Source organism: Arthrobacter sp. 10N418, from assembly GCF_056394725.1.
Genome location: NZ_JBFTIK010000001.1, coordinates 230,687 through 286,420, shown reverse-complemented (window position 1 = coordinate 286,420; position 55,734 = coordinate 230,687). Strand labels below are relative to the sequence as shown.

At 67.7% G+C, this 55,734-nt stretch carries 50 protein-coding genes, 2 tRNA genes and 2 riboswitches (1 of these 54 running past the window's edge); of the genes, 19 read left to right on the top strand and 33 right to left on the bottom strand.

The features are described 5' to 3' along the window. Positions 1-80: 80 nt before the first annotated feature. From AC1DCZ_RS01250 to AC1DCZ_RS01225, 6 genes are all read right to left on the bottom strand, one after another. Positions 81-153, bottom strand: a tRNA-Asn gene (locus AC1DCZ_RS01250). 136 nt (positions 154-289) lie between these two features. Next, a tRNA-Asn gene (locus tag AC1DCZ_RS01245) sits at positions 290-362 on the bottom strand. Between the two features lie 53 nt (positions 363-415). Continuing rightward, positions 416-2,365: a DNA primase gene (gene dnaG / locus AC1DCZ_RS01240; RefSeq protein ID WP_476973037.1), complete on the bottom strand. Its 1,950-nt coding sequence runs from the start codon at positions 2,363-2,365 to the stop codon at positions 416-418. A 64-nt stretch (positions 2,366-2,429) separates the two neighbouring features. Continuing rightward, positions 2,430-3,719 (bottom strand): deoxyguanosinetriphosphate triphosphohydrolase, encoded by a 1,290-nt coding sequence (locus AC1DCZ_RS01235; RefSeq protein WP_476973036.1) that lies wholly within the window; start codon positions 3,717-3,719, stop codon positions 2,430-2,432. Then, a complete protein-coding gene (dusB, locus tag AC1DCZ_RS01230; RefSeq protein ID WP_476895141.1) occupies positions 3,712-4,890 on the bottom strand; it encodes a tRNA dihydrouridine synthase DusB in 1,179 nt (392 codons plus the stop codon). Before dusB ends, AC1DCZ_RS01235 begins: the two co-directional genes overlap by 8 nt. Before the next feature lie 124 nt (positions 4,891-5,014). After that, complete coding sequence (locus AC1DCZ_RS01225) at positions 5,015-5,605, bottom strand: BBE domain-containing protein (protein ID WP_476973035.1); 591 nt, start codon at positions 5,603-5,605, stop codon at positions 5,015-5,017. A gap of 195 nt (positions 5,606-5,800) precedes the next feature. Between AC1DCZ_RS01225 and AC1DCZ_RS01220 the strand changes: the two genes are divergently transcribed. The 4 genes from AC1DCZ_RS01220 (at position 5,801) to AC1DCZ_RS01205 (ending at position 9,826) form a co-directional block, all read left to right on the top strand. Further along, positions 5,801-6,604, top strand: coding sequence for an alpha/beta hydrolase (locus AC1DCZ_RS01220; protein WP_476973034.1), 804 nt, complete (start codon positions 5,801-5,803; stop codon positions 6,602-6,604). Positions 6,605-6,670: 66 nt separating this feature from the next. Next, complete coding sequence (locus tag AC1DCZ_RS01215; RefSeq protein ID WP_476973033.1) at positions 6,671-7,483, top strand: DUF1295 domain-containing protein; 813 nt, start codon at positions 6,671-6,673, stop codon at positions 7,481-7,483. A gap of 1 nt (position 7,484) precedes the next feature. Beyond that, the gene (locus tag AC1DCZ_RS01210; protein ID WP_476973032.1) at positions 7,485-8,315 is read left to right on the top strand and encodes a lysophospholipid acyltransferase family protein; all 831 of its coding nucleotides are present in this window, start codon (positions 7,485-7,487) and stop codon (positions 8,313-8,315) included. 71 nt (positions 8,316-8,386) lie between these two features. After that, positions 8,387-9,826 (top strand): short-chain fatty acid transporter, encoded by a 1,440-nt coding sequence (locus AC1DCZ_RS01205; protein ID WP_476973031.1) that lies wholly within the window; start codon positions 8,387-8,389, stop codon positions 9,824-9,826. Positions 9,827-9,897: 71 nt separating this feature from the next. Here AC1DCZ_RS01205 and AC1DCZ_RS01200 read toward each other — a convergent pair whose 3' ends face one another. The 3 genes from AC1DCZ_RS01200 to AC1DCZ_RS01190 form a co-directional block, all read right to left on the bottom strand. Next, positions 9,898-10,893: a GNAT family N-acetyltransferase gene (locus AC1DCZ_RS01200; RefSeq protein WP_476973030.1), complete on the bottom strand. Its 996-nt coding sequence runs from the start codon at positions 10,891-10,893 to the stop codon at positions 9,898-9,900. A gap of 2 nt (positions 10,894-10,895) precedes the next feature. Continuing rightward, on the bottom strand, positions 10,896-12,281 hold the full coding sequence (locus tag AC1DCZ_RS01195; RefSeq protein ID WP_476895146.1) for a glycine--tRNA ligase: 1,386 nt from the start codon (positions 12,279-12,281) through the stop codon (positions 10,896-10,898). Positions 12,282-12,403: 122 nt separating this feature from the next. Further along, a complete protein-coding gene (locus AC1DCZ_RS01190; protein ID WP_476973029.1) occupies positions 12,404-13,387 on the bottom strand; it encodes a DMT family transporter in 984 nt (327 codons plus the stop codon). Between the two features lie 33 nt (positions 13,388-13,420). On the opposite strand from AC1DCZ_RS01190, the gene AC1DCZ_RS01185 reads away from it, so the two are divergent. After that, positions 13,421-13,657, top strand: a complete 237-nt coding sequence (locus AC1DCZ_RS01185) for an RNA-binding S4 domain-containing protein (RefSeq protein ID WP_476973028.1) — start codon at positions 13,421-13,423, stop codon at positions 13,655-13,657. A gap of 36 nt (positions 13,658-13,693) precedes the next feature. On the opposite strand, the gene AC1DCZ_RS01180 is transcribed toward AC1DCZ_RS01185, so the two are convergent. Continuing rightward, the gene (locus AC1DCZ_RS01180) at positions 13,694-14,350 is read right to left on the bottom strand and encodes an alpha/beta hydrolase (protein ID WP_476973027.1); all 657 of its coding nucleotides are present in this window, start codon (positions 14,348-14,350) and stop codon (positions 13,694-13,696) included. A gap of 70 nt (positions 14,351-14,420) precedes the next feature. Here AC1DCZ_RS01180 and AC1DCZ_RS01175 point away from each other — a divergent pair, with 70 nt between their 5' ends. Together AC1DCZ_RS01175 and AC1DCZ_RS01170 are read left to right on the top strand one after the other, a co-directional pair. Further along, positions 14,421-15,296 carry an SGNH/GDSL hydrolase family protein gene (locus AC1DCZ_RS01175; RefSeq protein WP_476973026.1) on the top strand — a complete coding sequence of 292 codons (876 nt, stop codon included), beginning with the start codon at positions 14,421-14,423 and terminating at the stop codon, positions 15,294-15,296. A 49-nt stretch (positions 15,297-15,345) separates the two neighbouring features. Continuing rightward, complete coding sequence (locus AC1DCZ_RS01170; RefSeq protein WP_476973025.1) at positions 15,346-15,801, top strand: SHOCT domain-containing protein; 456 nt, start codon at positions 15,346-15,348, stop codon at positions 15,799-15,801. A gap of 103 nt (positions 15,802-15,904) precedes the next feature. Here the strand turns inward: AC1DCZ_RS01170 and AC1DCZ_RS01165 are convergent, their stop codons facing one another. Beyond that, a complete protein-coding gene (locus tag AC1DCZ_RS01165) occupies positions 15,905-17,389 on the bottom strand; it encodes a CoA-acylating methylmalonate-semialdehyde dehydrogenase (RefSeq protein ID WP_476973024.1) in 1,485 nt (494 codons plus the stop codon). A gap of 31 nt (positions 17,390-17,420) precedes the next feature. Continuing rightward, on the bottom strand, positions 17,421-18,323 hold the full coding sequence (gene mmsB / locus AC1DCZ_RS01160) for a 3-hydroxyisobutyrate dehydrogenase (protein WP_476973023.1): 903 nt from the start codon (positions 18,321-18,323) through the stop codon (positions 17,421-17,423). A 178-nt stretch (positions 18,324-18,501) separates the two neighbouring features. Here mmsB and AC1DCZ_RS01155 point away from each other — a divergent pair, with 178 nt between their 5' ends. Beyond that, on the top strand, positions 18,502-19,401 hold the full coding sequence (locus AC1DCZ_RS01155) for a LysR family transcriptional regulator (protein WP_476973081.1): 900 nt from the start codon (positions 18,502-18,504) through the stop codon (positions 19,399-19,401). 75 nt (positions 19,402-19,476) lie between these two features. Here AC1DCZ_RS01155 and AC1DCZ_RS01150 read toward each other — a convergent pair whose 3' ends face one another. The 3 genes from AC1DCZ_RS01150 to AC1DCZ_RS01140 all read right to left on the bottom strand — a co-directional run bounded on the left by AC1DCZ_RS01150 (position 19,477) and on the right by AC1DCZ_RS01140 (position 23,851). Next, entirely contained in the window at positions 19,477-20,859 is a 1,383-nt protein-coding gene (locus AC1DCZ_RS01150) for an MFS transporter (RefSeq protein WP_476973022.1), read from the bottom strand. A 201-nt stretch (positions 20,860-21,060) separates the two neighbouring features. Beyond that, positions 21,061-22,254: a homoserine O-acetyltransferase MetX gene (metX, locus tag AC1DCZ_RS01145; RefSeq protein WP_476973021.1), complete on the bottom strand. Its 1,194-nt coding sequence runs from the start codon at positions 22,252-22,254 to the stop codon at positions 21,061-21,063. 11 nt (positions 22,255-22,265) lie between these two features. After that, positions 22,266-22,381: riboswitch (SAM riboswitch) on the bottom strand. Between the two features lie 153 nt (positions 22,382-22,534). Beyond that, entirely contained in the window at positions 22,535-23,851 is a 1,317-nt protein-coding gene (locus AC1DCZ_RS01140) for a bifunctional o-acetylhomoserine/o-acetylserine sulfhydrylase (protein WP_476973020.1), read from the bottom strand. 64 nt (positions 23,852-23,915) lie between these two features. Further along, a riboswitch (SAM riboswitch) is annotated at positions 23,916-24,031 on the bottom strand. 207 nt (positions 24,032-24,238) lie between these two features. Here AC1DCZ_RS01140 and AC1DCZ_RS01135 point away from each other — a divergent pair. Continuing rightward, positions 24,239-24,877 carry a VOC family protein gene (locus AC1DCZ_RS01135; RefSeq protein ID WP_476897179.1) on the top strand — a complete coding sequence of 213 codons (639 nt, stop codon included), beginning with the start codon at positions 24,239-24,241 and terminating at the stop codon, positions 24,875-24,877. 96 nt (positions 24,878-24,973) lie between these two features. On the opposite strand, the gene AC1DCZ_RS01130 is transcribed toward AC1DCZ_RS01135, so the two are convergent. After that, a complete protein-coding gene (locus AC1DCZ_RS01130) occupies positions 24,974-25,741 on the bottom strand; it encodes a CPBP family intramembrane glutamic endopeptidase (RefSeq protein WP_476897178.1) in 768 nt (255 codons plus the stop codon). A gap of 88 nt (positions 25,742-25,829) precedes the next feature. Here AC1DCZ_RS01130 and AC1DCZ_RS01125 point away from each other — a divergent pair, with 88 nt between their 5' ends. Next, on the top strand, positions 25,830-26,510 hold the full coding sequence (locus AC1DCZ_RS01125) for a histidine phosphatase family protein (RefSeq protein ID WP_476973019.1): 681 nt from the start codon (positions 25,830-25,832) through the stop codon (positions 26,508-26,510). A 50-nt stretch (positions 26,511-26,560) separates the two neighbouring features. Here the strand turns inward: AC1DCZ_RS01125 and hutI are convergent, their stop codons facing one another. The 4 genes from hutI to tdh all read right to left on the bottom strand — a co-directional run bounded on the left by hutI (position 26,561) and on the right by tdh (position 31,365). Beyond that, positions 26,561-27,787 carry an imidazolonepropionase gene (gene hutI, locus AC1DCZ_RS01120; protein ID WP_476973018.1) on the bottom strand — a complete coding sequence of 409 codons (1,227 nt, stop codon included), beginning with the start codon at positions 27,785-27,787 and terminating at the stop codon, positions 26,561-26,563. A gap of 11 nt (positions 27,788-27,798) precedes the next feature. Next, entirely contained in the window at positions 27,799-28,914 is a 1,116-nt protein-coding gene (locus tag AC1DCZ_RS01115) for an NAD(P)/FAD-dependent oxidoreductase (RefSeq protein WP_476973017.1), read from the bottom strand. A 72-nt stretch (positions 28,915-28,986) separates the two neighbouring features. Further along, positions 28,987-30,213: a glycine C-acetyltransferase gene (locus AC1DCZ_RS01110; RefSeq protein ID WP_476973016.1), complete on the bottom strand. Its 1,227-nt coding sequence runs from the start codon at positions 30,211-30,213 to the stop codon at positions 28,987-28,989. A gap of 105 nt (positions 30,214-30,318) precedes the next feature. Continuing rightward, positions 30,319-31,365 carry an L-threonine 3-dehydrogenase gene (tdh, locus tag AC1DCZ_RS01105; protein ID WP_476897173.1) on the bottom strand — a complete coding sequence of 349 codons (1,047 nt, stop codon included), beginning with the start codon at positions 31,363-31,365 and terminating at the stop codon, positions 30,319-30,321. 160 nt (positions 31,366-31,525) lie between these two features. Here tdh and AC1DCZ_RS01100 point away from each other — a divergent pair, with 160 nt between their 5' ends. Then, positions 31,526-32,446 carry a LysR family transcriptional regulator gene (locus AC1DCZ_RS01100; protein WP_476973015.1) on the top strand — a complete coding sequence of 307 codons (921 nt, stop codon included), beginning with the start codon at positions 31,526-31,528 and terminating at the stop codon, positions 32,444-32,446. A gap of 80 nt (positions 32,447-32,526) precedes the next feature. Here the strand turns inward: AC1DCZ_RS01100 and gatB are convergent, their stop codons facing one another. Genes gatB through gatC form a run of 3 tightly spaced genes read right to left on the bottom strand, consistent with a single transcriptional unit; the run spans position 32,527 to position 35,928 of the window. Next, the gene (gene gatB / locus AC1DCZ_RS01095) at positions 32,527-34,032 is read right to left on the bottom strand and encodes an Asp-tRNA(Asn)/Glu-tRNA(Gln) amidotransferase subunit GatB (RefSeq protein WP_476973014.1); all 1,506 of its coding nucleotides are present in this window, start codon (positions 34,030-34,032) and stop codon (positions 32,527-32,529) included. Beyond that, the gene (gene gatA / locus AC1DCZ_RS01090) at positions 34,032-35,627 is read right to left on the bottom strand and encodes an Asp-tRNA(Asn)/Glu-tRNA(Gln) amidotransferase subunit GatA (RefSeq protein ID WP_476973013.1); all 1,596 of its coding nucleotides are present in this window, start codon (positions 35,625-35,627) and stop codon (positions 34,032-34,034) included. The genes gatB and gatA overlap by 1 nt, the downstream gene beginning before the upstream one ends. A gap of 4 nt (positions 35,628-35,631) precedes the next feature. Continuing rightward, on the bottom strand, positions 35,632-35,928 hold the full coding sequence (gatC, locus tag AC1DCZ_RS01085; protein WP_011691167.1) for an Asp-tRNA(Asn)/Glu-tRNA(Gln) amidotransferase subunit GatC: 297 nt from the start codon (positions 35,926-35,928) through the stop codon (positions 35,632-35,634). Between the two features lie 286 nt (positions 35,929-36,214). Between gatC and AC1DCZ_RS01080 the strand changes: the two genes are divergently transcribed. Further along, positions 36,215-36,481 (top strand): hypothetical protein, encoded by a 267-nt coding sequence (locus tag AC1DCZ_RS01080; RefSeq protein WP_476973012.1) that lies wholly within the window; start codon positions 36,215-36,217, stop codon positions 36,479-36,481. 29 nt (positions 36,482-36,510) lie between these two features. Here the strand turns inward: AC1DCZ_RS01080 and AC1DCZ_RS01075 are convergent, their stop codons facing one another. The 8 genes from AC1DCZ_RS01075 to AC1DCZ_RS01040 all read right to left on the bottom strand — a co-directional run bounded on the left by AC1DCZ_RS01075 (position 36,511) and on the right by AC1DCZ_RS01040 (position 45,111). Further along, on the bottom strand, positions 36,511-37,014 hold the full coding sequence (locus tag AC1DCZ_RS01075) for a GNAT family N-acetyltransferase (protein ID WP_476973011.1): 504 nt from the start codon (positions 37,012-37,014) through the stop codon (positions 36,511-36,513). A gap of 114 nt (positions 37,015-37,128) precedes the next feature. After that, positions 37,129-37,953, bottom strand: a complete 825-nt coding sequence (locus AC1DCZ_RS01070; RefSeq protein ID WP_476973010.1) for an inositol monophosphatase family protein — start codon at positions 37,951-37,953, stop codon at positions 37,129-37,131. Beyond that, complete coding sequence (gene ligA / locus AC1DCZ_RS01065; protein ID WP_476973009.1) at positions 37,950-40,244, bottom strand: NAD-dependent DNA ligase LigA; 2,295 nt, start codon at positions 40,242-40,244, stop codon at positions 37,950-37,952. The genes AC1DCZ_RS01070 and ligA overlap by 4 nt, the downstream gene beginning before the upstream one ends. A gap of 69 nt (positions 40,245-40,313) precedes the next feature. Further along, positions 40,314-41,171, bottom strand: coding sequence for a PP2C family protein-serine/threonine phosphatase (locus tag AC1DCZ_RS01060; protein ID WP_476973008.1), 858 nt, complete (start codon positions 41,169-41,171; stop codon positions 40,314-40,316). Positions 41,172-41,307: 136 nt separating this feature from the next. Next, on the bottom strand, positions 41,308-42,420 hold the full coding sequence (locus AC1DCZ_RS01055) for an adenylate/guanylate cyclase domain-containing protein (RefSeq protein WP_476973080.1): 1,113 nt from the start codon (positions 42,418-42,420) through the stop codon (positions 41,308-41,310). 112 nt (positions 42,421-42,532) lie between these two features. Then, positions 42,533-43,132 carry a PH domain-containing protein gene (locus AC1DCZ_RS01050; protein ID WP_476973007.1) on the bottom strand — a complete coding sequence of 200 codons (600 nt, stop codon included), beginning with the start codon at positions 43,130-43,132 and terminating at the stop codon, positions 42,533-42,535. Continuing rightward, the gene (locus AC1DCZ_RS01045; RefSeq protein WP_476973006.1) at positions 43,125-44,033 is read right to left on the bottom strand and encodes a biotin--[acetyl-CoA-carboxylase] ligase; all 909 of its coding nucleotides are present in this window, start codon (positions 44,031-44,033) and stop codon (positions 43,125-43,127) included. Before AC1DCZ_RS01045 ends, AC1DCZ_RS01050 begins: the two co-directional genes overlap by 8 nt. A gap of 187 nt (positions 44,034-44,220) precedes the next feature. Continuing rightward, positions 44,221-45,111 carry an SDR family oxidoreductase gene (locus AC1DCZ_RS01040; RefSeq protein ID WP_476973005.1) on the bottom strand — a complete coding sequence of 297 codons (891 nt, stop codon included), beginning with the start codon at positions 45,109-45,111 and terminating at the stop codon, positions 44,221-44,223. 381 nt (positions 45,112-45,492) lie between these two features. Between AC1DCZ_RS01040 and AC1DCZ_RS01035 the strand changes: the two genes are divergently transcribed. Genes AC1DCZ_RS01035 through AC1DCZ_RS01025 form a run of 3 tightly spaced genes read left to right on the top strand, consistent with a single transcriptional unit; the run spans position 45,493 to position 49,090 of the window. Continuing rightward, entirely contained in the window at positions 45,493-47,076 is a 1,584-nt protein-coding gene (locus tag AC1DCZ_RS01035) for an acyl-CoA carboxylase subunit beta (protein WP_476973004.1), read from the top strand. Beyond that, a complete protein-coding gene (locus AC1DCZ_RS01030) occupies positions 47,073-47,327 on the top strand; it encodes an acyl-CoA carboxylase epsilon subunit (RefSeq protein ID WP_476894974.1) in 255 nt (84 codons plus the stop codon). The genes AC1DCZ_RS01035 and AC1DCZ_RS01030 overlap by 4 nt, the downstream gene beginning before the upstream one ends. A 53-nt stretch (positions 47,328-47,380) precedes the next feature. After that, positions 47,381-49,090: a DUF885 domain-containing protein gene (locus tag AC1DCZ_RS01025; RefSeq protein WP_476973003.1), complete on the top strand. Its 1,710-nt coding sequence runs from the start codon at positions 47,381-47,383 to the stop codon at positions 49,088-49,090. A gap of 30 nt (positions 49,091-49,120) precedes the next feature. On the opposite strand, the gene AC1DCZ_RS01020 is transcribed toward AC1DCZ_RS01025, so the two are convergent. Continuing rightward, positions 49,121-49,480 (bottom strand): VOC family protein, encoded by a 360-nt coding sequence (locus tag AC1DCZ_RS01020; RefSeq protein WP_476973002.1) that lies wholly within the window; start codon positions 49,478-49,480, stop codon positions 49,121-49,123. Positions 49,481-49,664: 184 nt separating this feature from the next. On the opposite strand from AC1DCZ_RS01020, the gene AC1DCZ_RS01015 reads away from it, so the two are divergent. Then, positions 49,665-51,146, top strand: a complete 1,482-nt coding sequence (locus AC1DCZ_RS01015; RefSeq protein WP_476973001.1) for a dicarboxylate/amino acid:cation symporter — start codon at positions 49,665-49,667, stop codon at positions 51,144-51,146. A gap of 73 nt (positions 51,147-51,219) precedes the next feature. Here AC1DCZ_RS01015 and AC1DCZ_RS01010 read toward each other — a convergent pair whose 3' ends face one another. Next, complete coding sequence (locus AC1DCZ_RS01010) at positions 51,220-51,777, bottom strand: hypothetical protein (protein WP_476973000.1); 558 nt, start codon at positions 51,775-51,777, stop codon at positions 51,220-51,222. Positions 51,778-52,003: 226 nt separating this feature from the next. Here AC1DCZ_RS01010 and AC1DCZ_RS01005 point away from each other — a divergent pair, with 226 nt between their 5' ends. The 3 genes from AC1DCZ_RS01005 to AC1DCZ_RS00995 form a co-directional block, all read left to right on the top strand. Further along, the gene (locus AC1DCZ_RS01005; RefSeq protein WP_476972999.1) at positions 52,004-52,399 is read left to right on the top strand and encodes a YbjQ family protein; all 396 of its coding nucleotides are present in this window, start codon (positions 52,004-52,006) and stop codon (positions 52,397-52,399) included. Positions 52,400-52,477: 78 nt separating this feature from the next. Continuing rightward, complete coding sequence (locus AC1DCZ_RS01000; RefSeq protein WP_476972998.1) at positions 52,478-53,233, top strand: TetR/AcrR family transcriptional regulator; 756 nt, start codon at positions 52,478-52,480, stop codon at positions 53,231-53,233. Position 53,234: 1 nt separating this feature from the next. After that, positions 53,235-55,734 carry the 5' portion of an MMPL family transporter gene (locus AC1DCZ_RS00995; RefSeq protein ID WP_476972997.1) on the top strand. 80 nt of this gene lie beyond the right edge of the window, so the window shows 2,500 of its 2,580 coding nt (coding positions 1-2,500); it begins with the start codon at positions 53,235-53,237; its stop codon lies off the right edge, out of view.

Sequence of the window (55,734 nt, the reverse complement as noted above, 5' to 3'; positions counted from 1 at the left end):
GGCACCCCGGAATCCGGGAACATCAAAGGGCACAAAAAAGGTCCCGCAGCCGGTTGTTCACCGGCCGCGGGACCTGTCCGCTCCTCCTGCTGGACTTGAACCAGCAACCCTTCGATTAACAGTCGAATGCTCTGCCAATTGAGCTAAGGAGGAATGAAGCAGGTACGACATTAGCAAAGGTTTCGCCGCTTTGGAAATCGGCCGGGGCCGCCCTGGCACTGACCCCGCCGATACCCCCAGCGGGTATCAAAAAGTCCCCGCTCCGGTGACCCGGAACGGGGACTGCGCGCTCCTCCTGCTGGACTTGAACCAGCAACCCTTCGATTAACAGTCGAATGCTCTGCCAATTGAGCTAAGGAGGAATGAAGCGGCTATAAGCCTAGCAAACACCGGGCCGGGAAACGAAATCGGCGCCTCAGGCGTCGGACCGCAGCGACCGCCGCTGCATCTCGAGCTCCATGAGCTCGCGGTTCAGCCGCTGGAACTCCTCAGGGTCGGCCGAGGCGTCGAGCCTCTGCAGCTGTCCCATTTTGTCCGCCTTGATCCGGGTGATCTGCAGCTCGAACAATCGGGCGAGGATGTCCTTGCAGTACCGCAGCACTCCGTCGGCGGTGCTGGCCGGCAGCGGCACGACGGCGAGCTCGGACACGAGCGGCCGGAGCGGCTCGGAGACCTCCTGCAGCAACTGCTCCACCCAGCGCATCGGATCCCCTGCGAAGCCCAGCCCGGTGGCCCGGATGGCTTCGTGGATGGCACCGTACACCGGTGTCGAGAAGCGGGCCTCAGTGAAGCGCTGCCAGGTCTCGCCTTCGAGCATCCCGGGTTCCTGCAGCGCCACCACGAGGGCCTGGCGTTCCATGGCCGCCACCGGGTCGCGGGGGTCCGGCCGGTTGAAGGACGGAAGAACGGCCGACGGCGGCAGGGGCGCCACGCCGGGCGCTGACCGCCCCGGTGCGCCTCCGCCGGGACTCTGGCCGTAGCCGGAGCCGTGGCCTTGTCCGGAGCCGCCGGACGGCTGCTGGGCGGCGCGCTTGGCGGCCGCGCCGACGGCCCGGCTGACTTCCTCGACCGGCATTCCCAGCCAGCCTGCGAGTTCGCGGGCGTAGGCGGGACGGATGCCGGCGTCGCGGATCTGGGCCACGACGGGCGCGGATTCACGCAGTGCAGCGATCCGGCCCTCGACCGTGTCCAGGTTGTGCCGCTTGAGGGAGGCGCGGATGGCGAATTCGAAAAGCGGGCGGCGGGTCCCGATCAGGTCCCGGACAGCGGAGTCGCCCTTGGACTGGCGCAGCTCGCAAGGATCCGCCCCGGTGGGTTCCACGGCCACGTAGGTCTGCGCCACGAACCGCTGGTCCTCTTCGAAGGCGCGAAGCGCCGCCTTCTGGCCGGCGGCGTCGCCGTCGAACGTGAAGATGACCTCTCCGCCGCTGCCGTCGTCGGAGAGCAGCCGGCGGGCGATCTTGATGTGCTCGGTGCCGAAGGCGGTGCCGCAGGTGGCCACCGCCGTCGTGATGCCGGCCAGATGGCAGGCCATGACGTCGGTGTAGCCCTCCACCACCACGAGCTGGCGCTCCTTGGCGATGTCGCGCTTGGCGAGGTCGATTCCGTACAGGACCTGGGACTTCTTGTAGAGCGCGGTCTCGGGGGTGTTGAGGTACTTGGGGCCTTGGTCGTCCTCGAAGAGCTTGCGGGCGCCGAACCCGATCGTGTCCCCGGCGATATCCCGGATGGGCCAGATCAGCCGGCCACGGAAGCGGTCATATATTCTCTGCTGGTTTCCGGGTCCCCCGGCTGAGAACATGCCCGTGAGCTTGAGTTCCGCGTCCGTGTAGCCGCGGCCGCGGAGGTGCTTGAGCAGGGCATCCCAACCCTGCGGGGCGTAGCCGACGCCGAAGAGCTCGGCGGCCGCGCGGTCAAAACCGCGGCCGTGCAGGAAGTTCCGGCCTTCCGTGGCCCCCGCGGTCAGCAGCTGGGCGCGGAAGAACTCGTCGGCCACCTTGTGGGCGTCCAGCAGGCGCTGGCGGCGGCCGATGTCCTCGCGGTTGGGGCCGGAGCCGCCGTCCTCGTAGTGGAGCTCAAAGCCGATCCGGTGCGCCAGCTTTTCCACGGCCTCGTGGAAGGAGATGTGGTCCAGTTTTTGGACGAAGGAGATGACGTCGCCGTCCTCGCCGCAACCGAAGCAGTGGTAGCGGCCCGCCTGAGGGCGGACGGTGAAGGAGGGCGAGCGCTCATCGTGGAAGGGGCACAGGCCTTTGAATGACCCCAGCCCAGCGCCCTTGAGGGTCACATAGCCGTCAACGACTTCCTTGATGTCGGTCCGCTGGCGTACTTCGTCGATATCTTCACGTTTGATCAGGCCAGCCACAGTGCCATCCTAGTACCGGGCGCGACGCCGGCGGGGCGGCCATGGCGCCCGTCACCACCGCACTTCACCACAACGACGGCAGGCTGCCGACCAGCCGCTCGTACATGGCCAGCGCTGAGCCGTCCGTCAGCGATGCGACCTGGTCGATCACGACACGCAACCGCGCGCCGTCGTCCCCGGCATCGCGCCAGTCCGCGGCAAACATCGGCTCGAGATGGCGGTCTTCGGTGGCGCTCAGGGCAGTGACGAGGGCGTGCAGGACCTCGCGCTGGCGTTCGTAGATGGGCTGCCGGTGCTCGGTGGTCATCACGAAGGTGGTGGCCAGGCCCTTCATCACGGCTATTTCCATCACGGTCCCGTCCGGGACAATCAATTCCGCGTTGTAGCGGGTCAGGTTCTCCGGCCCGTAGACGGCGCGTGTGGCTTCGAGTGCGCTCTGGCAGAACCGGCCGATGAGCTGGCTGGTCATGTCCTTCAATGCGGCCATGGATTTGCGGCTGCCGTCGGCCTCCCGCACCCAGACGCTCGTGGCTTCAAGCCGGCCGAGGGCGGCGTCGATCGCGGCGGGGTCGTTGTACGGCAGGTACCACTGCTTGGCGTAGCCCACCACCCGGGCGCGGTGGTCCGGGTTGTCCATCCAGCGCAGCTGGAAGTGGCCGGCCACGATCGCGTCCTCAACGTCGTGCACGGAGTAGGAGATATCGTCGGCGAGGTCCATGACCTGGGCTTCGAGGCAGGACCGGCGCCCGGGGGCGTCCTCGCGGATCCAGTCGAAGATGGGCAGGTCGTCCTCGTAGGCGCCGAACTTGCTGGTCCGCTGCCCGTGGATGACGGGGGCGTTCTCGGCCGACCAGGGGTACTTGGCGGCGGCGTCCAGGCTGGCGCGGGTCAGGTTGAGCCCTGCGGGCCGGCCGTCCGCCGCCAGGACCTTGGGCTCCAGCCGCGTCAGCAGGCGCAGGGTCTGGGCGTTGCCTTCGAACCCGCCGATGGCGTGCGCGACCTCGTTCAGTGCCGATTCGCCGTTGTGGCCGAACGGCGGGTGGCCGAGGTCATGGCTGAGACAAGCCGTGTCGACGACGTCTGGATCGCAGCCCAGGGCGCGGCCCAGTTCCCGGCCCACCTGGGCCACTTCGAGGCTGTGGGTCAGCCGGGTGCGGACGAAGTCGTCGGTGTCCGGTGCCACGACCTGGGTCTTGGCACCGAGCCGTCGCAGTGCCGAAGAATGCAGGACCCGGGCGCGGTCGCGCTCGAAGTCAGAGCGGTAGGTGCTCTTGGGCGGTTCCTCGACCCAGCGGGCGCAGTCGCGCGCCACGTAGCCGTCAAGGACCGGGGCGGTTGTCCTGGTTTCAGCCACCGGAGACGTCCAGTTCCGCGAAGGAGATGTCCCTCGACTGTGCGGCGTCCATGGTCCGGTCCAGCAGCCAGTCCTTGGGCAGGGCCGGCTTCTTGGGCGAGCCGGCCCTGCCGCGCGGGCCCTCGGCGTCGCCCCCGGGGTACGGCGAATCGAGGTCCAGCTGGTCCAGGGTCTCTCGCAGCACCTCAAGGCTCGTCACCAGCGCCAGCCTGGTCCGCAATTCGCTCCCGACCACGTAGCCCTTGAAGTACCAGGCAATGTGCTTGCGGATCTCGCGCAGGGCCTTCCCTTCGTCCCCGAAGGTTTCGACCATCAGTTCGGCGTGGCGGTAGACGCTCGCCGCGACCTGGCGCAGGTCCGGTCTGTGGCGCTGGTCGCTGCCCTCGAAGGCGGCCATGAGGTCGCCGAAGAGCCACGGCCGGCCCTGGCAGCCGCGACCCACCACCACGCCGTCGACGCCGGTCTCGCGGACCATGCGGATGGCATCCTCGGCGGACCAGATGTCGCCGTTGCCGAGCACCGGGATGTCCGGCAGGGCCTCGCGCAGCCGGGCAATCGCGGACCAGTCGGCCTGCCCGGAGTAGAACTGTGCGGCGGTGCGGCCGTGGAGGGCGACGGCGGCCACGCCGGAATCGCGGGCGATCCGGCCCGCGTCGAGGTAGGTGAGGTGGTCATCGTCGATGCCTTTGCGCATCTTGATGGTCAGCGGAACGTTGCCCTTGGAGGCTTCCTTCACGGCAGTCTGCACGATCGAGGTGAAGAGGTCCGTCTTCCAGGGCAGCGCGGAACCGCCGCCGCGCCGCGTCACCTTGGGGACCGGGCAGCCGAAGTTGAGGTCGATGTGGTCCGCGCGGTCTTCCTCAACCAGCATGCGGACGGCCTGTCCGACCGTCACCGGGTCCACGCCGTAGAGCTGGACGGAGCGGACCTTCTCGTCGTCGTCGTGCGAAATGATGCGCAGCGATTCGGGCGTGCGCTCCACGAGGGCACGCGAAGTGACCATCTCGGCGACGTACAGTCCTCCGCCGTACTCACGGCAGAGCCTGCGGAAAGCGGAGTTGGTGATCCCCGCCATGGGAGCCAGGATCACGGGGGTGTCTACCGTGATGGGACCCAGCTTCAGGGGCGGGAGTTCCAGCTTGGGGGCGGGAGGCGTTGCTACGACAGTCACCCGTCCATTGTCTCAAAGCCGGGCAAATCGGGCGGATCCGGGCCGGCTATGTGGATATCCGGGCCCCAGTTCCGGACGGCGGTCCCCGGGCCCGGCGCGTTTCCCGGGACTGCGGCGCCGGGCCCTATCCGGCCTGCCCGGGTGGGATGTTCTGGTTGATGTGGAAAAAGTTCTGGGGATCGTATTTGGCTTTGATGGCGCTCGGCCGGCCGTAATTGGCCCCGTAGTTCCCCGCGACCATGGGCTGGTCATCCCAGTCCATGAAGTTGACGTAGGCGCCGGGCTCCGAGTGCTGGCGCAGGGCCGCGGCATAGTCCCGTACCCATTGGATGTTGGCCTCGTTGTCTGCGGGATCTTCCCACATGCCGGCAACCACCGGGGCGAACTTCATATTCCGGTTCGCGAGCGCCGTCTCCGTCGGCCCGACGCGCTGCACGGCTCCGTCGTTGAGCTCTGCGAGGAAGCTCGCCTTCCAGTAGCCCTGGAGGCCCTGGTGCAACAAGGGATCGAAGGCCCCGTTCAGGGCCGGATAGGGCATGGGTCCCAGCAGGGAACCTGCAACGGGAGCGACGTCCAGGAGCGGCTGCCAGCGGCCGGGGCCCTCGGCGGGATCCCCCGTCCACATGCCGACCACCACGCACACGGACTTGCCGTGCCATTGCTCGGGCAGGAACGGCACCGGCGGCCCGAGGGCGAACGCCAGGAAGGCCCTCACAGCCGATAACGCCGCAGCAGCAATCGCCCGGGCGGGTGGCTCCGAATGCAGGGTAGGCGCTTCCCGTCGAACCGGGGAATGTCGGGCGCCCGGCGGGGGTTTAATATCCCGCAGCGGCCGGTGCAGCGGCCGATGCATTGACTCATGTATAGACCGACACATTGACGTGCCGGTGGCGCATCTTATGGTTGGTAATTGACGGACAAAAACGGGGAGGACACCAGCGTGGCGATGCGCAAACTCGACGACCGTGGAACCGGGTCTTCAGGCCCGGGGCCCACGGTCAGGGCCGTCCTGACGATTGCCGAAGCGGTCGGAGAGACCCGCGGCATCGCCCTGGTCCTGCACGGCGGACGGGCCGACAGCTACGATCCGGTCCGCGGCCGTCACCTGAGCCCGGCCCGGATGCTGCCCTTCGCCCAGGCCCTGCGGACCCAAGGCGGCCCACACGGTCTGGCGGTCTGGACCCTCCGGAACCGTTACCGCGGATGGAACGGGGAGGACATGTCCCCCGTGCAGGACGCCCGCTGGGCACTCTCGCACATCAGCCGGGAACATCCGGGGGTTCCGGTGTATCTCCTGGGCCACTCGATGGGCGGGCTCACCGCCCTGTGCGTCGCAGATGACCCCCAGGTGGACTCCGTCGTCGCACTGGCTCCCTGGCTCAGCGCGGCAACGCCGGTGGTGCCCGTGGCCGGCCGCCGCGTCCTGATCGTCCATGGCAGCGAGGACCGCTGGACCAGCCCGGGCAACTCCCTGGCCTACGCCCGGCGGGCCTACGGCGTCGCCGGGTCGGTCGACTATGTTGCCCTCAAGGGTGCGGGGCACTTCATGTTCCGCCGGGTGGCTTTGTGGAACTCTCTGGCTACCGGCTTCATCCTGGATGCTTTCGGATCGGACGCCGGCGCCGACCTGCAGACGAGCAACCTCCAGAAAAGCAGAGAGTCGCTCCGCAGGATCCTGCCCGAGACCGGCACCGCCCTGCCGCTGGTGTTGTGATGCCCCGGCGCTGTCACAGGTCCGACCCCTCCGGGCCCTTCCCTCGTCCCGTGATTGGACTCCCTGATGCCGCAGTTCCCGCTTGATGCCTTCCTCTCCAGCCTGCCGTGGGTGGCCGCGGCCCTGGTGGCGCTGCTGGCTGGAACCTTCTGGATCGCCGTGCGCCAGAGCCGCCATTCGGTCATCGACACCGTCTGGGGCCTGGGCTTTGTGGTGGTGGCCGCCGTCTCCTGGCTGCTCTCCGCAGGCCACGGCGACGCCGGCCGCCGCCTGCTGCTCCTGGCGCTCGTCGCGGTGTGGGGCATCAGGCTGGCCGCCCACATCGGCGTCCGGGCCCGCGGCGGCCACGAAGACCCCCGGTACGTGGACATGTTATCCCCGGCGCCCGGTTCCCGGAACGTTTACGCGCTGCGGCGGGTGTACCTCCCCCAGGGCGTCGTCATGTTCTTCGTTTCGCTCACCATCCAGGTGGGCATGTTCAGTACGGGAGGCCTAGGATGGCTGGCGCTGCTCGGAGTTCTCCTCTGGATCTTGGGCTTCGTGTTCGAAACAGTCGGCGACTGGCAGCTGGCACGGTTCAAGGCCGATCCGTCGAAGCGCGGGACCGTCCTGGACACCGGCCTCTGGCGATACACCCGGCACCCGAACTACTTCGGTGATGCCGCAGTATGGGCGGGACTCTTCCTCGTGGCCGCCGAGTCCTGGCCCGGTGTGCTGACCGTCCTCTCCCCCGCCCTGATGATCTGGACGCTGGCGGGAAAGACCGGCAAGCCCTTGACGGAAAAGGCCATGTCAGCCCGGCCCGGCTACAAGGAATACGTGGAGTCCACCTCGGGGTTCATCCCGCTGCCTCCGCGGCACCGGACCGGCGGGCGCTGACATGCCTTGGCGGCCACAGCCCAGCGACCGCTTTTACCGCTTCATCATCCGCACCGGGCTGGCTTTGCACCGGCTGTTCCGGATCCGCGTCGGCATCACGGGCCAGGAGCACCTTCCGCCGCCCGAACCCCTCAACGGCTCGTCCCGGCGCGTGACGCCCGGCAGCGGGGCCGTCGTCGCCATCACCCACTTCGGCTACCTCGACTTTGCGTTTGCCGAACTGCTGCTGTGGTGGAACAGCCGCGCCCAGATGCGCTACCTGATCACCCAGGGCGCGGCCGACCACTGGTTCGCCGGGCCCGCCGTCAGCGCCGCGGGCCACGTGGTGGTGCCCTACGGTTCCGGCAGCGGGGCCTACGATACGGCCGTCTCCAAGCTCCGTGAAGGCGAGTACATCGCGATCCTGCCGGAAGCGGGCGTCAGCCGTAGCTTCCGGGTCCGCGAATGCAAGACCGGTGCCGTGCGCATGGCCGCCGAGGCCGGGGTGCCGATCATCCCGGTGTCCATCTGGGGCGCCCACCGGCTGATGACCCGGCACCACGGATTTTCCCCGCGCCGCGCCTGGCGCGCGCCGGTCCGCATCCATGTGGGCCAGCCGATACCTCCGCACGCGTTGCCCGGCCCCGCCCAGGACGCCCAGCCAGCCACCGACAAACTGCGCCAAGTGCTGCAGGCCGGCATCGATGCCGCCATCGCGGACTTTCCGCTGGCGCCCCCGCCCGGCGCCTGGTGGATGCCAGCTGACCTCGGCGGCGGCGCGCCCACCGAAGAGGAGCGGCAGAGGCTGGACGCGGCGGAAGGCCCCCGGCGCGCCGGGGGCCGGCGTCGATAAGCCCGCTTCCCGCCGTCGTCTTGGCTAAGCTCCATCGGGTACAAAATCGCACTCAATGGAGAGGGACACCTGTGGCAAGCACAGTCGTGACCAAGAACGGGATCGAAGAACGCGGTCTCGCCCGGATAGCCCAACGCATGGCGGCGTGGACCGAGAAATGGTTTCCTGACGCCTACATCTTCGCCCTGGCCGGCGTCGTCATCATCGCCCTGGCCGCGCTGGCGATCGGTGCTTCTCCACAGTCGATCGCGGACTCCTTCGGCAACGGCTTCTGGGACCTGACCGCCTTCACCCTCCAAATGGCCATGGTGGTACTCACGGGCTACGTCGTGGCTACCTCCCCGCCCGTGGCACGGCTGATCAGCAGGCTCGCCCTCATCCCCTCGACCGCCCGGACGGCCGTGAGCTTCGTGGCCTTGATGTCCATGTCGGTCTCCTTCCTCAACTGGGGCCTGAGCCTCATCTTCGGCGGCCTGCTGGCGCGCGCGATTGCCCGCCGCAGGGACCTCACGGTGGACTACCGCGCGCTCGGTGCGGCCGCGTTCATGGGCCTCGGCGCCGTCTGGGCGCTGGGACTCTCATCATCTGCCGCGCAGTTGCAGGCGACGGCCTCGTCCCTTCCGCCGGCGCTGCTGAAAATCACCGGGATCCTCGACTTCGGCACCACGATCTTCACGTGGCAGTCGCTGCTGACCCTCGCCATCCTGATGGCCCTCACCACGGTGATCGCGCACTTCTCCGCTCCCCAGGGCGGCGCGATCCGCACCGCCGAGGACCTCGGCGTGGACCTCGACGACGCGCCCGGCGCCCCGGCCCCGCGCTCCCGCCCCGGCGAATGGCTCGAATACAGCATCATCCTGCCGGTCCTGGCCGGGGTCCTCACCCTGGGCTGGCTCGTCTCGCAGTTCCTCACCAAGCCGTTCCTGAGCGTGGTCAGCAGCCTGAACGGGTACCTGCTGGTCTTCCTCATCCTGGGCCTCGTGCTGCACGGCACGCCGCGGAACTTCCTGCAGGCTGTGACGAAGGCCGTTCCCGCGACCGCCGGCATCCTGGTCCAGTTCCCGCTGTACGCCGCGATGGCGGCGATCCTGACCAAGGCCACCGGAACAGGGGGCATGTCCCTCTCGACGCACCTGGCGGCGTTCTTCTCGGACATCGGCAGCGGCGGCGGGTTCGCCGTCGTGATTGCGCTCTACACCGCCGCGCTGGGCATCCTGGTCCCGTCCGGCGGCGGCAAGTGGCTTGTGGAGGCGCCCTACGTGATGCAGTCCGCCACTGATGTGCACATGAATCTCGGCTGGACGGTGCAGATCTACAACATCGCCGAGGCCCTGCCGAACCTGGTCAATCCGTTCTTCATGCTGCCTCTGCTGGCAGTGTTGAGGCTGCGCGCACGCGACCTGGTGGGCTTCACGTTCCTGCAGTTCATCTTCCACCTTCCGGTGGTCCTGCTGCTGGTGTGGCTGCTGGGGATGACGTTCGGCTTCGTTCCCCCGGTGATGCCCAAGTAACACCCCTTAAGCCCAACTGACCCGCAGTATTCACTACTGCGGGTCAGTTGCGTTAAGGGGCTACGCGGCGCCTACGCCGGGTCCGAGACGACCAGGGTTTCCGCGCCAAGGACCCGGGCCCTTCCGCTGTCCAGCAGCGGCTCGACGACGGCGCGCAGGGCCGTCATGGAGTCGTCCAGTTCCAGCAGGACGGGGTGCTGGAAGGCAATCAGGGCCAGGAGGTCGCGGACGGCGGCCTCGGCCTCCTTCGCGCCCAGCTTCGGCTCGTGGCCCAGGAACACATCAGTGGGTTCGGCGGACGCGCCCTCCCCTGCCTTGTCCTGGCCGGCACCCTGCGCATAGCTGATCGCAAAGGCCTCCAGCCGGCCCTTCCTGCTGGCCAGGACGCCGTGACCGAACGCGCTGGCCTTGGGAGCCCGCAACACGATCGCGCCGTGTGCTCCGCTGAGGTCATCCAGGAACAGGCGCTGCACGGTGGCGATGCTGAGCTCCCCGGGACTGTCCCAGCTGTGCACGGCTGTGTAGTAGCGCCCCACGACGTCGCTCAGTTCGACCGAGCCTGTGGCCAGGTCCTCCACCTGGTCGGAGGCTGCGGACTCGGACCCGTCACCGAAGACGGGCAGCTTGAGCGCCGCCGGTTCCACGACCACGAGGCGGGAGCGCTGGATCGGAGCCAGGCCGGCCGCCTCGGCGAAGGCCGCGCCGGGAGTGCCCGGTTCCACTTTGCAGCGGAGCCGGGAGATTCCCGACGGCGACTGTGCGGCCTCGTGCCGGAGCATGGTCAGCAGGGTGGAGCCGACGCCGGTGCGGCGGTGGTCCCGGGCGACCTCAATGTAGGCCCAGAGCCGTTGCGGATGCAACGACGCCTCATGGACGACCCCGGCGGCGACCGGGATGCCCACGCCGTCGACGACGTCCTCGGCCACGATGCACCGGCGCCACGGGGCGTTGCCCGAGGGTGCCAGCGTGCCGCGGAACTGCCCGGCCTGCACCGTCTCCGGGCCACCCCAGATTTCCAGCAGCGCGTGGTCGTCGCCCTCACGCCATTCGCGGTATTCGATCGCCATAATCAGGCGCCGATCAGGCGTGCGGCCAGGTAGCCCTCCACCTTGTCCAGGGAGACGCGGTCCTGGCTCATGGTGTCGCGTTCACGGATCGTGACGGCCTGGTCCTCGAGGGTGTCGAAGTCCACGGTGATGCAGAACGGGGTGCCGATCTCGTCCTGGCGGCGGTAGCGGCGGCCGATGGCGCCGGCGTCGTCGAACTCGATGTTCCAGCTCTTGCGCAGCTGGGCGGCGAGGTCCTTGGCCTTCGGGGACAGGTCCTCGTTCCGGCTGAGCGGCAGCACGGCGGCCTTGACCGGCGCCAGGCGCGGATCGAGCTTAAGGACGGTGCGGATGTCGACGCCGCCCTTGGCGTTCGGGGCCTCGTCCTCGGTGTAGGCGTCGATCATGAAGGCCATGAAAGAGCGCGTCAGGCCGGCGGCGGGTTCGATCACGTACGGCGTGTAGCGCTCGTTCGTGGCCTGGTTGAAGTAGCTCAGGTCCGCGCCGGAGGCCTTGGCGTGCGTGGTGAGGTCGAAGTCCGTGCGGTTGGCGATGCCCTCGAGCTCGCCCCACTCGGAGCCCTGGAAGCCGAAACGGTACTCGATGTCCGTGGTGCCCTTGGAGTAGTGGCTGAGCTTTTCCAGCGGGTGCTCGAAGAAGCGCAGGTTCTCCTCACGGATCCCCAAACCCGTGTACCAGGACATGCGTTCCTTCATCCAGTACTGGTGCCACTGCTCGTCCGTGCCGGGCTCGACGAAGAATTCCATCTCCATCTGCTCGAACTCGCGGGTGCGGAAGATGAAGTTGCCCGGCGTGATCTCGTTGCGGAAGGACTTGCCGATCTGGCCGATGCCGAAGGGCGGCTTCTTGCGGGACGTGGTGAGGACGTTGCTGAAGTTGACGAAGATGCCCTGGGCCGTTTCCGGGCGCAGGTAGTGCAGGCCTTCCTCGCTGGCTACCGGGCCCAGGTACGTCTTGAGCAAGCCGGAGAACTCGTGGGGCTCGGTCCACTGGCCGCGGGTGCCGCAGTTGGCGCAGGCAATGTCCTTGAGCCCGTTCTCGGCGGGACGGCCCTTCTTCTCCTCGTATTCCTCCTCGAGGTGGTCCGCACGGTAGCGCTTGTGGCATGACAGGCACTCCACGAGGGGGTCGGAGAAGACGTCGACGTGGCCGGACGCTTCCCAGACCTGGCGGGGCAGGATGACGGAGGAGTCCAGGCCGACCACGTCCTCACGGCCGCGCACCACGGACTGCCACCACTGGCGCTTGATGTTTTCCTTGAGCTCGGCACCGAGGGGCCCGTAGTCCCAGGCGGAGCGTGAGCCACCATAGATTTCACCGGCCTGGAAAACGAACCCCCGGCGCTTGGCGAGGGAAATGATCTGGTCGAGGACGGATTTTGCTGCCATGGTGACTCCAATTTCTACAGGGCCGCTGGGTGCGGTCCGTGGTTTCAGCCCCGGACTCCCGGCTGGTTGCCGGACGGGGCGCTGCGAAAGGGTGGTATGCGAACTCCCAGCCTACCGGCCTGCTACCTCTTCAGGGCTCCCCTGGGCCAGGGCAGGGTGGCGAGGACAATGGCGAGGAGGGTCAGGAGGGTGCCGAGGACCGTGGGCACAGCCACCACGGTGCCGGGCACAGGGAAGGCCAGGTCCAGCCCCAGGGAACCCAGCAGCTGTCCGGCGATCATGCCCAGTCCCGTGACCAGCACCCCCAGGCTGCGGACGAGGAGCGCGCCGACGCCGATGAAGACCGCGCCCATCGGACCGCCGAGGTAGTACCACCACTGGTCGGGGAGCGGGTTTCCGGCACCGGCGACGGCCAGCTTGATCAGCCACGCGATCCACAGCAGGACTGTGCCGGCGATGAAATTCACGAGTGTCGCGGCAATGGGGGTGCCGTAGTGGACGGTGGCCGTCCCGTTCATGGCCTGCTGGAAGCTCATCAGGAAGCCGGCAAGCACCGGGAGGAGGACAGCCAGGAGCACCGGCCCGACGCCGGAGTCCCGGCCCATGGCTGCTGAACCAGCAAGGCGCGGGGACACTGCCCAGGCGACGGCCGCAATGGTCAGGACGGAACCGATGACCCGGATGCCGGTGACCGGCTTCTTGCCGCCGGGCCCCATGCCCATCCGGTCCACGAGGAGGCCGCTGAGCGTCTGTCCGGTCACCGCCGCGACGGTGAACAACGCCACGCCCAGCAGTCCCACGGTGAAGGACTGCGCGAAGACGAAGAAGGCCCCGATGCAGCCGGCCAGCACGTAATAAGGCGGAAACTGGCGTTCCCGGACGGCCGGCATGATCCGCGCCAGACCGGTCCGGCCCTTCGGCAAGGCCAGGGAAACGGCGATCATCAGGACCAGCCCGGTGGTGAAGCTGACGACGGCGGCGGCGATTCCGTCCGCCAGGGCGGCGCCAAGAGCGCCGTTGATCCTTCCCTGGACTGGGATGAACAGCCCGGCAGCCACTGCCAGGGGAAGACCGGCAATGAGCGGGAGCCGGGGTGTGTGGGTCATGGCTGTCACCTTACGTCAGGCATCATTGCTTATATGAGCAACCCGGAAATTGAAGACATCCCCATCCGCGACGACATGATCCGGCTCGGCCAGCTGCTGAAACTGGCGAACCTGGTTGAGGACGGCGTGGAGGCTGCGGAACTGATCAAAAACGGCCTCGTCCAGGTCAACGGCGAGATCGACGACCGGCGCGGGCGCCAGCTCCACCACGGCGACACAATCACCGTGAACGGGCAGACCGTGCGGATCAGCACGCCCGCCGGTTCCTAGCGGCCCCGGTCGTTCCTGACGGCGCGGCCGCCGCGGCTATTTTCTGCCGTTGAGCACCACGTGGGTGAGGAACTCCGAGACGTGGCCGATTTCCTGCTGGTTGATGCCGTGCCACATGCCGGCGTACAGCACCTTGGTGAGTTTCACGTGCTTGCGCACCCAGCCCATGGTGTACTCGATCTTGTCCGGGGTAATCACCGGATCCTGCTGGTCCCTGCCCCAGAACAGCGGCACGGTTCCGTTCAGGTCGGCGTCGCGGAAGCTCGGATCCGAACCCGCGTCCACAACAAAGCCTGAGAGCCCGACGACGGCGGCGAAGTCCTCCGGGCGCTGTCTCAGCAGTGTCGTGGCCATAGCCATGCCCATGGAGAAGCCCAGCAGCGTCACCGACGGGTGATTGCCCTTCACGGAGTCGATCCAGTCCTGCGCGTACACTGCGGCGTCCTTGACGGCGTCGAGCGTGTAGTCGATGGAAGCCGTCAGCGGGAACCACGTGTAGCCCGGGCCGGAGACAATCGGGGCCCGGACCGAGGCGACTGCGAAGTCTTCCGGAAGCATGTCCGCCAGGCTGAGCAGATCCTGCTCGTTGGCCCCGTAGCCGTGGAGCAGGACCAGGAGCGGCTTGCCGGCCCGGGCCTCCTCGGGCTTGGACCACAGGACAACGGGGGCAGGGAAGGCATCGGCGTGAGTCATGGGTCCATTCTTACAGTTACCAATCAGTAACAAATTCCGATGGCGTAGCTTTACACGAACAGTGCAGGATATGAGGGTGAGCGAAACCGAAGCCATGGAGAACGCAGAAGAGCGCGTCGTTGTCCACCCGTGGACCCGCTACGTGGCCATGGGTGACTCCTTCACGGAAGGGATCGGCGATCCCGAACCGGCGAGCCCGGGCGGCCACCGGGGCTGGGCGGACCGGGTCGCCGAGGAACTGAGCCGCGGCCACAACGACTTCGCCTATGCCAACCTGGCGGTCCGGGGCCGGCTCCTGCAGCAGGTCGTTGACCAGCAGATGGCGCACTGCCTCTCGCTCAAGCCGGACCTGATCACGCTCTCGGCCGGCGGCAACGACCTCATCCGCCCCGGTGGCGATCCCGACGTGCTGGCGGAGAAACTGGACGCTGTTGTGCAGATCCTGAGCCTGGCCGGTGCGACGCTGGTCCTGTTCAACGGCCCGGACATCGGCTCCGCCGTGCTCGGCCGGATCCGCAGCAAGGTGGCGATTTACAACGAGAACCTGCGCACCATAGCGGCCCGCCACGACGCCGTCATTGCAGATATGTGGTCCTTGCGGCAGCTCACAGATCCGCAGATGTGGGATGTTGATCGTCTGCATTTCTCGCCGCTGGGCCACCACACGATCGCCGCCATGGTGCTGGATTCGCTGAATGTCCAGCACACCTTGGAGCCGCTCTCTCCCAAGCCCCTTCCGCAGCGCAGCTGGCGCGAGGCCCGTTCCGGCGACCTCGTGTGGGCGAGGGAGTACTTTGTGCCCTGGGTGGTCCGCCGGCTCCGGCACCGCTCCTCCGGGGACGGCATCACGGCGAAGCGCCCGTTGCCGGGACCGGTGTTCGGTCCCGGCGTCCCGCTGGGTTCCGGCGAGGGCCCGCCGGGCGCCGGGGAACCCGTGCGGTCATGAGCCGGTCCGGGCATAAGCTGGAGGAACACTTTGTGAAAGGCGCGGCACCGTGAGCAGTCTGTTCTTTTGGATCATCGTCCTGACATTCCTGGTTCCGACGGCCCGTCGCCTGTACCGGAGATCCGTCAACGGCCGCAACCGCCGCCAAGGCCTGCCCGGCGGGTTCCCGGACCAGCCCGGCAACCAGTACCCCGGCCAGTTCCCTCCCCCGCAGAACAACCAGCCGCGGGACGGTTACTCGCAGCAGGACTACTTTGGTGGCGGCTTCCGGCAGCCGGCACAGCCGACGTGGCAGGCGCCGACCGCTCAGCCGATCGCGCCCCAGCCGAACCAGACGACGTGGCAGCAGCCGGCGGCCCAACCCGCCGGACCCGAGGTGCCCCCGCCGCCGGCCCCGCAGGGCTTCCGCGCCCGCCGGCTCGCGGAACTGGACCAGCGCTACAGCAACGGCGAACTCTCCATGGAGGACTACATGGCCCAGCGCGCGGAGATCATGAACGGCTAACCCCACTCCCGGCAACGCGGGGTCACTCGCGGCCCATGAACCGGACGTGGATGGGCCGCGAGTGACCCCGCGTTTCTTTGGCGGAGGGGGTTCAGCGGCGGGATTAGTCGACCTGGGGGAAGCCGAGGTCGATCACCGAGGTGGACGGGTCCGGCCAGCGGGTCGTGACGACCTTGCCGCGGGTGTAGAAGCGGATGCTTTCCGGGCCGTACATGTGCGTGTCGCCGAACAGGGAATTCTTCCACCCGCCGAACGAGAACGTTCCCACCGGCACCGGGATGGGCACGTTGACGCCCACCATACCGGCCTCGACGTCGAACTCGAACTGGCGGGCCGCGCCGCCGTCGCGGGTGAAGATCGCCACGCCATTGCCGAATTCGTTGTCATTCACGAGCTTGACGGCGTCGGCGTAGGTCTCGACGCGGACCACCGAGAGCACGGGGCCGAAGATCTCGTCGTCGTAGACCTTCATGCCCGGCTTGACGTGGTCGATCAGGCTCACGCCCAGGAAGAAGCCCTTGGAATCGAATTCCTGTTCCCGGCCGTCCACCACCACGGTGGCGCCTTCATTCGCGGCGCCGGCGACATAGGAAGCCACCTTGTCGCGGTGCTCGGCCGTGATGAGCGGGCCCATCTGGGAGGCGGGGTCGGTGCCGGGGCCGATCTTCAGCGTGGCCATCCGGCTGGTGATGGCGTCCACGAGCCCGTCCGCGATGCTGCCGACCGCGACGAGGACGCTGACGGCCATGCAGCGCTCCCCGGCGGAGCCGTAGGCGGCGGAGACTGCGGCGTCGGCGGCCATGTTCAGGTCCGCGTCCGGCAGGACCACCATGTGGTTCTTGGCACCGCCGAGGGCCTGCACCCGCTTGCCGTGGTCCGCGGCGCGCTTGTAGATGGACTGGGCAATCGGCGTGGAGCCGACGAAGCTGACGGCCTTGACGGCCGGGTGGTCGAGCAGCACGTCGACGGCTTCCTTGTCGCCGTGGACGACGTTGAGGACGCCGGCGGGCAGGCCGGCCTCGGCGAAGACCTGTGCGATGAAGACGGCGGAGGACGGATCCTTCTCGCTGGGCTTGAGCAGCACGGTGTTGCCGCAGGCCAGCGCGCTGCCGATCATCCACAGCGGAACCATCGCTGGGAAGTTGAAGGGCGTGATGCAGGCGACGACGCCCACTGGCTGCCGCACCGAGTGGACATCGACGCCGCCGGAGACCTGTTCGGAGCGCTCCCCTTTGAGCATGTGGGAGAGCCCGGTGGCGAATTCGATGTTCTCCAGGCCGCGGGTGATCTCGCCTTCGGCGTCGGAGAGGACCTTGCCGTGCTCGCTCGTCAGGAGGGCGGCCAGCTCCGGCCTGCGCTGCAGGAGCAGTTCGCGGACTTTGAAGAAGATGGTGGTGCGCTTGGCCAGGCTCGTGGCGCGCCAGCCGGGCAGGGCGGCGCGGGCGGCTTCGATGGCCTCCTCGACGCGGGCGGCGGACGCCAGGGCGACCTCTTTTTCCTGCTCGCCGGTGGCGGGGTTGAAGACGGGGCCGTAGCGCTCGGCGTCGGACACCAGTGCGCCGTTGATGAAGTGCGGGATGCGTTCCATGGGGAGGATCTCCTTCTAAAAAGTGGGGGGGTTACTTGGCGGACTCGAACGAGCCGTCGACGAGCTTGACGATCGCGGAGCAGTCCGTGCCGGACTGGCCTGCGTCGATGAGCCGCTGGAAGAGCTGCTGGACGTGCTCGCCGATTTCGAGCGGCGTGCCGGTGTCCTTGGCGGCGCTGATGGCCAGGCCGATGTCCTTGTTGGCGAGTTCTGCGGTGAACGTCGGTGCGAAGTTGTTGTTCGAGGCGGCGGTGGGCACGACGCCGGCCACCGGGTACCAGGTGCGCAGCGCCCAGCTGTCGCCGGAGGAGACGGAGGCGATGTCCCAGAAGACCTGTTTGTCCAGGCCCAGGCGGTCTGCGAGGACGGCGCCCTCGGCCGTGGAGGCGAGGTTGATAAACAGCATCAGGTTGTTGCAGATCTTGGCGGCCTGGCCGGTGGTGGCGCCGCCGGTGGGGATGATGTTGGCGGCCATGGGGCGGATGTATTCGGTGGCGTCGGCCACCGCGCCGGCCTCGCCGCCGACCATGAACGTCAGCGTTGCAGCCTTCGCCCCGCTCATGCCGCCCGAGACGGGCGCGTCGACGAAGCGGAAGCCGGCGGCAGCGGCGGCGTCGTGCAGGGCCTGCGCGGAGGCGATGTCGATGGTGGAGGAGTCCACCAGCAGGGTCCGGGTGTCTGCGTGGGCCAGGACGCCGTCCTCGCCGAGGTAGACGGCCCGGGCGTGCTCGCCTTTGGGGAGCATCGTGAAGACGACGTCGGCGCCCTTGACGGCCTCGGCGATGCTGCCGGCGGCCTTCACGCCGCCGGCCTCAGCGGCGGAAACAGCCTCGGCATTGAGGTCGAAGCCGCGGACCTCGTTTCCGGCGTTCGCCAGGTTCACCGACATGGATCCGCCCATGTTCCCCAGTCCGATCCATGCGATAACTGCCATGGCATAAGCTCCTATGCTTTGTGTCCCTACGATCCGGCCAACGCCGGAACGTCCAGTGTCAAGGATCACATCCTGATAGAGTGCAATCAAGGAGAAAAATCACAGATAGCATGTTCAAAAATGCACATAACCGTGCACGGGACGATGGAGTCGTCCGGAGAGGTGGACCATCGTGGACCTGCGGCGCCTGCCCAGCCCGGACGATCTGCTGATCCTCCTGACAGTTGCCCGGCTGGGCCGGTTCAACGCCGTGGCGGAGACGCTCGGCACCACCCACACGACCATCTCCCGCCGGATCCTGGCCCTGGACAAGCAGCTCGGCGGGCGGACCCTTGAGCGCAGCCCGCAGGGCTGGGAACTGACCGAACTTGGCGGCCAGGCTGTCGCCGCGGCCGAGGCCATCGAAGACACCCTCGGGGCACTCTCCGGCCGCATCGCCAAGTCCGGGGATGTAGTCTCCGGCCTGGTCCGGATCAGCACGCCGGACGGCTTCGGCGCGGAGTTCCTGGCTCCGGCGCTCGTCCGGCTGCAGCACGAAAACCCGCGGCTCAACGTGGAGCTGCTCAGTGCCACGCGCAAGGCCAGCCAGAACCGCTCGGGCGTGGACCTCGAGGTGGTGGTGGGCAACATGGACGTCAGCAACGCCCATGCCATCTTCCTCAGCAACTACTTCCTGCGGCTCTACGCCAGCCCCCGCTATGCGCAGGAGCGCGGGCTTCCGGCAACGCTCGATGACGTCCGCCAGCACGGCTTTGTCTCCTACGTGGAGTCGGCGCTGCAGGTGGCCGAGCTGGGCCACCGCTCCACTCAGCTTCCGCTGCCGAGGTCAAGCTTCCAGGCCACCAGTATTTTCGCCCAGCTTGAAGCCGTCCGGCGGGGCGCCGGGATCGGGCTTCTGCCCAACTTCATGGTGTGCGGAAAACCAGGATTCCTTCCCGTACTGCCGGACGACTTCCAGCGGCAGCTCCCCATCTGGACCGTGGCGCGGCCCGAATCGCTGCGCTCGGCCCCGGTACGGGCCGTCCTTGAGGCGGTCCGGACCGAAGTCCGGGAGCGGCAGGATGTGCTCGCCGGCTGAGGCAGGGTTAAACAGACGCTGGCCGCGCCCGCACACAGTGCGGACGCGGCCAGCGTGGCTGCCGGCGGGCGGGGACTACCGCTTGCCGGCTGCGAGGAGGTCTGCCGTGCCCTGGGCGTCGGCTGCGTCGACGTCGTGGAGCGAGATGCCGCGGGTCTCCTTGAGGAAGAGCACCGCGACGGCCGTGATGGCGCAGGCAATGAGCAGGTAGATGGCCACCGGGACAGAGGACTTGTACTGCGACAGCAGTGCAACGGCGATGATCGGGGCCAGCGAGCCGGCGACGATCGAGGTCACCTGGTAGCCCAGCGAGACACCGGAGTAGCGCATCCGGGTCGGGAACATCTCGGCCATGATGGCCGGCTGGCCCGCGTACATGAGTGCGTGGAAGAGCAGGCCGATGATGACCGAGGCGAGGATGATGAGGTCATTCCCGGTGTCCATCATGGGGAACGCGAAGAAACCCCAGGTGGCACCAAGGACGGCGCCGGCCATGTAGACGGGCTTGCGGCCCAACCGGTCAGAGAGCTTGCCGACCATCGGCACCACGGAGAAGTGGATCAAGTGCGCCACAAGCAGGAGCAGCAGGATCCGGCTCGTGTCGGCGTGGACGACGGTCTTGAGGTAAGTGATCGAGAACGTGACGACGAGGTAGTACAGGACGTTTTCCGCAAAGCGCAGGCCCATGGCGGTGAACACGCCGCGGGGGTAGCGGCGGAAGACTTCGGCGACGCCGTAGCCCTTCTTTTCCAGAACCACTTCCTTCTGCGCCTCGAGGAAGATGGGAGCATCGCTGACCTTGGTGCGGATGTAGTAGCCAACCGCGACGATCACGGCGGACAGCCAAAAGGCGACGCGCCAGCCCCAGCCGAGGAAATCGGCAGAGGACAGCGTGGAGGACAGGATGAAGAGCACGGCGGTGGCGAAGAGGTTGCCCAGAGGAACGGCAGACTGCGGCCAGCTGGCCCAGAATCCGCGGGACTTGCTGGGGCTGTGCTCGGCAACGAGGAGGACGGCGCCGCCCCACTCCCCGCCGACGGCGAAGCCCTGGGCGAAGCGCAGGAACACCAGCAGGGCCGGGGCCCAGTAGCCGATCTCCTTGAAGCCGGGCAGGCAGCCCATCAGGAAGGTGGAGACACCGACGAGGATGATGCTCAGCTGCAGGAGCTTCTTGCGGCCGAACTTGTCGCCGAAGTGGCCAAAGACGATGCCGCCGATGGGGCGGGCGATGAAGCCGACCGCGTAGGTGAGGAACGCGGCAAGGATGCCGTCCAGTTCCGTGTTGGAGTTGGGGAAGAACATCTTGCCGAACACCAGCGTTGCCGCGGAGGCGTAGAGGAAGAATTCGTACCACTCGACGACGGTGCCGGCCATGGAGGCCGCAACCACCTTCTTCAGTCCCGACGTATTGACGTCAGGCTCTGCTGTGCGCCTTGCGGCGGCCTTTTCCATACTCATTGGAACTCCTTCGGCGTCGCCATCGACACCCTGTGGACCATTGGACTGAGGACGCGTGTGACGTAGGGCACGGCGCGTCATTCCTCACGAGTATGGACTCTCCCGCCCGTGGCCTCAACCGCCATTAGTGCAAGGCATATCTGCAAAAACGCACACCCGCGCGTCCTGCACCAGGGCATGGCGGACCTGCCGGTCCAGCCGCTAGGCGAAGAAGATCCGGCGGAGCTGCCCGCTCAGCTGCCCGATTTCAGTCAGGAAGCCGTCATGGCCGATCGGCGCCTCTATCAGGTGCAGGTCCGCCCCGCCCGGCAGGGCGTCGGCGAGTTCCCGGGACTGGGCCGGGAAATACAGCCGGTCCGAGTCCACTGCCGCGACCAGGAACTCCGCGGTGGCCGGCGCCAGGGCCTCCTCGAGGCCCCCCCGTCCGCGGCAGATATCGTGGCTCATAAGGGACTCGGTAATGGCGATGTAGCTGTTGGCGTCGAAGCGCCGGACCAGCTTGTTGCCCTGGTGGTCCAGATAGCTTTCCACCTGGTAGCGGCCGCGGCCGGCCACCGATCCGGCCTCCAGCGGCGCCTCGGATTCCTGGGCGTTCCGGCCGAACCGTCCGTCCAGTTCCGCGGCAGAACGGTAGGTGATGTGCGCGATCCGGCGCGCCAGGGCCAAGCCGGCTTCCGGCTCCGGGCCGTCGTAGTAATCGCCGCCGTTGAAGTTGGGATCCTGGCGGATGGCCAGGGTCTGGGCCTGGGCGAAGGCGATCTGCTCTGCCGTGCTGCTCGCGCCCACGGAAATAACGGCGCAGCGGCGGACCCGGCCGGGGTACGTGACGGCCCATTCGAGGGCTCGCGCCCCGCCGAGGGATCCGCCCAGAACCGCGTACCAGCTTCCGATTCCCAGGGCATCCGCGAGCCGGGCCTCGGCCGCGGTGGTGTCCCGGAGGGTGGCGAGCGGAAACCTGGAGCCCCAGGGGCGCCCGTCCGGAGCCGGCGTCGAAGGCCCGGTGGAGCCGTAGCAGCCGCCGAGGATGTTGATCGAGACGACGAAGTACTTGTCCGTGTCCACGGGAGCGCCCGGGCCGGCGAGCTGTTCCCACCAGCCGGGCTCTTCGCTCGCGCCGCGGGTGACGTGGGTGTCTCCGGTCAGGGCGTGTTCGATCAGCACCGCGTTGGAGGCGTCCGCGCTCAGGGTCCCCCACGTCTCATAGCCCAGGACCACATCCGGCAGCCGGCCGCCGGATTCGAGGTCCAGGGCTCCGATCCGGAGGTACCGGACGGTGCCATCGGGTACCGCCGCGTCGGCCACCACCGCCTCAGGCGGCACGGGAGCTGCGGGCTCGTTCTTGTTCTCGGAGGGCTTGGTTCCGGGTACACCACTGCGGGTGACGGCAATCGTCATGAGAGGACCTAACTTCGCGCTTGCCCGCCGTCAGCTGACCGGCAGGCCAGGTCTTCACCCGGGGCACCCCGCCGCAAATGGAGGGTTGCCGGCCAGCAAGCCGGGGCTGTCACTGGCACTCATGACCTCCACTGAGTCTACGAAACCCGGTGCGGGAATGGCCAAGATTGTGACTTCCATGTGACAGGACTGCGTCCTGTACACCGAGACCGCCGGAAACCGACGAGTTCGCCCGGGCCTTACGGCGACGTCGACGGTTTCCGGCGAATTCGGGGGGTCCCTAGGCGCCCTTCGCGGCGCGGAATCCGGCGTCGAGGTCCGCGATGATGTCATCGATGTGCTCCAACCCGACGGAGAGCCGCACGAGTCCCGGGGTGACGCCGGCGATCTCCTGCTGCTCCGGCGTCAGCTGGCTGTGCGTGGTCGACGCCGGATGGATGACGAGGGAACGGACGTCGCCGATGTTCGCCACGTGCGAGTGCAGTTCCAGGGCGTCGACAAAACGCTTGCCGGCCTCCGCTCCTCCGGCGATGTTGAACGCGACGACGGCGCCGGTCCCCTTGGGCCCGTATTTGCGGCCCCGCTCGTACCAGCGGCTGGACGGCAGCCCGGCGTAGGCGACGGATTCGACGTCGTCCCGCGCCTCCAGCCATTCGGCCACCCTGACGGCGTTGGCGACGTGCCGTTCGACGCGCAGGCTCAGGGTTTCGATGCCCTGGGCGATGAGGAAGGCGTTGAAGGGTGAGACCGCCGAGCCGAGGTCGCGCAGCAGCTGGACCCGGGCCTTGAGGATGTAGGAAAGGTTGGCGCCCAGGGCGCCGTCCTTGCCGAGGTCGCGGGCGTAGACGAGGCCGTTGTAGGTGGGGTCCGGGGTATTGAAGCCCGGGAACCGCTCGGGGTCCTTGCCGAAGTCGAAATTGCCGGAGTCCACGATCACGCCGGCGATCGCGGTACCGTGGCCGCCGAGGTACTTGGTGGCGGAGTGCACGACGATGTCCGCACCCCACTCGATCGGCCGGATCAGGTACGGGGTGGAGAGGGTGTTGTCGACGATCAGCGGCACACCGGCCTCGTGCGCCACCTTCGAGACGCCTTCGATGTCCAGCACGTCCTGGCGCGGATTGGAGACGACCTCGCCGAAGAACAGCTTGGTGTTGGGCCGGACGGCGTCGCGCCACTGCGCCAGGTTGTCGGGGTCCTCGACGAAAGTGACGGAAATGCCGAACTTTTTCAGAGTGTGGGCCAGCAGGTTATAGGTTCCGCCGTACAGGCTGGGGCTCGCCACCACGTGGTCGCCGGCCTCGGCGACGTTGAGGATTGCTAAGGTCTCCGCGGCCTGGCCGGAGCTCAGGAGCAGGGCTGCGAGTCCTCCTTCCAGACTGGCCACGCGCTGCTCTACGGCATCCTGGGTGGGGTTGCCGATCCGGGTGTAGATCGGGGCGAGCTCGGCCAGCGCAAAGCGGTTGGCGGCACTTTCAGCGCTGGGGAACACGAACGACGTCGTCTGGTAGATGGGCAGGGACCGGGCGCCGGTGGCGCTGTCCGGCTCCTGGCCGGCGTGGATCTGGCGGGTTTCGAAGGACCAGGCATTGGACATTGGAGAGCTCCTCAAGTAACCGGGCACAGCCCGCCCCCGGAACCATCGGTCCGGGACGGCACAGGCGCCGCGCTTGCCCTCCGGCGGGCGCCGGACGGCCAGGTCTTCACCCGGGGCACCCCACCGCGATACGAGGGTTGCCGGCCAGCAAGCCGGGGCTGTGTGCTGGCACTCATGACCTGGCATCAGTCTAGGAAGACCCGTCCGGCGCTGGATAGCTTTGTGACGAAAATGAAGATGACGGGCGCTGTAACCGCGCCTCAGGGAACTGGAACCCGCGCACTGGCGGCACCAGCGGGCGCGCCGCACAGGGACCCCGAATGACATCCCACCACGGTTAGGGGACCCTAAGCTGAGAGCTCCATCACAAAGTGCCAAGATGAGGGCATGCGCATGGATCACGTCTCTTACGCCTGTGAACACGATGGCTTGGCAGCCACCACCGAACGAATCGCAACTGCCCTCGGCGTCGAAGCCGTGAAGGGCGGAGTGCACCCCCGGTTCGGGACCCGCAACATGATCATCCCGCTCGCGGGACACAAGTACCTGGAGGTCGTGGAGGTCCTGAACCACCCGGCGTCGGACAAGGCCCCGTTCGGCCAGGCAGTCCGTGCACGCTCCGAAGCGGGCGGCGGCTGGATGGGCTGGTGCGTCGAGGTCGACGACCTCGCCCCCTTCGAGGAGCGGCTGGGCCGCGCCGCCGCCAACGGCAACCGGAAGTTCCCGGACGGCCGCGAGCTGGTCTGGAAGCAGATCGGCATCCTCGGACTCATCGCCGACCCCCAGGTGCCCTACATGCTCAAGTGGGAGGGCGATCCGGCGCTTCACCCCTCCAACGCCTACGAGAGCAACGTCAAGATGTCGGCCCTGACCATTGCCGGCTCGGCAGCACGGGTCACCGAATGGCTCGGCGAACCCGTCGAGAAGCCGCTGGAAGACGTGGCCGTGAACTGGATCGCGCCGCACGGCACCCCCGGCATCCTCTCTGTCACCTTCGAAACAGCCTCCGGAGCCGTCACCATCTGAGGCCCTGACCGCCCCGCACTTCGGCCGGCATCAGCAGGTGTCAATGACGTCACCCATCGATGGCGGCCGATATTTTTTAAGCAACGCGGCGCCCTCTCAGCCCAGGCCGATCGCCTTACCGAAGAGGCTGAAGCCGACGAACGCCACCGTGTCCAGGATGGCGTGGGCGATCACGAGCGGCATCACACGGCGGGTCCGGGTGTAAATGAGGGCGAAGATGACGCCCATGATGGCGTTGCCGATGAACGGTCCGAAGCCCTGGTACAGGTGATAGCTGCCGCGCAGCATGGAACTGGCGAAGATCGCCACGGGCATGCTCCAGCCGAACTTGCCGAACCGGTCCAGCAGGTAGCCCACCACGATCACTTCCTCCACGATGCCGTGCCTGACTGCGGACAGGACCAGCACCGGCACCGTCCACCAGTAGGAGTCAAGCGCACTCGGGATGATCGCCGTCGTGATGCCGAGCGCCCGCCCGGCGGCGTAGAGGCCCAGCGAGGGAACCCCGATCATGGCGGCGAGTCCCACACCCTGCAGCAGGTCCTTGCCGGGCCTGGCGAAGTTGAAGCCGAGCTTCCGGAACGCCGAGGTGCCGTGCTCGCCGGCCGGACGGTGCTCCGTCAGGAAGTAGATCACCAGGACCACCGGGACCAGGGCGAAGACGATGTCCAGCAGCTGGTAGGTGAGGTCGAAGTATTCGCGGGTGCTCTGCGAGCGGTTCAGCGTGGACGTCCCCTGCGCCAGCGGCGCCTTGGTCATCTTGTCCAGCAACTGCACCACGGAATAGACCGCGGACTGGCCCAGCGAGAGCCCCAGGACAATCCACACTTCGATCCGCAGCCGGCGGCGGGAGGGAACCAACATGGTCCTATCTTGCCTGCACTTGCCGAAAGTTTCCTGATGCCGCCACACGTCCCGGGCGGGCCGCGCGCCCGGAACTATGCTGGGGCTTATGAGCGCGCCCGGGAAAATCATTCTGATCCGCCATGGCCAGTCCGCGGCCAATGCCGACACGTCGATCTACAACAGGGTGCCGGATTACCGGATCCCGTTGACCCCGCTGGGAGTGGAGCAGGCCCGGGCGGCCGGCGAGGAAGTGCGCCGGCAGCTGGACGGCCGCCAGGTGTGCGTCTATGTCTCCCCGTACCTCCGGGCCTACCAGACCCTCGAGGCCCTCAACCTGGGTCCGCTGGTGGAGCGGGTGATTGAGGAGCCGCGGCTGCGGGAGCAGGACTGGGCCAATTTCCAGATCGCCGGTGACATCGAGGACCAGAAGGAACTCCGCAACGCCTATGGCCATTTCTTCTACCGCTTCCGCGAAGGCGAGTCCGGCTCCGATGTCTACGACAGGATTTCCTCGTTCATGGAGACCCTCTACCGGCACTGGTCCAAACCGAGCTACGCCCCGAATGCGCTGTTCGTGACCCACGGGCTGACCATGCGCCTCTTCTGCATGCGCTGGTTCCACTGGTCCGTGGAATACTTCGAATCCCTCAACAACCCGGACAACGCCGAGGTCCGGACGCTCCTGCGGACGGCCCGCGGCAAGTATGAGCTGGACAAGGCATTCACCCAGTGGGAGGAGCGCCGCGTGGACGAGACCGTCCTGGACGCGCCGCCCATGTTCTTCTAGCGCGGCTGCGTCCCGCAGGGCCGGCTGCCCGCCTGCCTGGGTGCAGGGGGTCACCTCATGCGCTGGGGGACGCCTGCCCGCCACACGGCGTGGGTCAGCGGGATGCCGGGCCGGTAGGCCAGGTGTGTGGCGGACGGTGCGTTGAGCAGGTGCAGGTCCGCGCGGTGCCCGACGGCGATCGAGCCCACGGCGCGTTCGCCGTCGACGTCGTTCCCGGACTCCCGGCCGAGCGCCAGCGCGCCCCCGTAGGTGGCCGCCCGGACAGCCTCGCGGACGCTGAGGCGCATCTGCAGGACGGCGGTGGCGACGCAGAACGCCATCGAGCTCGTGTAGGACGTGCCGGGGTTGCAGTTGGAGGCCAGCGCGATCTGGACACCGGCGTCGAGCAGCGCCCGGCCCGGAGCCAGCGGCTGGCGCGTGGAGAGATCGCACGCGGGCAGGCACGTGGCGACCGTTCCGCGTGAGCCCCCGGAGCCGCTGCCGGGATCCGTGTCCCAGCCGGACCAGCCGGCCGCCAGGGCGTCGATGTCGGCGGCGGAGAGGTAGTTCACGTGGTCCACGCTCGCGGCGCCGAATTCGACCGCGAGCCGCACCCCCGGGCCCTCGCCGAGCTGGTTGCCGTGTACGCGCAGGCCCAGCCCGGCGTCCCTGCACGCCTGCAGGACCCGACGGGACTGGTCCTCGGTGAAGGCCCCCTGCTCGCAGAAGACATCGGCCCACCGGACGTAGGGACGGACGGCGGAGAGCATCGGCCCGCAGACGAGGTCCGTGTACTCCTCGGGATCCATCCCCGCGGGCACCAGGTGCGCGCCGAGGTAGGTGACTTCGTCCGCCACGGTGGCGGCGATGCGGGCGCTGCGGGCCTCGTTCTCGACGTCCAGGCCATAGCCGGTCTTGGTCTCCAGATAGGTGGTGCCCTGCGAGACGGCCTCGGCGACGCGCCCGAGCGCCAGCCGGGTGAGGTCGAAGTCCCCGGTGCTCCGGGTGGCTGCAGTGGTTACGGCAATCCCGCCGGCGCTGTAGCTCTCCCCCGCCATCCGGGCCTCGAACTCGGCCGTGCGGTCCCCGGCGAAGATCAGGTGGGTGTGCGAATCCACCCAGCCCGGCAGCACGGCACGGCCGCCGGCATCCACGGCGTCGTCAGCGGCCGGCGCATCGGCCGCGGCACCGATCCAGGAAATCCGCTCGCCCTCGATGACCACCGCCGCGTCGCGGAGGACGCGGTGTTCCGCGTCCTGGGTCATCAGCTCGGCGATATTGGTAATGAGGGTGCTCATGAGTCCATTCTTCAGCGCCGGATGGACATCCGGGTCGCTGCCAGCGCCGCGGCTGTCCGGGATGCCGGACTGCCGGCCGGGACCGGCTCCGAGGAGCCCTGCCCGGCGAGGATCAGCTCCGCAGCCAGCTCGGCAATGCCGGAGGAGGTCTGGAAACCGTAGCCGCCCTGGCCGGCGAGCCAGAAGAAGCCGGTGGCCTCGGCGTCGAACCCCACAACGGGGATACCGTCGTCGACTTCGGTCCGCAACCCCGTCCAGGCCCGGCGGACGCTGCCGATCCCCATGGTGGTGACGGAGTTGAGCCGGGTGATCAGCGCCTCGATGTCGCCCGGATAGGGCTGAGCGTCTTCGGGGCCGCTCGGCACGGACTCGGACGGGGAAATCAGCACCTGCCGCCTCCCGTCCGGCCGGAAGTAGAAGCTGCCCGTCGAGGCCACCATCGGGCAGCCCTGCGGGAGGGGGTGTTCGACGTCGACAATCGCCGCGGTGCGGCGGTACGGCTGGAGTCCGAGTTTCTCGACGCCGCTGAGCACCGCGAGCTCGTCCGCCCAGGCGCCGGCGGCATTGACCACGACGGCGGCCTCGAAGCCTTCCTGGCCGGCGCCGAGCTCCCAGCCGGTTCCGAGGCGCTGCGCCGAGTGGACCCTGGCGCCGGTGATGATGTCCACGCCGCCCGCGACGGCCCGCTCCCGGTGGTCCTCCAGCAGCAGGGACGCATTGCAGGCGAAGGATCCGGAGTCCAGGCCGGCGGCCGTGAAGGAGTCCGGTTTGAGCGCCGGGCAGATTTCCAGGGCTTCGGCGTGGCTGATCCGGTGCATGAAGCCGCTGGCATGCCTCTGGACGTCGTCCTCGTCACCGATCAGCATGAACCGGCGCGGCGAGAGCACGGGTTCAGGCCGCGTGCCCTCATGGGTGCCGATGAGTTCGAGGGTGCGCATGGTCAGTTCCTGGACCACGGGCGGCCCGTAGCTGGGGATCAGCTGCCGGGCCGAGCGTGCGGAGGTGTGGTAGCCCAGGGACTGCTCGGCTTCGACAAGGGCCACGCTGCACCTGCCGGCGAGGGCGGAGGCCAGGGACAGGCCGGCAATGCCGCCGCCCGCAATCACGACATCGTATTTGGCTGACATGACTCCATCCTTGCACCCGGCAGGAGGTCGCGTCAGTACTTTTCGAAGTGCGGGCGGCGGCGGAGGTTGCGTCTAGGAGTCGGCTGCCACCTTGGCGGCCACCGCCTCGCGGCTGCTGACGAAGGCGCGCACGCAAGCCTCGACGTCTTCGCTGCTGTGTGCGGCGGAGAGCTGGACGCGGATCCGTGCGGCACCCTTGGGCACCACGGGGTAGCTGAAAGCCGTGACGAAGACGCCGTGGTGGAGCATCGCATCAGCCACCTTGGCGGCCATGACTGCGTCACCGAACATGACGGGAACAATCGCATGCTCGCCCGGAAGCAGCTCAAAGCCTTCCTCGCTCATCCGGTTCCGGAACAGTTCCGCGTTGGCGAACAGCTTGCTGCGCAGCTCGCCCGAGTTTTCCACGAGGTCCAGCGCCGTCAGCGTCGCGGCGACGATGGCCGGTGCCAGCGAGTTGGAGAACAGGTACGGGCGCGCCTTCTGCCGAAGCATGGCGACGATTTCCCGTCGCCCGGAGACGTAGCCGCCGGAGGCCCCGCCGAGGGCCTTTCCGAAGGTGCCGGTGTAGATGTCTATCCGGTCCGAGACGCCGGCGTGCTCGGGGGTTCCGGCCCCGGTGGCGCCCATGAAGCCCACGGCGTGGGAGTCGTCCACCATGACCATGGCGTCATACTTTTCGGCGAGGTCGCAGATCGCTTCGAGCGGGGCGAGGAAGCCATCCATCGAGAAGACACCATCCGTGACGATGATCTTTCGGCGGGCCGGGTTCGCCTGGGTGGTGGCCTCGATCAGCTTCGATTCGAGATCCGCCATGTCCTGGTTGGCGTAACGGAAGCGCTGGGCCTTGCAGAGCCGGATGCCGTCGATGATGGAGGCATGGTTCAGGGCGTCCGAGATCACGGCGTCTTCGGGGCCGAAAAGGGACTCGAAAACGCCGCCGTTGGCGTCGAAGCAGCTCGAAAACAAGATGGTGTCTTCGGTGCCGAGGAACTGCGAGACGCGGGCTTCCAGGGCCAGGTGCTGATCCTGGGTTCCGCAGATGAAGCGGACGCTGGCCATGCCGAAGCCGCGGGCGTCCATGGCTGCCTTGGCGGCGGCGATGATGTCCGGGTGGTCCGCGAGGCCCAGGTAGTTGTTGGCGCAGAAGTTCAGGACGTCCGCGCCGGCCTCCCCGATCTGGCCGGCCTTGATGTGGTTGGCCTGGGGCGAGTCAATGTGACGCTCGGTCTTGAACAGTCCGGCGCTGCGGATCTCGTCCAGCTCGTGCTGCAGCTGGTCCTTGATGGCTGAATACATGGGTTGTGCTCCTCAGCTGGGGTGAATTCCTGGTGGGTGTGCCGCACGGCGTGCGCGGCGGCCGCTTGCGTGGCGTGGCTTGGCGTGGCTTGGGACGGCGTCGGCCTAGAAGACTGTCCAGTCCAGGACCACTTTGCCGCCGACGCCGGCGCGGGCGATCTCAAAGCCCTTCTCCCACTCCGTGGCGGGAAGGGTGTCTGTGACGACTGCGGAGATGTTGGCGTGCAGTACCGGGTTGGAGGAGAGCATGGCGCTCATGGCGTACCAGGTCTCGAACATTTCGCGGCCGTAGATGCCCTTCATGGTCAGCATGTGCGTGACCACCTTGCCCCAGTCGATGTCGATGGACTGGCTGGGCAGTCCAAGCATCGCGATCCGGCCGCCGTGGTTCATGTTGTCGATCATCTCAGGCAGTGCAGTGGGGTGGCCCGACATTTCCATGCCGATGTCGAACCCCTCGCGCATGCCCAGTTCACGCTGGGCGTCCTTGACGCGCATTTTCGAGACGTCGATGGCGAGGTCGACGCCGAGCTTCCGGGCCAGTTCCAGCCGCGGGGCGGAGACATCGGTGATGGCGATCTTGCGGGCGCCGGCATGCCGGGCGACGGCGATTGCCATCAGGCCGATGGGTCCGGCGCCCGTGATCAGCACGTCCTCGCCGACGAGCGGGAAGCTGAGGGCGGTGTGGACCGCGTTGCCGAAGGGGTCGAAAATGGCGCCAAGTTCCGGCGTCACAGAGGGGTCCTGGTGGACCCACACGTTGGTCTCGGGGATCACGACGTACTCGGCGAAGGCGCCGTCACGCTGGACGCCGACGCTGACGGTGTTGATGCACATCTGCTTGCGGCCGGCCCGGCAGTTGCGGCAGATGCCGCAGACGATGTGGCCTTCGCCCGAGATGCGGTCCCCGACCTTGACGTCCAGGACATCCTCGCCGATCTCCACGACCTCGCCGTAGAACTCGTGGCCGGCGATCAAAGGAGCGTTGATGATGCCCTGCGCCCAGGCGTCCCAGGACTGGATGTGCAGGTCGGTGCCGCAGATGCCGGTGGTCATGACGCGGATCTTGACGTCGCCGGCGCCGGTTTCCGGCTCCGGGCGGTCCACGAGCTCGAATCCTGCGTGGGCGCCGGCCTTGTAGAGAGCCTTCATCGGCCTTCCTAACTGTGCTTTTCACTGTGCTGTTTACCGTGCCGTCTGGGGCAGGTACGTGTGGGACAACTCACCCCATTAGACCGAGCAAAAAGCATTAGCACAACCGAATTCTTCTCAATCGACGAATTAGATATTGCTTCCGCATAGAATGGTGGCCATGGAAATCCACCAGCTGGAGATGCTCCGGGAACTCGGGGCCCTGGGCAGTGTCAAGGCAGTCGCGGAGACCCTGCTCGTCACACCCTCGGCGGTCTCCCAGCAGCTGGCGGCCCTGCAGAAGACGGTGGAGGTGCCGCTGACCCGGAAAGAGGGCCGGAACCTGGTGCTGACCGAGGCCGGCCAGGTGCTCGCGGATGCCGGGGCCGCCGTCGTCAGTGCCATGGCGGACGCCAGGATGGCGATCGGCGCCTATCACGGCTCCCCCGTGGCTCCTGTGACGCTCAGCGGCTTCCACAGCGCCGGCCAGGCGCTGTTTGCGCCGCTGGCCCGGCTCCTGGATGCTCCGGGCCAGCCGAGGATCCTGCTCTCCGACGAAGACGTGGCCCAGCAGGACTTCCCGGCCCTGACGGCCCGCTACGACCTCGTGCTGGCGCACCGGATGGACCATAGCCCGCGCTGGCCCGAGGAACGCGTCGCTGTGATCCCGCTCGCGCACGAGCCGCTGGATGTGGCTCTCCCTGCCGGGCACCGGATGGCCGGCCAGCGGGCGGTGACGGCGGACGACGTCGTCGGCGAACCCTGGGTGACCAGCCACACCGGCTACTCCCCCGCGGACGTACTCTCCGCCGTCGCGGCCGTCTCCAGCAGGGAACTGAACATCGTGCACCGGATCAACGACTACTCCACGGTGGCGGCGCTCGTGGCTGCCGGGAGCGTGATCGGCCTGTTGCCGCGGCACACGGCGCGGCCGGTGCTGAACCCGGGCATCGTGCTGCGCCCGCTCGAGGGCATCAGCACGCGGCGCCGGATCGACATCCTGGCGCGGCCGGAGAACCTTAAACGCAGATCGGTCATGATGGTCTGCGAGGCACTGCAGAGAATCATGACCGATTTGGTGTCACCTGATCGCCCCGCTTAACCCAAGTAACTCGCAGCAGGGGCCGTTCTGGGGGCTCAAAACGGCCCCTGCTGCGAGTCAGTTGGGCAGGGCGGCTGGGCCTAGCCTTCGACGCCGAGGCGCTGGAGGATCAGCTCCTTGACGCGGCCGGCGTCGGCCTGGCCGCGGGTGGCCTTCATGACGGCGCCGACGATCGCGCCGATCGCCTGGAGCTTGCCGCCGCGGATCTTGTCCGCGACGCCGGACTGCGCGGCGAGGGCCGCGTCGATGGCCTCCAGGAGCGGGCCGTCGTCGGAGACCACGGCGAGGCCGCGCTTGGCCACGATTTCCGCCGGGGTGCCTTCGCCGGCGAGCACGCCGTCCAGGACCTCGGTTGCCATCTTGTTGTTGATCTTGCCGTCCTCCACCATCTGGTTCAGTTCCACGATGGTGGCCGGTGCGACACCGAGCTGGCCGGGATCGACGTCGGCGTTCTTGGCGCGTCCGACGATCTCGCCCATCCACCACTTGCGCGCCACCGTGGCGGTGGCGCCGGCGGCGATGGTTTCCTCGATCTCGTCCAGAACGCCGGCGTTCACGACGTCGCGGAACTCCAGGTCGGAGTAGCCCCAGCCGGCCTGCAGGCGCTTGCGGCGGGCGGCCGGCGGTTCGGGCAGGGTGGCGCGGAGTTCCTCGACCCACTCGCGCGACGCCACGATCGGCACAAGGTCCGGTTCCGGGAAGTAGCGGTAATCATCGGCGTCGGACTTGGGACGCCCCGAGGTGGTGGTGCGGGTGTCCTCGTGCCAGTGGCGGGTTTCCTGGGTGACCGGCTGGCCGGAGTCCAGGACGGCCGCGTGCCGCTGGATTTCGTAGCGGACGGCGTGTTCGACGGCGCGCAGCGAGTTGACGTTCTTGGTCTCCGAGCGGATGCCGAAGCGTTCGCGGCCGTGCGGGCGCAGCGAGACGTTGGCGTCGCAGCGGACGTTGCCGCGTTCCATTTTGGCGTCCGAGACGCCGAGGTTCTTGACGATTTCGCGGACCGCGGCGACGTAGGCCTTGGCGAGTTCGGGGGCACGGCTGCCGGCGCCCTCGATCGGCTTGGTGACGATCTCCACGAGCGGCACGCCGGAGCGGTTGTAGTCCACGAGGGAGTAGTCCGCGCCCTGGATGCGGCCGGTGGCGCCGCCCATGTGGGTCAGCTTGCCGGCGTCCTCTTCCATGTGGGCGCGTTCGATTTCCACGCGGAACACGGTGCCGTCGGAGAGCTCGACGTCCAGGTAGCCGTCGTACGCGATGGGCTCGTCGTACTGGGAGGTCTGGAAGTTCTTCGGGGTGTCCGGGTAGAAGTAGTTCTTCCGGGCGAAGCGGCACGTCTCTGCGATCTTGCAGTTCAGGGCCAGGCCGATCTTGATCGAGGACTCGATCGCGGTCCTGTTCACCACCGGCAGCACGCCGGGCATGCCGAGGTCGACCTCGTTGACGTTGGTGTTGGGCTCGTCGCCGAAGACGTTGGGCGCGGAGGAGAACATCTTGGTCTTGGTGTTGAGCTCGACGTGCACCTCGAACCCCAGGACGGGATCATACTTCTCCATGGCCTCTTCGAAGCTCAGGGTTGCGTCAGTCATTAGTGTGAACCTCCGTGGCTCAGGGCGGTGGCAGCCGCAGAAGGAGCAGCCGGTGCAGAATCAGTGAGCGAGGGGGCAGTCAGTGAGGGAGCCTTGTCCAGCAGCGGTCCGCCCCACTGCGCCTCGAGCAGGGATTCCAGGACGGCGCCGACGCGGTAGAGCCGTGCGTCCTGGCGGGCCGGGGCGAGCAGCTGGATGCCGACCGGCAGTCCGTCCTCGTCGGCCAGCCCGCCGGGCAGGGAGAGCCCGGGGACGCCTGCCATGTTGGCCGGGATAGTGGCGACGTCATTGAGGTACATCGCCAGCGGGTCGTTGAGTTTCTCGCCGAGCTTGAAGGCGGTGGTGGGCGCCGTCGGGGAGATCAGCACGTCCGCCTTGGCGAACGCCGCCTCGAAGTCGCGCTGGATCAGGGTGCGCACCTTCTGGGCCGAGCCGTAGTAGGCGTCGTAGTAGCCTGCGCTCAGGGCGTAGGTGCCCAGGATGATGCGGCGCTTGACCTCGTCGCCGAAGCCGGCGGCGCGGGTGGCCCCCATGACGCGTTCGATCGTCAGCGGCCCCTCTTCGGGCAGGACGCGCAGTCCGTACCGGACGCCGTCGAACTTGGCCAGGTTCGAGGAGGCCTCGGAGGGCATGATCAGGTAGTAGGCGCCCAGGGCGTACTTGAAGTTGGGGCAGGAGACCTCGACGATCTCGGCGCCGGCGCCCTTGAGCAGCTCGAGGGACTCGTTGAACCGGTTCTCGACGCCGGCCTGGTAGCCCTCGCCGTGGAGTTCCTTGATGATGCCGATCTTCATGCCCTCGACGTTGCCGGTCCGTGCAGCGGCGACGAGGTCCTCGAGCGGATCCGGCAGTGACGTGGAGTCGCGGGGATCGTGTCCGCCGATGACCTGGTGCAGCAGTGCCGAGTCCAGCACCGTGCGGGAGACCGGGCCGATCTGGTCCAGCGAGGAGGCCATGGCGATAGCGCCGTAGCGGGAGACCCCGCCGTAAGTCGGCTTGACGCCGACCGTTCCGGTGACGGCGCCGGGCTGGCGGATGGATCCGCCGGTGTCGGTGCCGAGGGCCAGCGGAGCCTCGAAGGCGGCGACAGCGGCAGCGGAACCGCCGCCGGACCCGCCCGGGATGCGGTCCAGGTCCCAGGGGTTGTGGGTGGGGCCGAACGCGGAGTGCTCGGTGGAGGAGCCCATGGCGAATTCGTCGAGGTTCGTCTTGCCCAGGATCGGCATCTTCGCGGCGCGCAGGCGCTCGACGACGGTGGCGTCGTAGGGGCTGTGCCAGCCTTCGAGGATCTTCGAGCCCGCCGTGGTGGGCTGGCCGATCGTGACGATGAGGTCCTTGACGGCGATCGGCACGCCGGCGAGGACGTGGAGCTGTTCGGCTTCGGCACCGCCGGCGGCGCGGATCGCGTCCACCTCGGCGGCGACGGCGAGCGCCTCCTCGGCGTTGACGTGCAGGAAGGCGTGCACCTTGCCGTCGACGGCGGCGATGCGGTCCAGGTACGCCTGGGTGACCTCGACGGCGGTGACCTCGCGGGCTGCCAGCTTCTCGGCGAGCGCGGCGGCGGAGAGGCGGATCAGTTCGTTGTTCTCAGTCATGGTCTTAGTCCTCATCCAGGATTGCCGGGACCTTGAAACGGCCTTCGTACGCGTCGGGGGCACCGGAGAGGGATTGCTCGGCCGTAAACGTGTGGCCCACCACGTCCTCGCGGAACACATTGGTCAGCGGAATCGGGTGCGACGTGGCCGGGACGTCATCCCCGGCGGCTTCGCTGACAGACTTCACCGATTCAACGATGACGGCGAGTTCGCCGGCCATCCTGTCCAGCTCTTCAGCACTCATCTCGATGTGCGCGAGACGCGCAAGATGCGCGACGTCGTCGCGGTTGATCGCAGCCATGGATCTCCCCTGCAAGGTGTGGATTATTTTCCGTCCCAGTCTACGTGGGTTGGCGGACCGCTACTGTCCCGCGCCGGACCTGCCGATCCGTGGCCTGCCCGCCTGTCCCCTCAAGCAACGCGGGGGTGTTGGGATCCGGGTTGCAGGACTACCATGACATTTTATTCACCGTCCTGACGGACAACTCCAGACGCGGACCGACGACGCCCGCAGCCTCAGGCTGCCGCGCGCGGGTCCAGCGGAAGACACCTTGCGGGGGGCAGGCACCAGCCGATCCGGCTTACGCATGTCAGCAGTTACAAAGGCCGAGGGGTGGACCCTCATGACGCGTTCCGCACGACACTTACCGGCGGCTTCGGCCGTGATCCTGGGCCTCCTGATGGTGGCGCAGGCGGACAATCCCGGGTCCCTGTGCCCACCGGCGGGGACGGAGACCGCCGGCTACTGCCAGGACACCGCCCGAATCGAAGAGGTGCCGCATATAGGACGCAGTCACCTGGTGGTGTACACCCACGTCCTGGCGCTCGCTTCCGCCGTGTCCGACGACGGATAGGCCGGGCAGGCCTACTGCCCGGCGTCCTGTCAGACGTCCTGCCGGTAGACGAGCAGCTTGATATCGGTGTCCGGAACCAGCCAGTCGCGCTCGGGTGCCCGCTGGAAGCCGGTCTTCCGGTACAGCCCGTGGGCACTTTCCCAGGTCATGCCGGTGGTGAGTGCCACGGCCTTGATCCCCGGCAGCGATCTGGCGTGCGCGAGGATGGCTTCGACCATGGCCCGCCCGGCGCCGCTGCGCTGGACCGCCGGGTCCACGACGAGCATGCGGAATTCCAGCTCGTCGCTGCGGGCGATGTCGGCGTACGGCTCCCCCGCGACGGCCAGGGTCACGGAGCCCACTATCCGGCCCTCGCGCTCCGCGACCCAGATGGTGGCCTTCGCCGCCCGCTGTGCGACGTCCTGGATCTGCCGCATATACGGGTGGTCGGCGCTTTCAAAGTAGCCCGCGGCCAGATAGGAGTCCCGGGTGATGCGCGCGATGGCGTCGTAGTCGGCGGGGACGGCGGGGCGAATGAGGATCTGCAAATGCACCTGTCCATGCTACGGGCGGGCGGGGCTGTCCGGCAGCCAAACAGTGTTTTCCGTGACTGAACTATCAGTTCAGCGGGCCAGTTCAGCCAGCGAATCCAGCCGGCGGTCGGTTCGTCAGAGCGGGAACTTGCCGGAGAGTTCCAGCGATCCGGCACAGGTCCATGACGCCAGGCGTTCGTCGTCGGAGGGTCCGCCGGCCAGGGGGCTCGTGAGGCGCGGGCGCCGCACCCAGCAGCCGGCCTCTTCGGCGATCAAGGCTCCCGCGGCGAAGTCGTGCTCGTTGAGCCCGCGTTCGCCGTAGGCGTCGAAAGTGCCGTCGGCCACCAGGCACAGGTCCAGCGCCGCCGACCCGAGCCGGCGCACGTCGGCGAAGCCACCCATGAGGCTGCCCAGGCCGGATGCCTGCTCTGTGCGGACGGCCGGATCGTAGCTGAAGCCGGTGGCCAGGATCTGTCCCGTGCGTCCGGGGACTGGGCCGAACAGAGGCGTCACCTGGCCTTTGTCCTCCAGCCAGGCCCCGTGCCCGCGGGAGGCGAAGTAGGTCCGGCCCAGCGCAGGGGCGTTGACGACGCCGGCCAGCCAGACGCCGTCGGGGTCTGCCACGGCGACGGAGGTGCCGTAGTAGACAATGTTGCGGATGAAGTTCGTGGTGCCGTCCAGGGGGTCGATCGACCAGCGGTAGCCGCTGGGGTCCTCCGGCAGGACGGTGCCGCCTTCCTCGCCCGTGATGATGTCCCGGGGCCGTGCGGCGGTGAGGACGTCCCGGACGGCGGATTCGGCGGCCAGGTCAAAAGCAGTGACCCAGTCCCCCGAATCACCCTTGTTACTGACGTCCAGGGCGGCTGTGTTGCGGCTCGCAAGAACCGCCGCACCGGCTGCGGCCGCGGTCTTCGCCAGTTCCAGCAGTGCCGCGGGCGTGGCAGAGGGAGCGGCGCTCATTCGGTCATGGCTTCCTGGTGGTCTTCGCCGTCGACGTCGGCACTGGACTCCCGGGCTTCGTTCTCCGGAGTCCCGCCCGGCTCCGCGGAGCCGCCGGCCGGCCCGTCGGCCAGCAGGGCGCGGAAGCCGTCCTCGTCCAGGACAGGGACGCCGAGCTGTTCGGCCTTGTCCAGCTTGGTGCCCGCGTTCTCACCGGCCACCACGAAGCTGGTGTTCTTCGAGACCGAGCCGGCCGCCTTTCCGCCGCGGACCAGGATGGCTTCCTTTGCCTCGTCCCGGCTGAAGCCCTCGAGGCTGCCGGTCACCACGATCGTCAAGCCTTCGAGCGTCCGTGGCATGGACGCGTCGCGTTCGTCCTCCATCCGGACGCCGTCGGCTGTCCAGGTGTCCACAATCTCGCGGTGCCAGTCCTCGGTGAACCATTCGGTCAGGGCGGCCGCGATCACAGGGCCGACGCCGTCGACGTGGGCGAGCTCCTCTTCGGAGGCCTGGCGGATGGCGGCCATGCTGCCGAAGGCCGTGGCCAGCGCCCGCGAGGCGCGCGGGCCGACGTGCCTGATCGACAGGGCCACCAGTACCCGCCACAGGGGCTGGGACTTGGCCTTCTCGAGTTCCCGGAAGAGTTTGTCCGTCGTGGCGGTAGGTTTGGACGGTGTCTTGGCCGTGCCTTTGCTGTAGAAGTACGGCACGAGTTCGAACTCGCCCGTCGCCACGCCCTTGGACCGTTTTTCGCGGCGGATCCGGACATCCGCCAGATCCCCGGGCATGAGCCTGAAAAGGTTCGCCTCGGTGGTCAGCGGCGGGGTTTCGGGCTCTGCCGGCTGGGTCAGGGCGATGGCGGCTTCCCAGCCGAGCGCCTCGATGTCGAAGGCACCGCGGCCGGCGAGGTGGAAGACGCGTTCGCGGAGCTGCGCCGGGCAGGAGCGGGAGTTGGGGCAGCGGATGTCCACATCCCCCTCCTTGGCCGGTGCCAGGGGCGTGCCGCAGGCCGGGCATTCGGTGGGCATGACGAAGTCCCGGACGGGCGGGTCCTGCTGGTCGCGGAGGGCCAGGACCGGGCCCACGATCTCCGGGATGACGTCCCCGGCCTTGCGCAGGACGACTATGTCGCCGATCTTCACGCCCTTGGCCTTGACGACTTCCTGGTTGTGGAGGGTGGCCATTTCCACCGTGGAGCCCGCCACCTTGACCGGTTCCATCACGCCGTAGGGGGTGACGCGGCCGGTGCGGCCCACGTTTACCGCAATGTCCAGCAGTTTGGTGTGGACTTCCTCGGGCGGGTACTTGTAGGCGACGGCCCAGCGCGGCACCCGGGAGGTGTAGCCGAGCGCCCGCTGGGTGGCGAAGTCGTCCACCTTGACCACGATGCCGTCGATCTCGTGCGTGAGGCTGTGCCGTTTGTCGCCGTAGCCGGTGATGAATGCGAGCACGTCCTTGAGTCCGGGGAGGACCTCGAAGTACGGGCTGGTGGGCAGCCCCCATGCGGCGAGCTGCCGGTAGGTGTCGGACTGGCTCACGGTCTCGAGCCCCTCGCGGGCGCCGATGCCGTGCACGTACATCCGCAGCGGGCGTTTGGCGGTTTCGGCCGGGTCTTTTTGGCGCAGGGATCCGGCGGCGGCGTTGCGCGGGTTGGCCAGCGGGGCCTTGCCGGCCTGGATCAGGGCCTCGTTGAATTCGGCGAAAGCCTTGGACGGGATGAAGACCTCGCCCCTGACTTCCATCTCGGCCGGGAAGTTCTCTCCGGTGAGCTGCTGCGGGATTTCCTTGATGGTCAGGACATTGTGCGTGATGTCCTCTCCTGTAGCGCCGTCACCGCGGGTGGCGGCCCGGACCAGCACGCCGTCGCGGTAGAGCAGGTTGACGGCAAGGCCGTCGATTTTCAGTTCGGTCAGCCACGCCGGCGTTCCGTTGCCCAGTTTTGTGATGTTGGCTTCGGCCTTGGCGACCCATGCCTCCAGCTCCTCGAGGGAGAAGACGTCCTCAAGGCTGTACATGCGCTGCAGATGTTCGACGGCGGCGAAGGCTGCGGACACCTCCCCGCCAACCTCCTGGGTCGGCGAATCGTTGGCCACGAGTTCGGGGTGCATGGCCTCGATGGTTTCCAGCCGCCGGTAGAGCTCGTCGAACTCGGCGTCGGAGATGATCGGCGCGTCCTCCTGGTAGTACGCGAAGCGGTGCTTGCGGACCTCTTCGGCCAGGTTCTCGTACTCTTCGCGCACGTCCCCGGACGGGACCAGCTCCTCGGCCGGGGTCTGTGGTGCGGTGCCTGCTGCAGTCTTCCCTGTGCTCACAGACCTATCCTGCCCTAGATCACCGACAATGTCCGGTCAGCTGCCCGCGTTAAACGGCGAAGGCCCGGCTCATCTTGCAGTTGCCCCGGACGGAGGACCCGTGAGCCCCGACGGCACGGTGTCCGCATCTACGACGATGCAGGTGATGTTATCCCGTCCGCCACTGCGAATCGCCGAGTCGATCAAGGTGTCGACGGCCGACTGGGGATCACCTTCGACGCCAAGGATCCTAGCGATATCCTCATCACGAAGTTCCCCGGTCAGGCCGTCCGAACAGACGAGGATCCGGTCGCCTTCTTCAATCGGTATAAGCCAAAAATCCGCCTCGGCCTCGCCTCCGGTGCCGAGGGCGCGGGTCACGACGTGGCGGCGGGGATGGACGGCAGCCTCGGCCTGCGTGATCTGGCCCGCGTCGACGAGTTCCTGCACTTCGGAATGGTCCACAGTGATTTGCCCGAAGCCGTTGCTGCCCAGCAAGTAGGTCCGGGAATCGCCAATGTTCATGACGAGCCAGTACGGAACCCCTCCCTGCTCCACCACCACCGCGCCGGACAGCGTTGTGCCAGCCTGAGACGAAATGGCCTCGCGGATGCTTGCATCCGCGGTGTAAAGAAACTGCTGCACCTGCGCGGCCGTGGCTGTGCGCTCGGCAGCAGCGAGTTGGGGCATTTCAGCGAGCGTGCGAACACAGATTCCGCTGGCGACTTCGCCGGCGGCATGGCCACCCATGCCATCGGCTACCGCGAAGATGGGGTCGGCGGCGATGAATGAGTCCTCATTCATCTCGCGACGCAGGCCACGGTCTGTCCCATAGCCAGAGCGCAGCCGCAGGCTGGCGGACGCACTGGGGGGCCGGCCGGAGTTGTCACTGCCCGCATTGTCGGTCTCCAGGTCGGCAGCAGGATCGGCTTCTGGCTGTGAGTTCATGCCTGTCCTAGGTGGGGGATAAAGTCCCGGTCTGGGCCGTGGATCCGACTATTGCATAATGTACGACACATTGGAAACGGGAAGGGCTACCGTCTCCCGGGATCGCCTGCCCGGCTCGGGCCAGGACCCGGCCGGTTCAGTCCAGGACCAGGCCGCGTCCGCTGCCCCGTTGAAGCTGTACCGGGTGGATTTCGCCGAAGCCTCGGACGTCTTCGGCGGGGCGCGGGAGCAGGACGAACCGTTCGTCCTCCTCCAGGGCCGCCGCGGTCATCGAGTCCACCAGCACCGTCCCGGGGTCGGCCAGGGCGGTGAGCCGGGCGGCCAGGTTCACGGTCGGACCGTAGATATCGCCCAAGCGGGACAGGATGCGGCCCCAGACCATGGCCACCCGGGCCTGCGGCAGAATTTCATCGTCGGTGAAGGCCTGGCACAGGGCCAGCGAAATTTCAGCGCCGGCGGCAGGAGTTTCCGCAATATAGAGGACTTCGTCGCCGACGGTCTTCACCAGCCGTCCGCCGCCCACGGAGATGATCTCGGCGCACTTGTTCTCGAAGCGCTGCACGAGCTGGGCGAGCGTCTTTTCATTCATGCGGCGGGACAGGCTTGTGTAGGAGACCAGGTCAGCGAACCCAACCGCGCGTGCGAGCGGCAACGGGGCGTCGTCCTCGTCCCCTTCGCGGCCTTCCTCGCTGGACGCGAGTCCGGCCTCCGCGCGAACGGCCAGCCGCTGGACGCCGGCGTTGAGCTGGCGGCGCCAGGAATAGACGAGCATTTCCTCAAGGGCGTCCACGAGGGACGGGAGTTCGCTGACGAGGCGCTTGCGGGCCGTGGCATCGGGAACGCCCTGCTGGTGGACCATGTCCTCGATGAGCGCTTCGATCTGCCACACGACCATCCGGTCCGTCATCTGGCCGATCGACCGGGTGACGGAAATCGCGGCTTCTTCCGTCAGTTTGCCGGTCCGCACCAGGTCAACGATGGTGGAGAGCGCGGCCTGGTCGCGTTCGGTGAACGCCACGTCCTCGTCACCGAGATTGGGAAAGCCAAGCGCGCGCCACAGCTTCCGGGCGGACAGGAGTGAAAGTCCGGCGCCTGCTGCCACTTCACGGCGGCGGAGCTTCCGCTCGCCGCCCAGCAGCCGGGTTTCCAGTGCCTTGGCTGCGACCCGTTCGGCGGAGATTGTGCCCGTGGGAGGAGCCGCGGCAGGGGCGCCCTCGCGGGCACCGTCGCCGAAAGCACCGTCTGCCATGATCCCTGGCGCGGTGTCGAGCACGGCCGCTTCGAGGGTGGCTGCCTCGACGACGGCGTCCGGCCCCTGGGCCGGCTCTTCGGCCATGAGGCCTGTCTCCGGGTGGGCGTTCTCAGCGTTCATCTCTTCCACCTTCTCTCGGCTCCCACAGCCGGGTCTCGCCTGGGTTGTGCATCATGCCGCCCGTCCCCGGTTCCTCCCTCCGCGGAAGGTCATCGATGGCGTCCAGGATGAAGTTTCGGAACGTCGCCACTTCCGGGACGTCCGGGACCACCGATCTGGCGGGGTACCCGGTATCCAAGGATATATTCCCGGAGCGCAATACGCGTTGGAGGAGGGATTGTTCGATGTACACCTCACGGACACCGGCCAGCCAAACCTGCTGATCGCGCCTCCGTAGCATGCCGTAACGGGCAACTAACCGCTGGCTGGTGAGGGTGTACCGCGTGGAATGCCAGGACAACACCTTTGGCAGGCAGGAGGCCAGCAGCACCCACGCCGCCAGGGCCACACACGTCCCGACAAGCCAGACAGTCCAGTCCGCGGTGATGAGCGGGAGGAGCTTTCCGGGACCGCCTTTGGTAATCCAGGCACTGGCATAGGCGGCCAGGGCGGGAACAACGATGAACAGCAGCGCCGGGACAATCAATATCCTGGGCTGGGGCCGGGTCACGACAATCACTTGCTCTCCCGGCAGGAGCTCTTTACGCATAGCCGCTTTCCGCGCCCGGCGGCGTCCACGGGCGCAAATGGACCACATCGCCGGCCGTCACTACGTGCTCGTGGGCCGCGGCGTCGACCACCAGGAGGGACCCGTACTCGTCGATCCGCGTGGCGTGACCGATGATCTCGTGGTCCCCGGGCAACTGGGCGCGGACCTGCTTGCCGAGTGTGGTCAGCACCGTTTCCACCCGCTTGTGCAGCGAGTGGCCGCCGGCCATTCCGGCGGCGGGGTCGCCGTCGGCATTGCAGAAGCTCCGGTAAAGCGTGGCGAAGCGGGAGAGGTAGCTTTTCAGGAGTGCCGTCCGGTCAACGGTGTCGGCATTCTCCAGCAGGACGGACGTGGCGGTGGGAACCGGCAGCTCCGCCTCCGTCAGTGTCACGTTCAGTCCTGTGCCGATGACAACCGGCGGTGCCGTGCCCTCCCCCAGCGGCCCCATCTGGGCAAGGATCCCGGCAATTTTCCGGCCGCGCACCAGGACATCGTTGGGCCACTTGAGCTCGGCCGGGATGCCTGCGGTCTCCCACAGGGCTTCACGCAGCGCCAGGGCCGCCAACAGCGACAGCCAGGAGTAGCTGTCCGTGGGCAAGGGGCGCCCGTCGGCGTTGACGGGCCTGAGCACGATCGAGACGGAGACGGAGCTGCGGGCCGGAGCTTCCCAGCTGCGGTCCAGCCTGCCCCGCGCGGCGCTCTGGTATTCGGCGGTGAGCACGGACAGGTCCGGGAACGCCCGCGGATCTTCCGTGACGCCGCGCAGCAAATCGGCGTTGGTGGAACCGGTGGACTCCACCACCGTCAGCTGCGGAATGCCGTGGGCGGACAGGAACGCCTCGTCGCCGAGGGCGTTCAGGTCCAGGGGCGGACGGTCCGGGGCTTCCTGCGCGGCTTCCATGCTTGAATCCTACCGAGTAACGGCTGCGGCGGCCCCGGCCCTGTTCACGCAAATGCCTCCGCGCAAACTCCCCACCTCTGGCCGGCGTATCCGGCGGGTCGGCCGGACACGCCGGGGATTGTCGGCGCCAGATCCTTAAACGAGGGGAATCTCCGCAGGGCGGACGGCCGAAAAACACCCAGCAAGTTCAGAGGAAAATGTCAGGGACCAGCCGGTCCCCGGGGACTCCCGCGCTGTAGGGGCTGAAATCCGTGACGCCCGCAGCCGCGAGGACCTGCTCGTCGGTGTAGAAGTTCCCGCTCCAGCTCCCGGACTCCGGAATCGCGTTGCTGGCCGTCAGCACGGCGTGGGCGGCATCGGCCATGATTTCCGGGCCGCGCGCACCCCGGACGATCTTGTCCCCGCCGGGCATATTGCGGATGGCGGCCGTGTCGATCAGGGTGCAGGGCCACAGGGAGTTCACGTTGATGCCGTCCACCTTGAGTTCCTCGGCGAGCCCCAGGGTAGTAAGGCTCATGCCGTACTTCGCCATGGTGTAGGCCAGATGCATGCCGGCCCATTTCGGGTCCAGGTTCAGGGGCGGCGACAGCGTCAGGATCTGCCCGGCGTCGGATTCCCGCAGCGCCGGCAGGGCGAGCTTGGAAAGCAGGAACGTCCCGCGGACGTTGATGTCCTGCATAAGGTCGTAGCGCTTCATGTCCACGGCGTCGGTCTGGGACAGGTCAATGGCCGAGGCGTTGTTGATGACGATGTCAATCCCGCCGAAGCGTTCCACGGCGCCGGCAACCGCCCCGGCAACGTCGGCGTCCCTGCGCACATCGCCGACCAGCGGAAACGCCTGCCCGCCCGCCGCCTCGATCTGCTCCGCGGCGGAATAGACGGTCCCTTCCAGCTTCGCGTGAGGCTGTCCGGTCTTGGCCAACAGCACTATATTGGCGCCATCCCGGGCTGCGCGGACGGCGATGGCCAGGCCTATGCCGCGGCTGCCTCCGGACATCAGGATGGTGCGGCCCTGGAGGGAACCGGCGGCCTGGTAGGGCCCTGCAGCAGCGCCCGAAGCATCATTGCTTGAAGTCATGACCACACTCTAGCGGACTCATGTTACTGGTCGGTAACATTAATTCCCCGCGCTCCCGCCCGGTTGCATGCCGCCCAGGCGCCGCGGAGCCCTGCCAGCCCCGGAAATCCGGGGGCTGGCGCCGGGCTGGCGCCGGGCTGGTCGGGAGCAACCGGGTAGGAGCGCTGAGCCCGGGCTCGGCCGGGCCGCCCGTGAACCTCATTGCGGTCATGGCGGGACGCGGGGCGAAAATTGTAGGTTTTCTACAGCGGCATGGGCCAATGGCGTCACTAGACTTGCCAACAAGGCCTTGCTTTTGTGCATTCCAACTAAAGCGCCACGCGGACCAGGGCCAGCGAGCTACAGCGACCGAACAATCAGCAACAGAGCCGGAGACACTTGATGAGCCACGATCTGACCACGACTGCGGGAAAGATTGCAGACTTCCGCGACCGCCTGGCCCGTGCTGAGCAGCCCTCCGGCCCGGAAGCGATCGAGAAGCAGCATGCGCGCGGCAAGAACACCGCCCGCGAGCGCATCGACCTGCTGCTGGACGCCGGCTCCTTCGTCGAGTTCGATGCGCTCGCGGTGCACCGCTCGACAGCGTTCGGCATGGAGAAGAAGAAGCCGCTCGGCGACGGCCTGGTCTCCGGCTACGGCACCGTGGACGGCCGGCCCGTTGCCGTCTACAGCCAGGACTTCTCCGTCTATGGCGGCTCGCTCAGCCAGGTCAACGGCGAGAAGATCGTCAAGGTCCAGGAGTTTGCGCTGCGCAACGGCTGCCCCGTGGTCGGCATCCTCGACGGCGGCGGCGCGCGCATCCAGGAAGGCGTCGCATCGCTGGCCATGTTCGCGGACATCTTCCGCAACAACGTCCACGCTTCCGGCGTCGTCCCGCAGATCTCCCTCATCATGGGCCCCTCCGCCGGCGGCGCCGCGTACTCCCCCGCCCTGACGGACTATGTGGTCATGGTGGACAAGACCTCCCACATGTTCATCACCGGCCCGGACGTCATCAAGACCGTCACCGGCGAAGACGTTGACATGGAAACCCTCGGCGGCGCACGCCAGCACAACGCCAACACAGGCACGTCCACCTACCTCGCGTCCGATGAAGCCGACGCCATCGAATTTGTCCGCGAACTGCTGGACTTCCTGCCCTCCAACAACCTCGCCGAAGCGCCGGTGACGGATCATCAGCAGGAGCTGGACCTCGACGACGACGATCTCGCCCTCGATCTGCTCATCCCGGACTCGGCCAACCAGCCGTACGACATGCGCAAGGTCATCGAACAGATCGTGGACGACGCCCACTTCCTGGAGATGCAGTCCCTCTACGCCCCGAACGTGATGATCGGCTACGGCCGGATCGAGGGGCACACCGTCGGCGTCGTTGCCAACCAGCCCATGCAGTTCGCCGGGACCCTGGACATTGCCGCTTCGGAGAAGGCTGCCCGGTTCGTGCGCCACTGCGACGCCTTCAACATCCCCATCATCACCCTCGTGGACGTGCCGGGCTTCCTGCCGGGCAAGGACCAGGAGTTCCAGGGCATCATCCGGCGCGGCGCCAAGCTGCTCTACGCCTACGCCGAAGCGACCGTGCCGAAGCTGACTGTGATCACGCGCAAAGCCTACGGCGGGGCATACATCGTGATGGGCTCCAAGAAGCTCGGCGCGGATCTCAACCTCGCCTGGCCCACCGCCCAGATCGGCGTGATGGGCGCCCAGGGCGCCGTCAATATCCTGTACCGCCGCGAACTTGCCGCCGTTGCCGAAGCAGGGGGCGACGTCGAGGCCAAGCGCGCCGAAGTCATCCGCCAGTACGAAGAAGAGCTGCTCAACCCCTACCAGGCTGCCCAGCTCGGCTACGTGGACGCCGTCATTGCCCCGTCCGAGACCCGCGTGCAGCTCACCAAGGCCCTGCGCGCGCTGCGGGACAAGAGGGCCAGCCTGCCCGCCAAGAAGCACGGGAACATCCCGCTGTGACGCCGTCGACCAAACCTGAGGGCGCACCGGCAGACCCCGAAGCCACGCCGGCGGAGCAGCCCCTGATGTCGGTTGTCAAGGGCGCGCCGACGGCAGAGGAACTCGCCGCGCTGGCCGCCGTCGTCCTCTCCCTCGGCAACGGCGCAGCCGCGGCGCCCGAAGAGCCAAGCGCGAGGCACTGGATCCGCCGGCAGCAGCTGCAGTTGGCGCCGAAGCCCGGCCCCGGTTCGTGGAAGCGCAGCCGCGGCTAGGAAAAGTTCAGCAACCCTTTCATAACCGCCGCGGCCGGGCTAGTCTCGTTCGGGTGACTACCGAAACGAATGAAAACCCCACGCCCGACAGCCCTGCTCCCGTGCGCCCCCAGACGGCCATCGATGCCGTCGCCGACGCGTACACGGACACGCTCATCCGCCTCAACCCGAGTTTCGCCACCGAGCTCGGCCTCCCGGGCCATGAAACCGAATACGCTGACTTCTCCCCGGCCGGCCACGGGCAATTCGCCGCGGCGGCCCGCGAGGCACTCGCCGCACTGGAGGGCCTGGAGCCCGTTGACGACGTCGACGCCGTCACGCTCGACGCCATGCACGAGCGCCTGGGCCTGCAGCTGGAGATCCACGCGTCCGGCTGGGACCTTGCCGACCTGAACAACATCGAGTCGCCCGCCCAGCAGATCCGCGCCATCTTCGACCTCATGCCCACGGCCACCGCCGAGGACTGGGAGCACATCGCGGGCCGGGCACATAACGTCGCCGGCGCCATCGACGGCTACATCGAGTCCCTGCGCGCCGCAAAGGAGGACGGCAAGGTCTCCGCGGTCCGCCAGGTCTCGATCGTCATCGAGCAGACCACCAAGTACGCCGCGGCGGACGGCTTCTTCGCGAAGCTCACGGCCGGCGCCAGGACATCCGAAGGGCCGCTGCCGCCGGAGCTGCAGGCCAGGCTCGACGCCGGCGCCGCGGACGCCCGCGTGGCCTACTCCCGGCTGGCAGGATTCCTCGAGTCGGAGCTCCAGCCGGTCGCCCCCGCCAAGGACGCTGTGGGCCGTGAGCGCTACGCCCTGGCCTCCCGCGCCTTCCTCGGCGCCACCGTGGACCTGGAGGAGACCTACGCCTGGGGCGTTGAGGAACTCGCGCGCATCATCGCCGAACAGGAGCGGGTTGCCGAAGAGATCCGACCCGGGGCCTCGATCGAAGAAGCCAAGAAGATCCTGGACAACGATCCGGCCCGTCGGCTCAAGGGCACCGACGCCCTCAAAGCCTGGATGCAGGAACTCTCCGACAAGGCGGTGGCCGAGCTCGCCGGCGTCCACTTCGAGATCCCGGACATCATGAAGACGCTCGAATGCCGGATCGCCCCCACGGACGAGGGCGGCATCTACTACACCCCGCCGTCGCAGGACTTCAAGCGCCCGGGACGGATGTGGTGGTCGGTGCCCGCCGGCGAGGACACGTTCACCACGTGGGCCGAGACCACCACCGTGTTCCACGAGGGGGTCCCGGGCCACCACCTGCAGATCGCCACGGCCATCTACCGCCGCGAACTGCTCAACAAGTGGCGCCGCAGCGTGTGCTGGACCTCCGGTCACGGTGAAGGCTGGGCACTCTACGCGGAGAAGCTCATGCAGGAATTGGGCTACCTGAAGGATCCGGGCGACCACATGGGGATGCTGGACATGCAGCGCATGCGTGCCGCCCGAGTGGTGTTCGACATCGGCGTGCACTTGGAGTTGGAGGTGCCCGAGCGTTGGGGGTCGGGCACCTGGACTTCGGACAAGGGCTTCGAGTTCCTCAAAGCCAACCTGCCGATCAGCGAGGGGCAGCTCAAGTTCGAGTTCACCCGTTATCTCGGCTGGCCGGGCCAGGCGCCGTCGTACAAGGTGGGGCAGCGGCTGTGGGAGCAGGTCCGCGCCGAATTGGAATCACGCCCCGGCTTCGACCTCAAGGCGTTCCACACCAAGGCCCTGAACATCGGCTCCGTGGGCCTGGACACCCTGAAGCGCGCGCTGCTCGGGTAGGTCTTTCGCTGCCACCCGGGCTGTGAGCCGTCAGCTCAGGCAGAGGCACAACGGATGGCCCGCCGGGTCTAGGAACACCCGGAAGGTCGTTCCGGGCTGGTGTCCGTGCTTGGTCGCGCCGAGTTTGAGCACTGCTGCCTCTGCGGCGTCGAGGTCGTCGACGAGGAGGTCGAGGTGCATCTGCTGCGGTACCTCCTGGCCGGGCCATTGCGGCGGCGTGAAGGACTCGACCTTCTGGAAACTCAGCGCATCGCCGTATTCGGCGCGAACGGAGCACCAGTCTTCGTCGCCCTGCTCGACCTTCCAGCCGAGCAGGGCGCCGTAGAACTCGGCCAGTAACTTGGGGTCAGGACAGTCGAGTACGACGACCGGGAAGCGTGCGATAGCCATGGCCACCACTCTAGGACCGGGGCCCGCGCGAGACAATCGCCACACCCCCGGGTGGAATAACTTCACATTCGGGTGATCCTTCAGCGGAAATCCGGGGTCCGGGCAATCCTGCGAGGATTTACAGCGCGTAATATTTCTCAACGTCCGTTAGTCGTGATACGAACGGGAGTCCTAGCGTGTTCGGGTGACCACTCAGACAAGCACCCCCGCCCCCGCAGGAAAGCCCGGTTTCCAGCTGCCCAAATGGGCCGGCTCTTTTGGCTTCCAGATCATTGCCGCCTTGATCGTGGGCCTGGGCCTTGGCCTGCTCGCGAAGTACACGGGCAGCACCAAGACGAACCCCAATGCCCTCGGCGCCACGCTGCAGACCATCGGCTCGAGCTACGTCTCGCTGCTGCAGACCGCCGTCGTTCCGCTTATCTTTACCGCCGTCGTCAGTTCCATCTCGAACCTGCGCGCCGTCTCCAACGCGGCCCGGCTGGCCTGGAACACGCTGCTCTGGTTCGCCATCACCTCGCTCATTGCCGTCCTGATCGGCATCGGCCTGGGCGTGCTGCTGCAGCCCGGTGCGAGCACCGGCATCACCCAGCAGGCCAAGTACGCCGGCAAGTCCGGTGACTGGTGGGCCTTCCTGGTCGGACTGTTCCCGAAGAACTTCCTGGGCCTGGGCGCGAGTACGACGGTCACTGACGGCGTCGCCACCACCGCTGTGAGCTTCAACGTCCTTCAGATCCTCGTGATCGCCATCGCCGTCGGCATCGCTGCGCTTAAGGTGGGCAAGGCCGCCGAGCCGTTCCTGGACCTCAATGCCTCCGCCCTCGCCGTGATCCAGAAGGTCCTTTGGTGGATCATCCGGATCGCCCCGCTGGGCACCGTCGGCCTGATCGGCAACGCCGTGGCCGTCTACGGCTGGGACACCATCGGCTCTCTCGGTAAGTTCACCGTGGCCATCTATGTCGGCCTCGCCCTCGTGCTGTTCGTGGTCTACCCGGTCCTGGTCCGCAGCCACGGTCTCTCCGTCAAGCAGTACTTCTCCGGCGTCTGGCCGGCCGTGCAGCTGGCCTTCGTCTCCCGCTCCTCGGTGGGAACCCTGCCGCTGACCCAGCGCGTGACCGAGCGTTCCCTGGGTGTTCCCCGCGCTTACGCCTCCTTCGCCGTGCCGCTGGGCGCGACCACCAAGATGGACGGCTGTGCCGCGATCTACCCGGCCATCTCCGCGATCTTCGTGGCCCAGTTCTTCGGCATCCAGCTGGACTTCACGCAGTACCTGCTGATCGCGCTCGTCTCCGTGCTGGGCTCCGCCGCGACCGCCGGCACCACCGGCGCCGTCGTGATGCTGACCCTGACGCTCTCCACGCTGGGACTGCCGCTGGCCGGCGTCGGGCTCCTGCTCGCGATCGACCCGATTCTGGACATGGGCCGCACCGCGGTCAACGTGGCCGGTCAGGCCCTGGTCCCAACGATCGTGGCCAAGCGCCAGGGCATCCTGGACGAGTCGCTCTACAACGCCCCGCGCAGCGGCGACCCGTTCAGCGACGACGTTGTGGACGACGAAGTTGCTGACGCTGCCGTTGCTGACGCTGCCGTTGTTGGCTCCGACAATGGTGACGCCGACGGCGATGCTCCGGCTGCCGCCGGGCGCGAATTGGCCGGCGCAAAGGCCTAAGCACCGCATAGCGACAGTAGTCCCCGGGATTCTCGTCCCGGGGACTACTTGTTGTGGCTCATACCGCAGTGCCTCAGCGGCCGCCGCCGATCACGCCTTTCTCGGCAGCCTTCGTGACGGCGTCAGCCTCAGCCTGGGTCAGGGTGCCGTCCTTGACGGCCTGGTCCAGCCGGGGCTTCAGCGCGGCGGCGTGGTCAGCCTGCGCCTGCGTGCGGAGTTCGTCGAGGGCCGCGGTGACCTTGGATTCGTCAATGCCAAGCGACTTTGCCAGGGACGCGGCCAGGGCCTTCTCCATCGCGGCGCGGTCGGGCTTTTGCCCCTCGGTCGGCGGCGAGGACGGCTTGTTGGCCTGCCGGAAGGCCTTCAGCGCGTCCGAGACCTTGGCCTCGTCCACGCCGAGTTTAGCGGCGAGCTCCTTGGCCTGCTCCCCCGTTCCCAGGCCGCCGTGGCGGCCGCCACGCATGCCGTGGCCGTCGTTCTGGGTGCCCGCCTGGGTGCCCGCCTGGGTGCTGGAGCTGGGAGCGGGGGTGGGAGTCGTCGTCGCATGCGCCATTCCGGCGACTCCGAGCCCGGCTCCGAGGGCCAGCGCCCCCGCCCCCAGGCCGAGGGCGATCTTCTTCCTGCGTGACATGTGTTTCTCCTGGATCTGCCGTGCAGTGACGGCGCCGTTACCTGCGGATGTTTCCGGGAGTCCCTTTCAAGACCACTTTCAGTCTGCCTCCGCGGCATCACAAATGGCTGTTTCCCACCTTTCACTTTCCTGTGAATGCGGCCGTGAGTCTTTGCCGTGCATTCCCGGCTCGAATATCGGATCACCGTTCCCGTCCCGCAGCCGGAATTCTGGTTAGGCTCGGGGCATGCTGATCGTCACCTCGAACGACATCCCGGGCCACCGGATCGACGCCGTCTTCGGCGAAGTCATGGGCCTGACCGTCCGCTCCCGGGACATCGCCGGCCAGGTCGTGGCCGGTCTGCGCTCCCTCGTCGGCGGTGAGCTCCGCGAACTGACCCAGGTCCTCTACGACAGCCGCCGGGAGGTCATGGCCCGGATGGTCGCCGAGGCAGAGCAGCGCGGCGCAAATGCAATTATCGCGATGCGGTTCGACACAGCGCACATGGCCAACAACTGGTCGGAGATCTGTGCCTACGGCACCGCCGTTTTCGCTGTGCCGCTGGCCGACGGCGAACCGGGCGCCACGGCGCAGTCCCTCCACCTGACCGGGGCGGCCCAGCAGGCGGACCGCCAACCGTAACGCCGCCGCGAGACGCCGGGACCCCGCCAGCTCCGAAGAAACTTGCCCGGAGTGCAAACATGCACGTAGTGTACCCATATGCCCATTCCGTCAGCTTCCCCGCCGGCCTCCGGCGATCCCGGCGCGCCTGGCGACCGCGGCGCCGCCGGGATCCCGGCGCCCTCGCGCCGCGAACTGAACAAAGCGGCCACGCGCCAGGCCATTACCGACGCGACCCTGGAGCTGCTCCGCACGCGGGGACCGGGCAACTTCACGGTCGAGGACATCGCCGAAGCCGCCGGAATCTCCCGCCGGACGTTCTTCAACTACTTCAGCAGCACCGAAGCGGTCATTGCCTCGGTGACCCACGGGTTCCTGGACACAGCGCTCCAGCAGTTCCGGCTCCGTCCGGCCACTGAACCCATCCTGGAATCCGCCCGGGCCGCCCTCGTTGAACTCGCCGACCCGATGACCATCGCCCCGCTGGCCGAGCTCTACAGCCTTGGCCAGTCCAACCCGCAGCTCAACCGGTCCGAACTGGAAGCGTGGGACCACTGCACTGTGGAGATCATCGACGCCGCCCGCGAGCGCTTCGCCCGGGACGCCGGGGCCGGCCGCGGCACCGGCGTCGACGAACTCTATCTCCGCGCTTTGGCGGGTTCCATCATTTCCTGCGGCAAAGCCGCGATGGACGTGTGGTTCGCCCGGTGCGGCGGCTCCCTGTCCGCCGAATCGCTCGCCACCCTTCGCCAGCTCCTGATCGATTCCATGAGCCTGCTGGGCTCCGGATTTGCCTCTCCGGCTGCCGCTCCGGCCGCCAGCCACACCGCCGCCCCTTCCCCAGATCGGTCCTGACATGGCTCTTTTGCTCTATCGCCTCGGCAAGTTCTCCTACCGCCACCGCTGGCTCGTCATCTCCCTCTGGCTTGCCGTCATGGTGGCCGTCGGCGGTGCCGCGGCAGCGTTCCACGGCACCCTGTCCAACAACTTCCAGATCCCGGGCACTGAGACCCAGCAGATGGCGGACAAGCTCAAAAAGGAGCTCCCGTCCTCCTCCGGCGGTTCCGCAAGCATCGTCTTCGAAGCCAACGACGCGCAGTTCAGCCAGGCCGGCAAGGACGCAGTGTCCGCCGCGCTGGCCAAGCTGAAGAGCATCCCGGATGTCCAAGGCACCGTCGATCCCTTCGCCACCCAGGCGCAGCTGGACAAGGCCGGCACGGACCTTGCCGCCGGCGACCAGCAGGCCGCCGCGGGTAAAGCCCAGCTGGACAAGGCCGCGGCGGATCTCGCCGCGGGCAAGGCCCAGCTGGACGCCGCCGAGGCGCAGATGACCGCGGCCGGCATGTCCCCGCAGGCCATCGATGCCCGGCTCGGGCAGCAGAAAGCCGCCCTAGCCGCAGGCCAGGCAAAGCTCGACGCCGGCACCAAGGACCTTGAGGCCGGCAACGCCAAGCTGGCCCTCGGCAAACGCCAGCTGGAAGCTTCCCATGGCCTGCGTTTCGTCTCCGAGGACGGCAAGGCTGCCATTGCCCAGGTGCAGTTCAAGACCTCGATCAACGGCCTCACGCCTGAGGTGCGGCAGGAAGTCCAGGACATCGTCAAAGAGGTCTCCTCCGCCAACGTGACGGCGCTGCCCAGCAAGGAAATCAGCGAGGACATCTCGGAGATCTTCGGCACCGCGGAGGTCATCGGCATCGCCGTCGCCGCGCTCGTGCTGATCATCATGCTGGGAACCCTGGTCGCCGCCGGGCTTCCGCTGCTGATGGCGATCGTCGGCGTGGCCGTCGGCGTCGGTGGCACGTTCGCCCTCAGCGGCGCCGTCGACATGAGTTCCATCTCCCCGATGCTGGCGCTCATGCTGGGCCTCGCCGTCGGCATCGACTACTCCCTGTTCATCGTCAACCGGCACCGCGGCCAGCTGCTCGCCGGTCTGGACCCCGAGGAGTCCGTGGCCTTGGCCACGGGCACCTCCGGCAACGCCGTGCTCTTCGCCGGCCTCACAGTGATCATCGCCCTCGCGGCCCTCGTGGTGCCGGGGCTGCCGTTCCTGGCCGTCATGGGCCTGTCCGCTGCCGCCACGGTGGCGGTGGCCGTCGTCGTCGCCCTGACCCTGACGCCGGCCATCCTGTCCCTGGTCGGCCGCAGACTCATTTCCAAGCGGGCCTGGGCGAAGGCGGAGCAGCACAACGCCGCCCCCGGCCATGAGACCGAGGACCGCGCCAAGGACGAATACCGCAGCAGCCATGGCTGGGGCGGCGTCGTCACCCGGCACCCATGGCTGTCCCTGCTGGCCGGCGTGCTGCTGCTGGGTGTGGTGGCGCTTCCCGCCAGCCAGCTCCGGCTCGCCTTGCCCGATGCCAGCTCCGAGCCGGTCGCCTCGGCTGCCTTCAAGGCCTACGACGTCACCAAGCGGAGCTTCGGCGAGGGCATGACCGGGCCGATCATCGTCGTCGGCGACTTCCCCGCGGGCCTCACCGCCGCCGAGGCACAGGCCAAGCAGTTCGACGTCGCGGACATCCTGCGCAAAACGGACAACGTTGCCGCCGCCGTACCGCTGGCCCTGAGTGAAGACCGCCGCACCGCCGTCTTCCAGATCCTCCCGAAGGAGGGTCCTGCAAGCGCCAGCACCGTCGAGGTGGTATCCGAGCTCCGCGCCGAAAAGGCCCGGATCCAGGACACCACCGGGGCCAGCATCGGCCTCACCGGCCAGACCGCCGGCAACGTCGACGTCTCGAGCAAGCTCGGCGCCGCTCTGCCGCCGTACCTGGCCATCGTCGTCGGACTCTCGCTGCTCCTGCTGCTGCTCGTGTTCCGCTCGATCGTGGTCCCGCTGCTGGCCACGGGCGGCTTCCTGCTCTCGCTCGCGGCCGCCTTCGGCGGCGTCGTCGCGGTGTACCAGTGGGGCTGGCTCGGGACCGTGTTCGGCGTCGAAAACCCCGGCGCCGTGCTGAGCTTCCTGCCGATCATCCTGATCGGTGTGCTCTTCGGCCTGGCCATGGACTACCAGGTGTTCATCGCCTCCGGCATGCGCGAGTCCTTCATGCACGGCGAACCGGCCAAGCACGCGGTCCGCTCCGGCTTCAGCCACGCGGCCGCCGTAGTCACCGCCGCCGCGATCATCATGGTCAGCGTGTTCTCCGGTTTCATCTTCTCGCACCTGAACATGGTCCGGCCGCTGGGCTTCGCGATGGCCTTCGGCGTGCTGGTGGACGCCTTCGTGGTGCGCATGACCATTGTCCCGGCCGTGATGTACCTGCTCGGCGACAAGGCGTGGTGGCTGCCCGGGTGGCTGAACCGGATCCTGCCGGACGTCGACGTCGAGGGCGCCAAACTGCGCAAGCCCGCCGCGGGCGGCT

What these genes read in the sequence shown, in the direction of transcription:
- AC1DCZ_RS01215 (WP_476973033.1), top strand. Translation starts at nt 6,671, where the DNA reads ATGCCGCAGTTCCCGCTTGATGCCTTCCTCTCCAGCCTGCCGTGGGTG.
- AC1DCZ_RS01005 (WP_476972999.1), top strand. Translation starts at nt 52,004, where the DNA reads ATGCTGATCGTCACCTCGAACGACATCCCGGGCCACCGGATCGACGCC.
- AC1DCZ_RS01210 (WP_476973032.1), top strand. Translation starts at nt 7,485, where the DNA reads ATGCCTTGGCGGCCACAGCCCAGCGACCGCTTTTACCGCTTCATCATC.
- AC1DCZ_RS01150 (WP_476973022.1), bottom strand. Translation starts at nt 20,859, where the DNA reads ATGAGTATGGAAAAGGCCGCCGCAAGGCGCACAGCAGAGCCTGACGTC.
- AC1DCZ_RS01080 (WP_476973012.1), top strand. Translation starts at nt 36,215, where the DNA reads ATGTCAGCAGTTACAAAGGCCGAGGGGTGGACCCTCATGACGCGTTCC.
- AC1DCZ_RS01040 (WP_476973005.1), bottom strand. Translation starts at nt 45,111, where the DNA reads ATGACTTCAAGCAATGATGCTTCGGGCGCTGCTGCAGGGCCCTACCAG.
- tdh (WP_476897173.1), bottom strand. Translation starts at nt 31,365, where the DNA reads ATGAAGGCTCTCTACAAGGCCGGCGCCCACGCAGGATTCGAGCTCGTG.
- AC1DCZ_RS01115 (WP_476973017.1), bottom strand. Translation starts at nt 28,914, where the DNA reads ATGTCAGCCAAATACGATGTCGTGATTGCGGGCGGCGGCATTGCCGGC.
- gatA (WP_476973013.1), bottom strand. Translation starts at nt 35,627, where the DNA reads ATGACTGAGAACAACGAACTGATCCGCCTCTCCGCCGCCGCGCTCGCC.
- AC1DCZ_RS01060 (WP_476973008.1), bottom strand. Translation starts at nt 41,171, where the DNA reads ATGAACTCACAGCCAGAAGCCGATCCTGCTGCCGACCTGGAGACCGAC.
- AC1DCZ_RS01020 (WP_476973002.1), bottom strand. Translation starts at nt 49,480, where the DNA reads ATGGCTATCGCACGCTTCCCGGTCGTCGTACTCGACTGTCCTGACCCC.
- AC1DCZ_RS01165 (WP_476973024.1), bottom strand. Translation starts at nt 17,389, where the DNA reads ATGGAACGCATCCCGCACTTCATCAACGGCGCACTGGTGTCCGACGCC.
- AC1DCZ_RS01125 (WP_476973019.1), top strand. Translation starts at nt 25,830, where the DNA reads ATGAGCGCGCCCGGGAAAATCATTCTGATCCGCCATGGCCAGTCCGCG.
- AC1DCZ_RS01010 (WP_476973000.1), bottom strand. Translation starts at nt 51,777, where the DNA reads ATGTCACGCAGGAAGAAGATCGCCCTCGGCCTGGGGGCGGGGGCGCTG.
- metX (WP_476973021.1), bottom strand. Translation starts at nt 22,254, where the DNA reads ATGACGATTGCCGTCACCCGCAGTGGTGTACCCGGAACCAAGCCCTCC.
- AC1DCZ_RS01110 (WP_476973016.1), bottom strand. Translation starts at nt 30,213, where the DNA reads ATGTATTCAGCCATCAAGGACCAGCTGCAGCACGAGCTGGACGAGATC.
- AC1DCZ_RS01100 (WP_476973015.1), top strand. Translation starts at nt 31,526, where the DNA reads ATGGAAATCCACCAGCTGGAGATGCTCCGGGAACTCGGGGCCCTGGGC.
- mmsB (WP_476973023.1), bottom strand. Translation starts at nt 18,323, where the DNA reads ATGGCAGTTATCGCATGGATCGGACTGGGGAACATGGGCGGATCCATG.
- AC1DCZ_RS01180 (WP_476973027.1), bottom strand. Translation starts at nt 14,350, where the DNA reads ATGACTCACGCCGATGCCTTCCCTGCCCCCGTTGTCCTGTGGTCCAAG.
- AC1DCZ_RS01050 (WP_476973007.1), bottom strand. Translation starts at nt 43,132, where the DNA reads ATGCGTAAAGAGCTCCTGCCGGGAGAGCAAGTGATTGTCGTGACCCGG.
- AC1DCZ_RS01000 (WP_476972998.1), top strand. Translation starts at nt 52,478, where the DNA reads ATGCCCATTCCGTCAGCTTCCCCGCCGGCCTCCGGCGATCCCGGCGCG.
- AC1DCZ_RS01055 (WP_476973080.1), bottom strand. Translation starts at nt 42,420, where the DNA reads ATGGCAGACGGTGCTTTCGGCGACGGTGCCCGCGAGGGCGCCCCTGCC.
- AC1DCZ_RS01175 (WP_476973026.1), top strand. Translation starts at nt 14,421, where the DNA reads ATGAGGGTGAGCGAAACCGAAGCCATGGAGAACGCAGAAGAGCGCGTC.
- AC1DCZ_RS01035 (WP_476973004.1), top strand. Translation starts at nt 45,493, where the DNA reads ATGAGCCACGATCTGACCACGACTGCGGGAAAGATTGCAGACTTCCGC.
- AC1DCZ_RS01185 (WP_476973028.1), top strand. Translation starts at nt 13,421, where the DNA reads ATGAGCAACCCGGAAATTGAAGACATCCCCATCCGCGACGACATGATC.
- AC1DCZ_RS01070 (WP_476973010.1), bottom strand. Translation starts at nt 37,953, where the DNA reads ATGAGCGCCGCTCCCTCTGCCACGCCCGCGGCACTGCTGGAACTGGCG.
- AC1DCZ_RS01200 (WP_476973030.1), bottom strand. Translation starts at nt 10,893, where the DNA reads ATGGCGATCGAATACCGCGAATGGCGTGAGGGCGACGACCACGCGCTG.
- gatC (WP_011691167.1), bottom strand. Translation starts at nt 35,928, where the DNA reads ATGGCTGCGATCAACCGCGACGACGTCGCGCATCTTGCGCGTCTCGCG.
- AC1DCZ_RS01130 (WP_476897178.1), bottom strand. Translation starts at nt 25,741, where the DNA reads ATGTTGGTTCCCTCCCGCCGCCGGCTGCGGATCGAAGTGTGGATTGTC.
- AC1DCZ_RS01135 (WP_476897179.1), top strand. Translation starts at nt 24,239, where the DNA reads ATGCGCATGGATCACGTCTCTTACGCCTGTGAACACGATGGCTTGGCA.
- AC1DCZ_RS01140 (WP_476973020.1), bottom strand. Translation starts at nt 23,851, where the DNA reads ATGTCCAATGCCTGGTCCTTCGAAACCCGCCAGATCCACGCCGGCCAG.
- gatB (WP_476973014.1), bottom strand. Translation starts at nt 34,032, where the DNA reads ATGACTGACGCAACCCTGAGCTTCGAAGAGGCCATGGAGAAGTATGAT.
- AC1DCZ_RS01045 (WP_476973006.1), bottom strand. Translation starts at nt 44,033, where the DNA reads ATGGAAGCCGCGCAGGAAGCCCCGGACCGTCCGCCCCTGGACCTGAAC.
- AC1DCZ_RS01195 (WP_476895146.1), bottom strand. Translation starts at nt 12,281, where the DNA reads ATGGCAGCAAAATCCGTCCTCGACCAGATCATTTCCCTCGCCAAGCGC.
- AC1DCZ_RS01190 (WP_476973029.1), bottom strand. Translation starts at nt 13,387, where the DNA reads ATGACCCACACACCCCGGCTCCCGCTCATTGCCGGTCTTCCCCTGGCA.
- hutI (WP_476973018.1), bottom strand. Translation starts at nt 27,787, where the DNA reads ATGAGCACCCTCATTACCAATATCGCCGAGCTGATGACCCAGGACGCG.